General features: G+C 65.1%; 59 protein-coding genes and 5 tRNA genes (2 of these 64 cut by a window edge). 25 read left to right on the forward strand and 39 right to left on the reverse strand.

Features of this window, described 5'->3' with window-relative positions; genetic code table 11:
* The 7 genes from CRM90_RS17465 to lmeA all read right to left on the reverse strand — a co-directional run.
* A protein-coding gene (locus CRM90_RS17465) for a heme-binding beta-barrel domain-containing protein (protein WP_102808209.1) crosses the window boundary here: on the reverse strand, positions 1-31 show its start. The gene continues 614 nt to the left of window position 1, outside the view; the window shows 31 of its 645 coding nt (coding positions 1-31); it begins with the start codon at positions 29-31; its stop codon lies beyond the left edge, outside the window.
* Positions 32-184: 153 nt separating this feature from the next.
* Complete coding sequence (locus CRM90_RS17475; RefSeq protein WP_083118612.1) at positions 185-487, reverse strand: DUF1416 domain-containing protein; 303 nt, start codon at positions 485-487, stop codon at positions 185-187.
* 2 nt (positions 488-489) lie between these two features.
* Positions 490-1,323, reverse strand: a complete 834-nt coding sequence (locus CRM90_RS17480; RefSeq protein ID WP_102808210.1) for a sulfurtransferase — start codon at positions 1,321-1,323, stop codon at positions 490-492.
* A 35-nt stretch (positions 1,324-1,358) separates the two neighbouring features.
* The gene (locus tag CRM90_RS17485; RefSeq protein WP_102808211.1) at positions 1,359-1,829 is read right to left on the reverse strand and encodes a DUF4395 domain-containing protein; all 471 of its coding nucleotides are present in this window, start codon (positions 1,827-1,829) and stop codon (positions 1,359-1,361) included.
* A 90-nt stretch (positions 1,830-1,919) separates the two neighbouring features.
* The gene (locus CRM90_RS31465) at positions 1,920-2,021 is read right to left on the reverse strand and encodes an Ms5788A family Cys-rich leader peptide (RefSeq protein ID WP_353616982.1); all 102 of its coding nucleotides are present in this window, start codon (positions 2,019-2,021) and stop codon (positions 1,920-1,922) included.
* Positions 2,022-2,041: 20 nt separating this feature from the next.
* Positions 2,042-2,461 (reverse strand): TlpA family protein disulfide reductase, encoded by a 420-nt coding sequence (locus CRM90_RS17490; RefSeq protein WP_102808212.1) that lies wholly within the window; start codon positions 2,459-2,461, stop codon positions 2,042-2,044.
* A complete protein-coding gene (lmeA, locus tag CRM90_RS17495) occupies positions 2,458-3,261 on the reverse strand; it encodes a mannan chain length control protein LmeA (protein ID WP_102808290.1) in 804 nt (267 codons plus the stop codon). Before lmeA ends, CRM90_RS17490 begins: the two co-directional genes overlap by 4 nt.
* Before the next feature lie 198 nt (positions 3,262-3,459).
* Between lmeA and CRM90_RS17500 the strand changes: the two genes are divergently transcribed.
* The 6 genes from CRM90_RS17500 (at position 3,460) to pstB (ending at position 9,280) form a co-directional block, all read left to right on the forward strand.
* Complete coding sequence (locus tag CRM90_RS17500; RefSeq protein WP_199189938.1) at positions 3,460-4,257, forward strand: winged helix-turn-helix transcriptional regulator; 798 nt, start codon at positions 3,460-3,462, stop codon at positions 4,255-4,257.
* Positions 4,254-5,186 (forward strand): mycothiol synthase, encoded by a 933-nt coding sequence (gene mshD, locus CRM90_RS17505; protein ID WP_102808213.1) that lies wholly within the window; start codon positions 4,254-4,256, stop codon positions 5,184-5,186. Before CRM90_RS17500 ends, mshD begins: the two co-directional genes overlap by 4 nt.
* A 151-nt stretch (positions 5,187-5,337) precedes the next feature.
* The gene (gene pstS / locus CRM90_RS17510) at positions 5,338-6,468 is read left to right on the forward strand and encodes a phosphate ABC transporter substrate-binding protein PstS (protein ID WP_199189931.1); all 1,131 of its coding nucleotides are present in this window, start codon (positions 5,338-5,340) and stop codon (positions 6,466-6,468) included.
* Between the two features lie 75 nt (positions 6,469-6,543).
* Positions 6,544-7,569, forward strand: coding sequence for a phosphate ABC transporter permease subunit PstC (gene pstC, locus CRM90_RS17515; RefSeq protein ID WP_102808293.1), 1,026 nt, complete (start codon positions 6,544-6,546; stop codon positions 7,567-7,569).
* Positions 7,566-8,480 (forward strand): phosphate ABC transporter permease PstA, encoded by a 915-nt coding sequence (gene pstA / locus CRM90_RS17520; RefSeq protein ID WP_102808214.1) that lies wholly within the window; start codon positions 7,566-7,568, stop codon positions 8,478-8,480. The genes pstC and pstA overlap by 4 nt, the downstream gene beginning before the upstream one ends.
* A 23-nt stretch (positions 8,481-8,503) precedes the next feature.
* Positions 8,504-9,280 carry a phosphate ABC transporter ATP-binding protein PstB gene (gene pstB / locus CRM90_RS17525; protein WP_102808215.1) on the forward strand — a complete coding sequence of 259 codons (777 nt, stop codon included), beginning with the start codon at positions 8,504-8,506 and terminating at the stop codon, positions 9,278-9,280.
* Between the two features lie 68 nt (positions 9,281-9,348).
* Here the strand turns inward: pstB and phoU are convergent, their stop codons facing one another.
* The 4 genes from phoU to CRM90_RS17545 all read right to left on the reverse strand — a co-directional run bounded on the left by phoU (position 9,349) and on the right by CRM90_RS17545 (position 14,497).
* Positions 9,349-10,014: a phosphate signaling complex protein PhoU gene (gene phoU, locus CRM90_RS17530; protein WP_102808294.1), complete on the reverse strand. Its 666-nt coding sequence runs from the start codon at positions 10,012-10,014 to the stop codon at positions 9,349-9,351.
* 95 nt (positions 10,015-10,109) lie between these two features.
* Positions 10,110-12,107, reverse strand: coding sequence for an LCP family protein (locus CRM90_RS17535; RefSeq protein ID WP_102808216.1), 1,998 nt, complete (start codon positions 12,105-12,107; stop codon positions 10,110-10,112).
* Positions 12,108-12,341: 234 nt separating this feature from the next.
* Positions 12,342-13,475, reverse strand: coding sequence for a tRNA dihydrouridine synthase DusB (dusB, locus tag CRM90_RS17540; RefSeq protein ID WP_102808217.1), 1,134 nt, complete (start codon positions 13,473-13,475; stop codon positions 12,342-12,344).
* 26 nt (positions 13,476-13,501) lie between these two features.
* A complete protein-coding gene (locus CRM90_RS17545) occupies positions 13,502-14,497 on the reverse strand; it encodes an acyl-ACP desaturase (RefSeq protein ID WP_102808218.1) in 996 nt (331 codons plus the stop codon).
* A gap of 176 nt (positions 14,498-14,673) precedes the next feature.
* On the opposite strand from CRM90_RS17545, the gene CRM90_RS17550 reads away from it, so the two are divergent.
* Complete coding sequence (locus CRM90_RS17550) at positions 14,674-15,201, forward strand: hypothetical protein (RefSeq protein ID WP_102808219.1); 528 nt, start codon at positions 14,674-14,676, stop codon at positions 15,199-15,201.
* Between the two features lie 322 nt (positions 15,202-15,523).
* Entirely contained in the window at positions 15,524-15,994 is a 471-nt protein-coding gene (locus CRM90_RS17555; protein WP_102808220.1) for a hypothetical protein, read from the forward strand.
* Here CRM90_RS17555 and CRM90_RS17560 read toward each other — a convergent pair.
* Positions 15,976-16,572 (reverse strand): TetR/AcrR family transcriptional regulator, encoded by a 597-nt coding sequence (locus CRM90_RS17560; protein WP_102808221.1) that lies wholly within the window; start codon positions 16,570-16,572, stop codon positions 15,976-15,978. The two genes, CRM90_RS17555 and CRM90_RS17560, sit on opposite strands and share 19 nt — an antisense overlap.
* A gap of 68 nt (positions 16,573-16,640) precedes the next feature.
* On the opposite strand from CRM90_RS17560, the gene CRM90_RS17565 reads away from it, so the two are divergent.
* The gene (locus tag CRM90_RS17565; RefSeq protein ID WP_102808222.1) at positions 16,641-17,672 is read left to right on the forward strand and encodes an oxygenase MpaB family protein; all 1,032 of its coding nucleotides are present in this window, start codon (positions 16,641-16,643) and stop codon (positions 17,670-17,672) included.
* Positions 17,673-17,898: 226 nt separating this feature from the next.
* On the opposite strand, the gene CRM90_RS30725 is transcribed toward CRM90_RS17565, so the two are convergent.
* The 4 genes from CRM90_RS30725 to CRM90_RS17580 form a co-directional block, all read right to left on the reverse strand.
* Entirely contained in the window at positions 17,899-18,057 is a 159-nt protein-coding gene (locus CRM90_RS30725) for a hypothetical protein (protein WP_199189932.1), read from the reverse strand.
* A 115-nt stretch (positions 18,058-18,172) separates the two neighbouring features.
* A complete protein-coding gene (locus CRM90_RS17570) occupies positions 18,173-19,657 on the reverse strand; it encodes a sugar transferase (RefSeq protein WP_102808223.1) in 1,485 nt (494 codons plus the stop codon).
* Between the two features lie 98 nt (positions 19,658-19,755).
* Positions 19,756-20,421: a GAF domain-containing protein gene (locus tag CRM90_RS17575; protein ID WP_142391390.1), complete on the reverse strand. Its 666-nt coding sequence runs from the start codon at positions 20,419-20,421 to the stop codon at positions 19,756-19,758.
* An 85-nt stretch (positions 20,422-20,506) separates the two neighbouring features.
* Positions 20,507-20,579, reverse strand: a tRNA-Lys gene (locus CRM90_RS17580).
* 122 nt (positions 20,580-20,701) lie between these two features.
* On the opposite strand from CRM90_RS17580, the gene CRM90_RS17585 reads away from it, so the two are divergent.
* The 3 genes from CRM90_RS17585 (at position 20,702) to CRM90_RS17595 (ending at position 21,006) form a co-directional block, all read left to right on the forward strand.
* Positions 20,702-20,774 (forward strand) — tRNA-Glu (locus CRM90_RS17585).
* A gap of 40 nt (positions 20,775-20,814) precedes the next feature.
* Positions 20,815-20,891 (forward strand) — tRNA-Asp (locus CRM90_RS17590).
* 38 nt (positions 20,892-20,929) lie between these two features.
* Positions 20,930-21,006, forward strand: a tRNA-Phe gene (locus CRM90_RS17595).
* Positions 21,007-21,029: 23 nt separating this feature from the next.
* On the opposite strand, the gene CRM90_RS17600 is transcribed toward CRM90_RS17595, so the two are convergent.
* The 6 genes from CRM90_RS17600 to CRM90_RS17625 all read right to left on the reverse strand — a co-directional run bounded on the left by CRM90_RS17600 (position 21,030) and on the right by CRM90_RS17625 (position 25,369).
* Entirely contained in the window at positions 21,030-22,199 is a 1,170-nt protein-coding gene (locus CRM90_RS17600) for a tyrosine-type recombinase/integrase (protein ID WP_102808225.1), read from the reverse strand.
* Positions 22,199-22,435 (reverse strand): helix-turn-helix transcriptional regulator, encoded by a 237-nt coding sequence (locus CRM90_RS17605; protein ID WP_102808226.1) that lies wholly within the window; start codon positions 22,433-22,435, stop codon positions 22,199-22,201. The genes CRM90_RS17600 and CRM90_RS17605 overlap by 1 nt, the downstream gene beginning before the upstream one ends.
* A gap of 4 nt (positions 22,436-22,439) precedes the next feature.
* Positions 22,440-22,751 (reverse strand): hypothetical protein, encoded by a 312-nt coding sequence (locus tag CRM90_RS17610; protein WP_102808227.1) that lies wholly within the window; start codon positions 22,749-22,751, stop codon positions 22,440-22,442.
* On the reverse strand, positions 22,748-24,070 hold the full coding sequence (locus CRM90_RS17615) for an FtsK/SpoIIIE domain-containing protein (protein ID WP_102808228.1): 1,323 nt from the start codon (positions 24,068-24,070) through the stop codon (positions 22,748-22,750). Before CRM90_RS17615 ends, CRM90_RS17610 begins: the two co-directional genes overlap by 4 nt.
* Complete coding sequence (locus CRM90_RS17620) at positions 24,067-24,489, reverse strand: plasmid replication, integration and excision activator (RefSeq protein ID WP_102808229.1); 423 nt, start codon at positions 24,487-24,489, stop codon at positions 24,067-24,069. Before CRM90_RS17620 ends, CRM90_RS17615 begins: the two co-directional genes overlap by 4 nt.
* A gap of 100 nt (positions 24,490-24,589) precedes the next feature.
* Positions 24,590-25,369 (reverse strand): GntR family transcriptional regulator, encoded by a 780-nt coding sequence (locus tag CRM90_RS17625; protein ID WP_102808230.1) that lies wholly within the window; start codon positions 25,367-25,369, stop codon positions 24,590-24,592.
* A gap of 94 nt (positions 25,370-25,463) precedes the next feature.
* On the opposite strand from CRM90_RS17625, the gene CRM90_RS17630 reads away from it, so the two are divergent.
* Positions 25,464-25,892: an NUDIX hydrolase gene (locus CRM90_RS17630; RefSeq protein ID WP_102808295.1), complete on the forward strand. Its 429-nt coding sequence runs from the start codon at positions 25,464-25,466 to the stop codon at positions 25,890-25,892.
* 12 nt (positions 25,893-25,904) lie between these two features.
* On the opposite strand, the gene CRM90_RS17635 is transcribed toward CRM90_RS17630, so the two are convergent.
* The 9 genes from CRM90_RS17635 to CRM90_RS17675 all read right to left on the reverse strand — a co-directional run bounded on the left by CRM90_RS17635 (position 25,905) and on the right by CRM90_RS17675 (position 36,777).
* Positions 25,905-26,120: a helix-turn-helix transcriptional regulator gene (locus CRM90_RS17635; protein ID WP_102808231.1), complete on the reverse strand. Its 216-nt coding sequence runs from the start codon at positions 26,118-26,120 to the stop codon at positions 25,905-25,907.
* A complete protein-coding gene (locus CRM90_RS17640; RefSeq protein ID WP_102808232.1) occupies positions 26,117-29,245 on the reverse strand; it encodes a type I restriction endonuclease subunit R in 3,129 nt (1,042 codons plus the stop codon). The genes CRM90_RS17635 and CRM90_RS17640 overlap by 4 nt, the downstream gene beginning before the upstream one ends.
* Positions 29,245-30,402 (reverse strand): restriction endonuclease subunit S domain-containing protein, encoded by a 1,158-nt coding sequence (locus CRM90_RS17645; protein ID WP_233209375.1) that lies wholly within the window; start codon positions 30,400-30,402, stop codon positions 29,245-29,247. Before CRM90_RS17645 ends, CRM90_RS17640 begins: the two co-directional genes overlap by 1 nt.
* Positions 30,403-30,461: 59 nt before the next feature.
* Positions 30,462-32,402 carry a type I restriction-modification system subunit M gene (locus tag CRM90_RS17650; RefSeq protein ID WP_102808234.1) on the reverse strand — a complete coding sequence of 647 codons (1,941 nt, stop codon included), beginning with the start codon at positions 32,400-32,402 and terminating at the stop codon, positions 30,462-30,464.
* Positions 32,403-32,549: 147 nt separating this feature from the next.
* On the reverse strand, positions 32,550-33,038 hold the full coding sequence (locus CRM90_RS17655) for a DUF4411 family protein (RefSeq protein WP_102808235.1): 489 nt from the start codon (positions 33,036-33,038) through the stop codon (positions 32,550-32,552).
* Positions 33,038-34,207, reverse strand: a complete 1,170-nt coding sequence (locus tag CRM90_RS17660) for an ImmA/IrrE family metallo-endopeptidase (protein WP_233209376.1) — start codon at positions 34,205-34,207, stop codon at positions 33,038-33,040. The genes CRM90_RS17655 and CRM90_RS17660 overlap by 1 nt, the downstream gene beginning before the upstream one ends.
* A gap of 102 nt (positions 34,208-34,309) precedes the next feature.
* Complete coding sequence (locus CRM90_RS17665) at positions 34,310-34,954, reverse strand: hypothetical protein (protein ID WP_102808236.1); 645 nt, start codon at positions 34,952-34,954, stop codon at positions 34,310-34,312.
* A 136-nt stretch (positions 34,955-35,090) separates the two neighbouring features.
* Positions 35,091-35,297, reverse strand: a complete 207-nt coding sequence (locus CRM90_RS17670; RefSeq protein WP_102808237.1) for a hypothetical protein — start codon at positions 35,295-35,297, stop codon at positions 35,091-35,093.
* Positions 35,298-35,412: 115 nt separating this feature from the next.
* The gene (locus CRM90_RS17675; protein ID WP_233209377.1) at positions 35,413-36,777 is read right to left on the reverse strand and encodes a rolling circle replication-associated protein; all 1,365 of its coding nucleotides are present in this window, start codon (positions 36,775-36,777) and stop codon (positions 35,413-35,415) included.
* 336 nt (positions 36,778-37,113) lie between these two features.
* Here CRM90_RS17675 and CRM90_RS17680 point away from each other — a divergent pair.
* The 6 genes from CRM90_RS17680 to CRM90_RS17705 all read left to right on the forward strand — a co-directional run bounded on the left by CRM90_RS17680 (position 37,114) and on the right by CRM90_RS17705 (position 42,270).
* Positions 37,114-37,178 (forward strand) — tRNA-Phe (locus tag CRM90_RS17680).
* 136 nt (positions 37,179-37,314) lie between these two features.
* Entirely contained in the window at positions 37,315-38,085 is a 771-nt protein-coding gene (locus CRM90_RS17685) for an SDR family NAD(P)-dependent oxidoreductase (RefSeq protein ID WP_102808239.1), read from the forward strand.
* Positions 38,082-38,906, forward strand: a complete 825-nt coding sequence (locus tag CRM90_RS17690; RefSeq protein ID WP_102808240.1) for an SDR family NAD(P)-dependent oxidoreductase — start codon at positions 38,082-38,084, stop codon at positions 38,904-38,906. Before CRM90_RS17685 ends, CRM90_RS17690 begins: the two co-directional genes overlap by 4 nt.
* Complete coding sequence (locus CRM90_RS17695) at positions 38,903-39,976, forward strand: phosphotransferase family protein (protein ID WP_102808241.1); 1,074 nt, start codon at positions 38,903-38,905, stop codon at positions 39,974-39,976. The genes CRM90_RS17690 and CRM90_RS17695 overlap by 4 nt, the downstream gene beginning before the upstream one ends.
* 21 nt (positions 39,977-39,997) lie before the next feature.
* Positions 39,998-41,332, forward strand: a complete 1,335-nt coding sequence (locus CRM90_RS17700) for a flavin-containing monooxygenase (RefSeq protein WP_502693285.1) — start codon at positions 39,998-40,000, stop codon at positions 41,330-41,332.
* Positions 41,329-42,270 carry an alpha/beta hydrolase gene (locus CRM90_RS17705; RefSeq protein WP_102808243.1) on the forward strand — a complete coding sequence of 314 codons (942 nt, stop codon included), beginning with the start codon at positions 41,329-41,331 and terminating at the stop codon, positions 42,268-42,270. The genes CRM90_RS17700 and CRM90_RS17705 overlap by 4 nt, the downstream gene beginning before the upstream one ends.
* On the opposite strand, the gene CRM90_RS17710 is transcribed toward CRM90_RS17705, so the two are convergent.
* Positions 42,224-43,045 carry a mycofactocin-coupled SDR family oxidoreductase gene (locus CRM90_RS17710; RefSeq protein WP_102808244.1) on the reverse strand — a complete coding sequence of 274 codons (822 nt, stop codon included), beginning with the start codon at positions 43,043-43,045 and terminating at the stop codon, positions 42,224-42,226. The two genes, CRM90_RS17705 and CRM90_RS17710, sit on opposite strands and share 47 nt — an antisense overlap.
* Complete coding sequence (locus CRM90_RS17715; protein WP_102808245.1) at positions 43,042-44,217, reverse strand: acyl-CoA dehydrogenase family protein; 1,176 nt, start codon at positions 44,215-44,217, stop codon at positions 43,042-43,044. Before CRM90_RS17715 ends, CRM90_RS17710 begins: the two co-directional genes overlap by 4 nt.
* Before the next feature lie 95 nt (positions 44,218-44,312).
* Between CRM90_RS17715 and fabG the strand changes: the two genes are divergently transcribed.
* From fabG to CRM90_RS17735, 4 genes are read left to right on the forward strand one after another with little or no spacing between them, the layout of a single operon-like run.
* On the forward strand, positions 44,313-45,053 hold the full coding sequence (gene fabG / locus CRM90_RS17720) for a 3-oxoacyl-ACP reductase FabG (protein WP_102808246.1): 741 nt from the start codon (positions 44,313-44,315) through the stop codon (positions 45,051-45,053).
* On the forward strand, positions 45,053-46,273 hold the full coding sequence (locus CRM90_RS17725) for an acetyl-CoA C-acetyltransferase (protein ID WP_199189933.1): 1,221 nt from the start codon (positions 45,053-45,055) through the stop codon (positions 46,271-46,273). Before fabG ends, CRM90_RS17725 begins: the two co-directional genes overlap by 1 nt.
* Complete coding sequence (locus CRM90_RS17730; RefSeq protein ID WP_102808248.1) at positions 46,270-47,463, forward strand: acyl-CoA dehydrogenase family protein; 1,194 nt, start codon at positions 46,270-46,272, stop codon at positions 47,461-47,463. Before CRM90_RS17725 ends, CRM90_RS17730 begins: the two co-directional genes overlap by 4 nt.
* A 1-nt stretch (position 47,464) precedes the next feature.
* Positions 47,465-48,148 (forward strand): GntR family transcriptional regulator, encoded by a 684-nt coding sequence (locus tag CRM90_RS17735; RefSeq protein WP_102808249.1) that lies wholly within the window; start codon positions 47,465-47,467, stop codon positions 48,146-48,148.
* Here CRM90_RS17735 and CRM90_RS17740 read toward each other — a convergent pair.
* Genes CRM90_RS17740 through CRM90_RS17765 form a run of 6 tightly spaced genes read right to left on the reverse strand, consistent with a single transcriptional unit; the run spans position 48,133 to position 54,092 of the window.
* A complete protein-coding gene (locus tag CRM90_RS17740; RefSeq protein ID WP_102808250.1) occupies positions 48,133-48,741 on the reverse strand; it encodes a maleylpyruvate isomerase N-terminal domain-containing protein in 609 nt (202 codons plus the stop codon). The two genes, CRM90_RS17735 and CRM90_RS17740, sit on opposite strands and share 16 nt — an antisense overlap.
* Before the next feature lie 11 nt (positions 48,742-48,752).
* Positions 48,753-50,222, reverse strand: coding sequence for a class I adenylate-forming enzyme family protein (locus CRM90_RS17745; RefSeq protein ID WP_102808297.1), 1,470 nt, complete (start codon positions 50,220-50,222; stop codon positions 48,753-48,755).
* Positions 50,212-51,663 (reverse strand): class I adenylate-forming enzyme family protein, encoded by a 1,452-nt coding sequence (locus tag CRM90_RS17750; protein ID WP_102808298.1) that lies wholly within the window; start codon positions 51,661-51,663, stop codon positions 50,212-50,214. The genes CRM90_RS17745 and CRM90_RS17750 overlap by 11 nt, the downstream gene beginning before the upstream one ends.
* A gap of 31 nt (positions 51,664-51,694) precedes the next feature.
* On the reverse strand, positions 51,695-52,498 hold the full coding sequence (locus tag CRM90_RS17755; RefSeq protein ID WP_502693286.1) for an enoyl-CoA hydratase/isomerase family protein: 804 nt from the start codon (positions 52,496-52,498) through the stop codon (positions 51,695-51,697).
* Positions 52,483-53,295, reverse strand: a complete 813-nt coding sequence (locus CRM90_RS17760; protein ID WP_102808251.1) for an enoyl-CoA hydratase/isomerase family protein — start codon at positions 53,293-53,295, stop codon at positions 52,483-52,485. The genes CRM90_RS17755 and CRM90_RS17760 overlap by 16 nt, the downstream gene beginning before the upstream one ends.
* A gap of 17 nt (positions 53,296-53,312) precedes the next feature.
* Complete coding sequence (locus CRM90_RS17765; protein WP_233209378.1) at positions 53,313-54,092, reverse strand: enoyl-CoA hydratase/isomerase family protein; 780 nt, start codon at positions 54,090-54,092, stop codon at positions 53,313-53,315.
* Positions 54,093-54,215: 123 nt separating this feature from the next.
* On the opposite strand from CRM90_RS17765, the gene CRM90_RS17770 reads away from it, so the two are divergent.
* Both CRM90_RS17770 and CRM90_RS17775 read left to right on the forward strand, forming a co-directional pair.
* The gene (locus CRM90_RS17770; protein ID WP_102808253.1) at positions 54,216-54,989 is read left to right on the forward strand and encodes a FadR/GntR family transcriptional regulator; all 774 of its coding nucleotides are present in this window, start codon (positions 54,216-54,218) and stop codon (positions 54,987-54,989) included.
* 10 nt (positions 54,990-54,999) lie between these two features.
* Positions 55,000-55,467, forward strand: the 5' portion of a protein-coding gene (locus CRM90_RS17775) for an enoyl-CoA hydratase/isomerase family protein (RefSeq protein WP_102808254.1). 411 nt of this gene lie beyond the right edge of the window; only the first 468 of its 879 coding nucleotides appear in the window; it begins with the start codon at positions 55,000-55,002; its stop codon lies off the right edge, out of view.

Raw genomic sequence — 55,467 nt, forward strand, 5'->3', positions numbered from 1 at the left:
CGGCGGTACCGGAGATGTCCTCGGAACTCACGACTCGTCGGTGATCAGTCGATACAGCGCGTACAACGCGAACCAGGTGATCAACACAACCGTCGCGACCAGCAGGATCTCGTAGAAAAGAACCACGGTGACAGTCTATCTGGGGCCCGGGCGGAGGTGCCGCCCGAGCCCGTCCCCACACGTCTTACGCGACTTTGATGTCGACTTCGTGGATCCCGGCGCCGGTCGGCGCCACGGTGGCGTCGCCGTTGCCGACCTTGGACAGCGCACGCACTGTCCAGGTGCCCGGTGCCGCGAAGAACCGGAAATCACCGGTCGCCGAGGCCACCACCTCGGCGGTGAACTCGTCGCTCGAGTCCAGCAGACGCACGAAGGCGCCGCCCACCGTCTGACCCGAGTCGTCCACCACGCGGCCCGTGATCACGGTCTCCTTCTCGAGGTCGACACCGGCGGGCAGAGTCTGTCCTTGTTTAGGTGCAGAGCACATGATCAACTTCCCAACTCGATCGGGGCTCCCACCAGGGAGCCATATTCGGTCCAACTACCGTCGTAGTTCTTGACGTTCTTGTGCCCCAACAGTTCTTGCAGCACGAACCAGGTGTGCGACGACCGCTCGCCAATTCGGCAGTAGGCGATCGTCTCCTTCTCGCCGTCCAGGCCGGCCGCGGCGTAGAGCTTGGCCAATTCCTCGTCGGACTTGAAGGTGCCGTCTTCGTTCGCAGCCCTGCTCCACGGAACGTTGATGGCGCCGGGGATATGCCCGGGGCGCTGGCTCTGTTCCTGCGGCAGGTGAGCAGGCGCGAGGATCTTGCCGGAGAACTCGTCGGGGGAGCGGACGTCCACCAAGTTCTTTATGTTGATCGCGGCGATCACCTCGTCGCGGAACGCGCGGATCGTGTTGTCCGGGGTCTTTGCCGCGTACGACGTGGCGGGCCGCTCGGGCACCTCGGTCACCAGGGGGCGTCCGTCGAGTTCCCACTTCTTGCGGCCGCCGTCGAGAAGCTTGACGTTCTCGTGGCCGTACAGCTTGAAGTACCAATACGCGTACGCGGCGAACCAGTTGTTGTTGCCGCCGTACAGGATCACGGTGTCGTCGTTGCTGATTCCCTTGTCCGACAACAACTTCGAGAACTGTTCCTGGTCGACGAAGTCACGCTTGACCTGGTCCTGCAATTCGGTCTTCCAGTCCAGCCTGACGGCGCCGGCGATGTGGCCGTCTTCGTAAGCCGAGGTGTCCTCGTCGACCTCGACGAAGACGACGTTCGGCGCGTCGAGATTGCTCTCGGCCCAGTCGGTGGAGACCAGGACGTCGGAGCGTGCCATGAAGTAGTTCCTTTCGGTTGCGTGTCTAGAAAAGCTCAGGTGCTGGCCGGCGTCCGCAGCCTGGCCACGAGGGGATAGATCTGGCAGCCCAGGCAGATGCCGAAGGCTGCGTTGAGGAAAGCGGCGAACAGGGCGAAAGCGGTGGCGACGGTGCCGAGCAGCGGTGCCCCCAGAGCGAAGCCGGCGACGCCGGCGACGGCGAATATCAACCCCACCAACTGCGCGAACTTCAACGGCGGCACCGGCTCCCGCTCGGAGACGGGACTCAGCCGCGGTGCGACGAGGTTGGCGAAGATCACTCCGTAGGGGTGCCGACGCGGCCCGCGCAGCGCCCCGATCGCGAACACCACGGCCTGCAGTCCGAGCAGCACACTCGCCGCAACGGTGCTGAAGCCCGAGACGACGAGAACCGCGACCAGCACGGCCGTGGTGACCCACGCCGCGAAGCGGGGCCCGCGGACATCGACCTGGGCGACGGCGGGGGTGCTGGTGATGCTTGTCGACATGGTTTCTTCTCCTGTTGCTGATCGGGCTGGGCGGAGACGAGCCGCAAACGGCCGCTCCAGAGTGGCGGCGCGAAAGAAGGGCGCGGCGACTCAGCAGCTACAGCAACAACAGCAACAACCCGCAACGCGGCACAGATCGACTGCGCGGCGCTTGGTGAGCGCTAGCTCAAGGCGGGTCGACACGCGAGTCATGGTACCCAATGACCGGGCTCTCAGGCCAACAGAGGCTCGAGGGCTGCGCGCAGGTCAGCGGCCTTGGGGACCCCCGCCGTGCGGTACCGCTGCCGGCCGTCGGCGTCGAAGATGAACGTGGTCGGCAGCGACAGCACCGAAAGCTTGCGTGCGGCAGCCGGATCGGCATCCATGTCGATCTCGACGTGGGCGACGTCACGAAGGTCGGCGCAGACCTGGTTGACCACGCGTCGCACCCCTGCGCAGGGTCCACACCACACTGCGCTGAAATGCACGACCGTCGGGCCGGTCCGGGATAAACCCAGGTCGCTGACGTCGACGTCGTGCGATTCGACCTCGCGCACCACTCCGGATCGCCGGTTATGCAGCACGCCTGCGACGATCGCCACCCCCAACGCGGCGGCAATGGCGACGATCGCGGTGATCACAGCGGGGCTCATGACTGTGTGAACCCATCGAGCCGGATGGTTACTCCCTCGGCGATGCCTTCGATGATGATGTCCGAGCCGCGAGCACCCTCGGTGGTCGGACGCACCCCGAACGGCAGCTTCTGGCTGGGCAGGCTGCCGCTGAACGCCGCGAGCACCGCTGCCTTCTTGTCGTCGGGGACCGGCTGGTCAGCGGTGCCGGGACCGGTCTGCACATCCGTCGCGGTGAAAATCAGCGTGGTCTGCTCCGGGCCGGCCACCGACAGGTCGACGGCAACGCTGACCGGCTTGTCGAAGCCGGCTTTCTTCGGCGTCCCGGTGAAGACCAGGCCCTTGCTACCGGAGATACCCGACTCGGTGGTCCCGCCGGTGGCGTCGTTGGTCTCCTTCGACGGGGCCTCAACCATCAGGTCGGTGATCCCGACGAACCGGCCGAGGTGGAGGGAGTCGATGATGATGCGGCTCTCGAGCTTGCCGACCGGCAGGTCCGCATCCGGTCTGATCAGCCACGATGCCTGGGTGAGGTCGATGTTGTGCAGGGTGGCCTCCAGTGCGGCCTTGCCGACCACGGGATGGCGCACTCCGTTGGCCTTGATCTCGATCTCGTCGAAGTGGTGGTGCATGGCCTGGCGGATGAACGGAAAGCCCAGGATGGCCACCGACGGGTCGAACGACAACCCGGCGGCGCTGCGAACGGTGCGCGCCAGCCGGTACTCGGCGTAGATCGTCGCCCCGAAATCGACGCCGACCGCCCCGACGACCACGGCGAGCAGCGTGGCACCGAGAGTGATCAGGAGCTTTCGCACCTGCACATTCTGGCGTACAACCGGTGCGCAACCGCCGCCGCGCACCCCCTCGACAGCAGAGGAAGTCGTTCAAATCAGCTAAATAGCAGGTAGCGGGTTAAAGTTAGATGACCCATGGCCGGGTAACGGCCATATGTCGCCCATGAGTCTGGTGGGTCACCGCGACGGCGCTGTCGACGATGAGTATCCGGGGCATTGGAGAGTTTGTTGGACCTGCTACTTCTCACCGTCGACCCGCACCCAGAATCGGTGCTGCCGTCGCTGGCGCTGCTCGCGCACAATGTGCGGTCGGCGCCCACCGAAGTCTCGTCGCTGCTGGAGGCGGGCTCGGCGGATATCGCGATCGTCGACGCGCGCACCGACCTGGCGGCCGCCCGTGGCCTGTGTCGCCTGCTCGGGACAACCGGGACGTCCGTGCCGGTGGTGGCCGTCGTCAACGAGGGCGGCCTGGTCGCCGTCAACATGGACTGGGGTCTGGACGAGATCCTGCTGCCCAGCACCGGGCCCGCGGAGATCGACGCCCGGCTGCGTCTGCTGGTCGGCCGGCGCGGCGGCGTGGCCACCCAGGAGAGCGCGGGCAAGGTCAGCCTCGGGGAACTGGTCATCGATGAAGGCACCTATACCGCGCGGTTGCGCGGTCGCCCGCTGGACCTCACCTACAAGGAATTCGAACTCCTGAAGTATCTGGCGCAGCACGCCGGCCGGGTGTTCACCCGCGCGCAGCTGCTCCAGGAGGTGTGGGGCTACGACTTCTTCGGCGGCACCCGCACGGTCGACGTCCACGTGCGACGTCTGCGCGCCAAACTCGGACCCGAATACGAATCGCTGATCGGAACGGTCCGCAACGTCGGCTACAAAGCGGTCCGTCCGGCCAGGGGGCGTCCGGCGCCCGTCGACTCGGACTTCACCGAGGACGACGACGAGGACGCATTCGACGACGGCGAGGACATCGCGGATTCGATGAGCGTGCGATCGGTGTCGCAGCCGCTGCGCAGTCAGTGAGCGCCCCGCATTGGCGCACCGCCCTGACCCCGGCCGAGCAGGAGCAGGTGCGCGCCATGATCGAGGCCGCCACCCGAACTGACGGGGTCGCGCCGGTCGGCGAGCAGGTCCTGCGCGAGCTGCCACAGTCCCGCACCCGGCACCTGGTCGCCACCGACGGCGACGACGTGGTCGGCTACCTCAACCTGACGCCGGGACGCGACGACGCCGAGGCGATGGGTGAGCTCGTCGTGGCACCGCATGCCCGACGGCGCGGTATCGGCTCAGCGCTGCTCGGGGCCGCCGTGGACGCCGCCGACGGCGCCGTGCGGTTCTGGGCCCACGGCACCCTGCCCGCGGCCCGGGCGGTGGCCGACGCGCTCGGAATGACGGTGGCCCGCGAGCTCATGCAGATGCGCCGCGCACTCCGCGACATCCCTGAAGTTGTTGTGCCCAAAGGTATTCGGATTCGCACCTACGCCGGCCCGGCCGATGACGCCGAGCTGCTGCGGGTGAACAACGCCGCTTTCTCCTGGCATCCCGAACAAGGTGGCTGGGGTTCATCAGATCTCGACGAACGGCGCCGTGAATCGTGGTTCGATCCGGCGGGTCTGTTCCTTGCCTTCGACGACGCCACCGACCAGTTGCTCGGTTTTCACTGGACGAAAGTGCACGCCGACCATCCGGGGCTGGGCGAGGTCTACGTGGTCGGTGTGGACCCCGCCGCGCAGGGCCGCGGACTGGGCCGTCTGCTCACCCTGGTGGGCATCGAGCATCTGGCCCGCGTGCTGGGCTCACACCAGGAGCCCGAAGTCCTGCTCTACGTCGAAGCCGACAACGCTGCCGCGGTCAACACCTACGAACGGCTCGGATTTGCTGTCTCGAACATCGACACCGCTTACCAAGTTGCCGGAAGAGCAAATATTGACCGTGGCGGTAGTCACAGCTAGTTAGCGGCTGCCCGCAATGCGTCGTTCATCAACCTGTTCACCTTCCGTTCATATTCCGGGTGGGTTCCGTCCACTACCAACGCCTAACTTCCGGGGTGATGCATGTGCTCCTACCGGGGCGAACAGGGCAACACTGGAGAAAGTGGGATAGGTGAATCTGAACAGGTTTGGCAAGGCGTTCTTCGTGACTGCGTCAGCAACGGCCATCACCGGCCTGACGCTCACCGCCTGCGGAAGCGACAACAACGCCGCAACGTCGTCCTCGACCAACGCGGCGTCCGGTTCGTCCAGCGCTTCGGCTGACTGCGGTGGCAAGAACGCCGTGACCGCCGAGGGCTCGACCGCGCAGCAGAACGCCGTCGCGGTGTTCAACCAGGTGTGGGGCCAGAAGTGCCCGGGCAAGAACCTCTCGTACAACCCGACCGGCTCCGGCGCGGGTGTCACCCAGTTCGTCGCCGGCCAGGTCGACTTCGCCGGCTCCGATTCGCCGCTGTCCAAGGACCAGGTCGACCCGGCCGCCAAGCGCTGCGGCGGCAACCCGGCGTGGAATCTGCCGATGGTGTTCGGCCCTGTCGCCATGGGCTACAACCTGCCCGGCGTCGACAAGCTCGTCGTCAACGCCGACGTGCTGGCGAAGATCTTCACCGGTGCCATCACCAACTGGAACGACCCGGCGATCGCCGCGCTGAACAGCGGAGTGTCGCTGCCCGACCAGAAGATCACCCCGATCTACCGCTCGGACTCCTCGGGTACCACCGACAACTTCCAGAAGTACCTGACCGCGGCCGCGCCGCAGACCTGGACCAAGGGCGCGGGCAAGGAATTCCAGGGCGGTGCGGGCGAAGGCGCGCAGAAGACTGCCGGCGTCGTGCAGGCCGTGCAGGCCACCCCGGGTGCGATCGGCTACGTCGAGAAGGGCTTTGCCGATCAGGCCAAGCTGAGCATGGCTCAGATCGACACCGGCAGCGGGCCGGTGGAGCTCACCGACGACTCGGCCAAGGCGGCGATCGATTCGGCGAAGTTCGCGAGCGAAGGAAATGACCTCGTGCTCGACCTGAACTCCCTGTACTCCACCAAAGCTCCGGGCGCCTACCCGCTGATGCTGGCGACCTACGAGATCGTCTGCTCCAAGGGCTACGACGCCGACACCTCGGCGGCGGTCAAGTCGTTCCTGACCGTGGCGGCCAACGACGGCCAGGCCGGCCTGCCCGCTGCCGGCTACGTCCCGCTGCCGGACGCGTTCAAGCAGCGGTTGCTGACCTCCGTCAAAGCAATTCAGTAACAGCGCTGGCGAGGCAGGTCGATTGCGGTGACGATGGAGAGATCAGTGAGCGATGGGGTGGATGTGACCCAAGACATGCCCGGGCCAAATCCAGCTGAGGCTGGAGCCGGCGAGGTCGTGGCTGAGCCCTTCCCGGAAAAGCCCTCGATCCCGACGAACCCGTCCGGAACAGCCAAGGTGCGCCTCGGCGATCGGATTTTCCGCGGGTTGTCCGAAGGTTCCGGCATTCTCGTTATCGCGCTGATCGTCGCGATCGGCCTGTTCCTCGTCTGGCGTGCGGTACCGGCGCTGGGCCGAAACGACGCCAACTTCTTCACCTACGGCGGCAACTGGCTCACCACGGACACCGCCCACATGAAGTTCGGCATCCTGGACCTGCTGCAGGTGACGGTGTTCGTCTCGCTGTTCGCTCTGGTCCTGGCGATGCCCGTCGCGCTCGGTATCGCGATCTTCCTGACGCAGTACGCCCCGCGCCGGGTGTCCGGGCCGCTGGGTTACATGGTCGACCTGCTGGCCGCCGTGCCGTCGATCATCTATGGCGTCTGGGGTATCTACGTGCTGGCCCCGGTGCTGCAACCTTTGGCACTGTGGCTCAACGGCAATCTCAGTTGGCTGTTTCTGTTCGACACCGGCAATGCGTCGGTGGCCGGCGGTGGCACCATCTTCACCGCCGGGATCGTGCTGGCGGTGATGATCCTGCCGATCATCACCGCCGTCAGCCGCGAGGTGTTCGTGCAGACGCCACGTGGACAGATCGAGGCAGCGCTGGCGCTCGGCGCGACCCGCTGGGAGGTGGTCAGGACCACCGTGCTGCCGTTCGGTCTGTCCGGCTACATCAGCGGTGCGATGCTCGGCCTGGGCCGCGCCCTGGGTGAGACGATCGCGTTGCTGATCATCCTGCGCGGCACGCAGAAGGCGTTCGGGTGGTCGCTGTTCGACGCCGGTTACACCTTCGCCAGCAAGATCGCCTCGGCCGCTTCGGAATTCAATGACCAGTACAAGGCGGGGGCCTACATCGCCGCCGGCCTGGTGCTGTTCATCCTGACGTTCGTGGTCAACTCGGCGGCCCGCGCCGCGGTGGCCGGAAGGGGTGCCCGATGACCTCGACCCTCGACAAGCCGGTCAAGGCACCGACTTTCCAGGCGGTGAGCCTGCGGCGCAAGCTGACCAACAACACCGCCACCGTTCTGGTGACGCTGTCGGTGTTCGTCGCTGTGGTGCCGTTGATCTGGGTGCTGTACTCGGTGATCAGCAAGGGCCTCGGCATTGTTCTCGACAGCGGCTGGTGGACTCATTCGCAGTCCGGCATGACGGCGTTCATGGCCGGCGGTGGCGTCTACCACGCGCTGGTGGGAACCGTGTTGCAGGGCTTGTTCTGCGCGGTGATCTCGATACCGGTCGGCGTGTTCGTCGGCATCTACCTGGTCGAGTACGGCGGCGGAACCAGGCTGGGCAAGCTCACCACATTCATGGTGGACATCCTCACCGGTGTGCCGTCGATCGTCGCCGCGCTGTTCATCTACGCATTGTGGGTGGCCACGTTGGGCTTTCAGCGTTCCGGCTTCGCCGTGTCGCTGGCCCTGGTGTTGCTGATGATCCCGGTGATCGTGCGGTCCACCGAGGAGATGCTGCGGATCGTTCCGATGGACCTGCGTGAAGCCAGCTATGCGCTTGGCGTTCCGAAATGGAAAACCATTGCGCGCATTGTCATTCCGACTGCACTGTCGGGCATCGTCACCGGCGTGATGCTGGCCCTGGCCCGCGTCATGGGCGAGACCGCGCCGCTGCTGATCCTGGTCGGCTACTCGCAGGCGATGAACTTCGACATGTTCAACGGATTCATGGGCTCGCTGCCCGGCATGATGTACGACCAGACATCGGCCGGTGCGGGTGCCAACCCCGTTCCAACCGACCGACTGTGGGGCGCCGCGCTGACGCTGATCGTGCTGATCGCGGTCCTCAACATCGGTGCGCGCTTCATCGCCAAATTCTTTGCCCCTAAAAAGGTCTGAGCAGGTTTAGGAGACTACTGACCATGGCCAAGCGGCTGGATCTCAAAGACGTCAACATCTACTACGGCGCATTCCACGCTGTCGCCGACGTGTCGCTTGCGGTGCCGCCGCGCAACGTGACTGCCTTCATCGGCCCGTCGGGTTGCGGAAAGTCCACGGTGCTCCGCACGCTGAACCGCATGCACGAGGTCATCCCGGGTGCGCGGGTCGAGGGTTCGGTGCTGCTCGACGGTGAGAACATCTACGGATCCGGGGTCGACCCGGTCGGTGTGCGCAAGACCATCGGTATGGTGTTCCAGCGGCCAAACCCGTTCCCCACCATGTCGATTCGCGACAACGTGGTGGCCGGCCTGAAGCTGCAGGGTGTCCGCAACAAGAAGGTGCTCGACGAGACAGCCGAGCGTTCGCTCAAGGGCGCCAACCTGTGGAACGAGGTCAAGGACCGGCTGGAAAAGCCGGGCGGCGGGTTGTCCGGCGGTCAACAGCAGCGGCTGTGCATCGCCCGCGCCATCGCCGTCCAGCCCGACGTGCTGCTGATGGACGAGCCGTGCTCGGCGCTGGACCCGATCTCCACGCTGGCCATCGAGGACCTGATCGGTGAACTCAAGCAGGAGTTCACGATCGTGATCGTCACGCACAACATGCAGCAGGCCGCGCGGGTCAGTGACCAGACCGCGTTCTTCAACTTGGAGGCCACCGGCAAGCCGGGACGCCTGGTCGAGATCGACGACACCGAGAAGATCTTCTCCAATCCGCGCCAGAAGGCCACCGAGGACTACATCTCCGGCCGATTCGGGTAGGCCTACCCGCTCAACAAAAATCCGGTATCGCCGAGGCGATACCGGATTTTTTAGCTCCGGGCCGAAGCTCAGGTCGTCGCGATTTCCTCTTCTTCGGGCAGCCGGCCGGTGACCTGGAAGATCACCCGGCGGGAGATCTCGACGGCATGGTCGGCGAAGCGTTCGTAGAAGCGGCCCAGCAGCGTCACGTCGACCGCGGCGGCCACGCCGTGCTTCCACTCGCGATCCATCAGCACGGTGAACAGATGCCGGTGCAGGTCGTCCATCGCGTCGTCTTCTTCGCGAATACGGCGCGCCTTCTCCGGATCCCGGGATAGCAGAACCTCACGCGCGCTGTTGCCCAAATCGACTGCGACACGGCCCATTTCGGCGAAGTATCCGTTGACTTCCTCGGGCAGCGTGTGCTGGGGATGCCGGCGACGCGCGATCTTGGCGACGTGCAGGGCCAGGGCTCCCATCCGGTCGACGTCGGCGACGATCTGAATTGAGCTGACGATCGCCCGTAGATCACCGGCTACCGGCGCCTGCAACGCCAGCAGGACGAAGGCGGCTTCCTCGGCGCGCGCGCTGGCCGCCGAGATCTGCTCGTGGTCGGTGATCACCTGTTCTGCCAACACCAGGTCGGCCTGAAGCAGGGACTGGGTTGCTCGTTCCATCGCCAGTCCGGCCATCCGGCACATCTCGGCCAGTTGGTTGGTCAGCGCGTCGAGCTGCTCGTGGTATGCGGTCCGCATGGCGTCCACCCTACTTTCTGCCAGTGCACCCAGTATGCCGAGGTGGAGTGAACGAACGGTGAATGAACGCAAACGCCCGGCATGCTCGAGGCGGCTTATTCGCAGGTGACGTCCGCGGCGTTGGTGACCGTGAGGTCCTCGGGCAGTTCGGTGGGAGTGCTCTTGGAGTTGTGGCTGACCTCGACGCTGACCGCGGATCCGCTCGGCGGCGGGGCGGCCACAGTGCTGAAGTCGGACCCGAGCACCACCTGGACGGTTTCGCCAAGGCCGTCCATCCGCTCCATCTGCGCGGCGGGGAATGCCGCGGCGACGGTGGCGGCGGCTTGCTCGTTGCCCGCCGAGAACATCACCGTGGTTCCCGTGACGGTGCCGGTGTAGTCGTCCGGGGCCAGCACGTGGAAGCCGTGTTGTTTCAGCGCGGTAGCGGCGGTGGAGCCGAGCCCGTCCTGACCCGTGGAGTTCGACACCTGCACCGTGATGTCCTGCGGATCGGTGGTCACGGCGTTGACCAATTCGGTCTGAGTCGTTTGTTCGGGCTGCTCGCCCTGGCCGGGCTTGGCCGCTTGAATGGCGTTCTGCGACGCCGTCATGGGGCTGGTCGTCGCGTTGGTGTCGTTCTCGCCGGGCAGCGGATCGTCGTTGATGATCGCGTCGAACAACGCGCGGATGTCCTGGGTGCGCGGCGGTTCGTTGCCGTCGGCGTCGGTGATTCCGGTGGTGGGCACGGTGACGAACGTGATCCGGCCCGCGTTGACGCCCTGCAGCGACTGACCGAGGTCGACCAGGTCCTTGGTCCGGACGTTGTCCACGTAGGTGTCGTCGATGAATTCGTTGACCACGTTGTTCAGCTTGGTGAGGCTGAACAGGGTGTCTTTGGAGATGATCGAGCGCAGCAGCGACGACAGGAACAGCTGCTGGCGCTTGATGCGGCCGTAGTCGCCGTTGAGCTCGGTGGTGACCTGGCGGGCGCGGACGTAGTTCAGCGCGGTGTGCCCGTCGAGCGTCTGGCGGCCCGCGTTCGCCAGCACCGTGCCCAGCTCGTAGTCCTTCAGCGGGGTGGTGCTGCACACCTCCACGCCGCCGACCGCGTCGACCATCTTGGAGAAGCCGGCGAAGTCGACGGCCATGAACCGGTTGATCGACAGCCCCGACATCTTCTGGATGACCTTGACCAGACATTTCGGCCCGCCATAGGCGTATGCGGAGTTCAGCTTCGTCTCGGTGTAGCGGTAGTCGTCACTCACCTCGCCGGTGGCCTTGTCGGTGACCGGGCCGTACTTACCGGTGTCGGGATCCCACGCCTGGCAATACGCGGGAGTGATGGCCAGGTCGCGGGGGAACGACACCACGACGACGCGCTTGCGGTCGGCGGGGACGTTGACCAGCATCACGGTGTCCGACCGGGCGCCGCCGGCGTCTTCAGTGGTGCCCGCACCGATCTCGCCGTTGGCGCCGGTGCGGCTGTCGACGCCGACGATCAGGAAGTTCTCGTCGCCGAACTGCGCGTTCGGATCGATGATGTCGCGCGAATTGGTGTCCAGCGCCGCGACATTGCGCAGCAGATTGTTCTTGGTGGACTGCCACTGCCAGGCGCCACCGGTCAGCACCAGGGCCGACACCGCGAACAGCGCCGCCGCGGATCGCCCGGCCAGCAGCACCGGCTTGCGGCGCGACCTGCGCTTCTTCTTGGTTGTGCTCGACGGCGCCGGATCGGTGTCAGCGGCCGACGCACCGCGCGCGTGTCCAATCGCCTCGAGGTCGGGCACTTCGTCGGCGTAGGCGGCGGTGACGACCGGGATCGGCTCGGTGAGATCGGTCAGGTCGGGGATGTCTGTGGCGTCAGGGGAGACGGGGTCGTGCTCGTCGTCCTCGGCCCGGTGTCGGGTCGGCTCGATCACGGCTCGGGAGCCGGACACCTTCGCGATCAGGTCGGCGACGGTGACGCCTTGGGTGTGGTTGCCGCTCGGGGGAGCGGACGCTGTCACCCGCTCCCAGGGTGCGGCGCCGGCCGCGGCTCGAGGAGTCCTGATCACCCGCTCGCCCTCGTCGGGGGCGCGGTGCTGGCCAGGAGTGGCGTTGCCGCCGTCACTCATGTTCCAGTCGCCTCCGACTCTGGGTCGTGCGCATCGACGCGCGTGCAAATGATGGTCCGGCGGTACCGACACCTCGGCCGGCATCGATGCGCGGCCGTCTCAACTTTCCTATGTCTTGTAGCAGCACTCGGTGGCTGTCCGCCACTCCAGCGGCCCACGACAAGACAAGATCACCATCGTACTGAGACACGCTGTCGAACCGCTAGCTCGCACAGGTGTCGGGACCGTCTCGGTTCAGCCTCCGGAGTTCATGACATCGGCCCCCGCAGGCACCGTGCAGTCGTCGGGGTCATCGAGCCAGCCTTCTGGCAGGGTGACCGACGACGCCGACCCCTGCCGGCCCCGCGGCCCCGTTGCAGCATCCGGAAACGGGATGTCGCGGTCGAGGCGGTCGAGCAGGCTGTCGAGCTCCGTCAGGGTCTTGACCAGCGCCAACGCCCGCCGGATGTCGGCGCCCGCGGGGAAGCCGTGCAGATACCAGGCGACGTGCTTGCGGATGTCGCGCATGCCCTTGTCTTCGCCGAAGTGATCGGCCAGCAGCTCGCCGTGGCGGCGGATGATGTCGGTGACTTCGCCGAGCGTCGGCGGGGTCGGCGTCGGCGAGCCGGTGAAGGCCGCCGAGAGCTCCGCGAACAGCCAGGGTCGGCCCAGGCAGCCGCGACCGATGACGACTCCGTCACACCCGGTCGAGGCCATCATCGCCAGGGCGTCGTTGGCCTCGAAGATGTCGCCGTTGCCGAGCACCGGGATCGTCGTCACCGCGTCCTTGAGGCGGGCGATCTCGTCCCAGTCGGCGGTCCCGGAGTACCGCTGGGCGGCGGTGCGCGCATGCAGCGCGACCGCCGCGGCGCCCTCCTGCTCGGCGATCCGGCCTGCGTCGAGATGGGTGCGGTGGTCGTCGTCGATGCCGATCCGGAATTTCACGGTCACCGGCACTGAGGTGCCTTCGGTGGCGCGGACGGCGGCGGCCACGATCTGGCCGAAGAGGCGTCGCTTGTAGGGCAGTGCGGCACCGCCGCCGCGACGGGTCACCTTGGGCACCGGGCAGCCGAAGTTCATATCGATGTGGTCAGCGAGGTCCTCGGTGACGATCATCCGGGCGGCCTCATACGTCGTCGCCGGATCAACGGTGTAGAGCTGCAACGAACGCGGCGACTCCTGCGGAGCGAACGTCGTCATGTGCAGGGTGACCGGGTGGCGTTCGACGAGCGCTCGGGCGGTGACCATCTCACAGACATAGAGGCCCGACACGGTTCCGGCCCGTGCCTCCTCCAGCTCCCGGCACAGGGTGCGGAATGCGACGTTGGTGACGCCGGCCATGGGCGCCAAGACAACCGGGCTGCGGAGGGCGAAAGGCCCGATCCGCAGCCCGGTGGCCGCTGGTGCGATGTCGACTATGTCGCCGCCCCTGCCAATGCCTTGGCGCTGCGCTTCTCGGCGAGACGCGCGTCCCGCTCGAGCTTGCGAGCCTTGGACTCTTCGAACTTGTCGGCGGCCTCTTCGATTTCCGTGATCAGGTTCGCGAGATCGTCGCGCATGGCTGCCGCCTCGCCGGTGAAGTCGTCACGCTCGAAGATGCGCCACTTCTTGAGTACCGGCATCACCACGTCGTCGAGGTGGATCCGCAGGTCGTACACGCCGCCCATCGCGATGATGACGGCCTTGCGCCGGAAGTCCGGCACGGTGTAACCGGGCATCTTGAAGTTGCGCAGCACCCGGTGCAGTGACTTCATCGCCTGGTTGGGGGCCACGTCGAAACCGGCCTCGCTGACGTCGCGGTAGAAGATCATGTGCAGGTTCTCGTCGTTGGAGATCCTGGCCAGCAGCTGCTCGGCGACGGGGTCGTTGCACGCCTTGCCGGTGTTGCGGTGCGACACCCGGGTGGCCAGCTCCTGGAAGCTGACGTACATGACCGAGTCGAACAGGCTCTCGGCGAACAGATCGCCCTGCTGGTTCTGGCCCGGCGAGAAGCCGCGGGTCATCTGCTCCATCCGTAGCTCTTCGAGCTCGACGGGATCGCAGTTGCGGGTGACCACCAGGTAGTCGCGGATCGAGATGCCGTGCCGGTTCTCCTCGGCGGTCCACCGGTTCACCCAGTAGCCCCACGGGCCGTCCATCGAGAAGTTCATCGCGATCTCGCGGTGGTAGGCGGGCAGGTTGTCCTCGGTCAGGAGGTTCTGCACCATCGCCGTGCGGGCGACTTCGGAAAGCTTCGACTGCTCGGGATCCCAGTCCTGGCCGCCGAGGGCGTAGTAGTTCTTGCCATCCGACCACGGGATGTAGTCGTGCGGGTTCCAGTCCTTCATCATCGTCATGTGGCGGTTGATGAGTTTCTCCGCCACCGGTTCCAGCTCGTGCAGGAGATCGAGGTCGGTCAGGTCTTTCGACATGAGCCCTCCAGTTATCTGTTCCTAGTGGTTGCACTCAATATATCTGTGTATCTCGGTGACATTCAAGTTCCCCCCGCGGCATGTTGGTAACGGTTCCCCGGGTTATCCCGCCGCGGTAGTGTTTGCTCGAGTCGGTTGGGGGCGGCTGGGCGCCCATTTGGAGCTTTGGGGGAGAGATGAGCTTTGCCATCCGCGCGAGTAGCGTCGCGCTTGTGATCGGTGCTGTTGGGATCGTCGGGGGCGGCGCCGCCGCCGCCAATTCCGAGTACAACGGCATGACCTACGAGAAGGCGTCGAACGCGGCGCGGAGCAACGACTACACGGCCGTCATCTCGACGGTAATCGGCAGCGAACTGCCCACCGACCAATGCATCGTGACGAACGCCTCGAGATCCATCACCCTCAATTCGACCGGCAGGCGAGCGCACAGTGGCACCATGCTCTTTGACCTGAATTGCAATCTCGCGGTCGCGCAGCCCGGCAAGTCCGGCAATTCGGTGGTCACCCCGCAGGGTAAGAAGGCGAAGTCCATCCTGGACGACGCCAACTTGATCAACACCAACGTTGAGAAATCGCTGGCCAAGGGCGCCACGCCGTTCTGCGGCAGGGATGCTGCCCACCTGGCTAACTGCGTGGACTTCTGCAACGCGCATGAATTGTGTAGCAGGCAGGCGCTGGACTACCTCGCGACGGTAACTTTCTGATCTAACGCAGGCCAGCCGAGGGGGCTGGGTTCGCTATGTGGAAGTAGCCGGTATTTGGCTGCTGTAATTTGACGTCGTCGCTCAATTCTGTGCTTTGAAGGAAGTGTCGCCCGGGTACCGAGCACATCGGTCAGGCACTGTTCCAAGCCGGCGTTGTTCACGGTCAGCCGGGTTCCACTGCTGCGGATGGCGGCTGTTGTACCGTCCTACCTGCGTTTATGTCGCCCTGCATACTCCGGGGAGTCGGAGTACTATTTGCGCACCACAGGCAACCAGCATTTGGTACGCACTTGCACAGGCAACGCACATCTCGGAGGTCGCGATGAAGAACTGTTTGGTCCTCGGCGTAGGTGCGCTCGGTGCGGCGGTGGCATCGGCTGCGATGTTCGGCTCCGGCACCGCCTCGGCAACCAACGAATACGCTGGTCAGACCTATGCTGATGCGGCGCAGGCGATCAGCGACGCCGGTCAGTCGGCGACCATCGCCACCCGGGTCGGCAGCTTCCTGCCGACCGATCAGTGCATGGTCACCGGATCGCGCAGCGCCGACTTCCTCGACTCCAGCGGCACCAACCCCGGTAACCGCGTGTTGCTCTACCTGAACTGCAACAACACCTTCGCAACGGCAGGCGTGCCGGGTAACTCGATCGGCAGCCCGGAAGGACGTGCGGCTCGCGCCGACTACGAGGAGCAGCTCGCCAAGGCCCAGGCTGAAGCGGATCAGAGCGAGTCGAGCGAGTTGGATCAAACCGGCAATGTTCCGGGTGAGGCGGGTCAGGTCGCCGGCGGGTAACTCGCCGTGGGAGCGAGCAGCAGGTCTACGCAATAGTCGATGAACTGCTCGCGCGACGCGGGAAGCTGGCCGTCGAGGTAGGCGGTGAACAGCGCCGTCAGCGCCCCGATCAACCCGGTGGCCATCATTTTCTGCAGCACCGGATCGCTGATCGCGGTCAGCTTGCTCTGCAACAGCTCGATGAAGCTGGGCATCCACTCCGCGCCGGAGTGGATCAGCACGGCTTCGACCTGCGGCGCCAGCAGCAGCACGCGGCCCCGGACCGGATCGTCCACCATCAGACTCACGAACTGTTCGACTGCCGCGCGCGGCGTCGTGGCCGACATCAGCGCGGTCATGGCGCGATTGCAGACGTCGTCGTAGACGGCTCGGACGAACTCGTCGCGGTCGGAGAAACTTTCGTAGAAGTAGCGCTCGGTCAGGCCGGCTTGGCGGCAGACCGCCCGTACTGTCAGCGCCGGACCGCTGGGGCTGCCGAGCAGTGTGACGCCGGCGGCGATCAGTTCGTCGCGGCGCAGCGCTTGCCGGTCCGACAGCGGGACGCCGGACCAGCGGCCCCGTCGTTGACCCGGCGTCACATCGCTCCTAAGCTCTTGGTGACAACGCATGTAGTCAAAATGCCAGACTTCCTCGGGAAGGTCACCAGTTGAGTCAAGATACTTCCGAATCGTGCCCCGTCACCAGCGACGCCGCGCAAGTGGCGTCCGGCTGCCCGGTGACCGACGGCGGATATGACAGCCCGCCGTCGGTACTCGGCCCTGACTCGCTGACGTGGAAGTACTTCGGTGACTGGCGCGGACTACTCCAGGGGCCATGGGCCGGCTCGATGCAGAACATGCATCCTCAGCTCGGCGCTGCCGTCGAGGAGCACTCGATCTTCTTCATGGAGCGGCTGCCTCGGCTGTTGCGATCGCTGTACCCCATCGGTGGTGTGGTGTTCGACGGCGATCGGGCGCCGGAGACCGGTGCGGAAGTGCGCGACTACCACATTCCGATCAAGGGTGTGGACGCTCGGGGGCGCCGTTACAGTGCGCTCAACCCTGACGTCTTCTATTGGGCCCACGCAACCTTCTTCATGGGCACGGTCCTGACGGCCGAGCACTTCGGTGACGGTCTGACCGAGGACCAGAAACGCCAACTGTTCGACGAGCACGTCACCTGGTACCGGATGTACGGCATGAGCATGCGCCCGGTCCCGGCAAGTTGGGAAGAGTTCCAGGTGTACTGGGATCACATGTGCCGCAACGTACTCGAGAACAATTGGGCCACCCGCGAGGTTCTCGACCTGTCGACGATGCCCAAACATCCATCGCTGCAATGGATTCCGGACTTCCTGTGGTCGGCCTACCTCAAAGTGCTCGGCCCGCTCGCGGTCTGGATCACCGTCGGGCTCTACGATCAGCCGGTCCGCGAGCTGATGGGCTACACGTGGTCGACGCGCGATGAGCGTCTGCACAGGTTGTTCGGCCGCATGGTCAACCTGGCGTTCAAGGCGCTGCCCGAGCGTCGTCGGATGCACCCGCGTGCGCGTGCGGGCTGGGATCGTGCGACCGGCCGCGTTCCCGTCGACGCACCGCTGATCCACAGCCCGGCCCGCAATTTGCCGCCGATAGGGGAGCGCGACAAGGGAATTCACTACCTGGGCGACTCATGCCCGACGAAAACCGTGGCGTCCTGAGGCCTCGTCGACGAAACCGGCACTGAGAGCTACCGGTCAGCTACTTCGGTCGGGCATCCGGTGATTGTTGCCGGCGCAAAATTGGCGCGTCGAACATCGCGGTCGTTGCGCAGAGCGCGGAATGCGGCGGAATGCGTCTGGGGCAAACCCACCGGCCACGCCAGATCAACGCACGGTCGGGCCGACGGCCCCTCGCGGTGAGCGGCGCCACCGGCGAACGGGTGCGTCAATCGCTTTCGGCCGCAGCCAAACCCCAGCACATCACGGCATAGGATGCGGCGAAGGCGATGTCGTCGGTGTTCTCCTCATTGCCGCCCAGGCGCCGTACTTGGTCGGCGATTGCGTGGCGGATCACATCGGTCGACGTGAGCAGTGGGTGACTCATGTTAACTCCTGAGGCGCGCGTGAAACAGGACTGCCCCGCTCCCCGATGCGTTAACTGGGAGTTACCCGCTCGGGGTATCTTTCACACACCAGCTAACCGCGCCGTTATCGAAGCTTTACTCCGCGCGACGCAGCACCGCCGGAATCGTCAGCGCCAAGATCTTGAGATCGAGCGCGATCGAGAAGTTCTCTATGTAGTAGTTGTCCCACTCGGCGCGATCGGCGATGGACGTCTGCCCACGGAGGCCATGCACCTGAGCCCAGCCGGTGACACCGGCTCGAACCCGGTGACGCTCGCCGTATCGCTGGATCTGCGCCTCGAACAATTCGACGAACTCCGGCCGTTCGGGTCGGGGACCCACCAAGCTCATCTCGCCCTTGAGCACGTTGAGGAACTGCGGCAGTTCGTCGAGTGATGTGGCGCGCAGAATTTTGCCGATTTTCGTGCGACGGTCGACACCCTCCACACCACCGGGTGCGGCGCCGGTCTTGAGCTGGAAAGCCGCATCGGCGGCGTCGGGTGCCCGCATCGTGCGGAATTTCAGGCAGTCGAAGACTCGTCCGTCGCGGCCCACCCGAGGCTGGCGGAAAAAGATCGGACCCGGCGAGCTCAACTTCACGAGGAGCACCAGAGTGAGGAAGACCGGTGAGATGAACAGCAGCAGAAGGAAGGACATCACCCGGTCGAGGATGTGCTTGACGGTGAACTGCCAGCCGCGCGGGTTGGTGTGGGGCAGCGCCAGCAGTGGGGTGCCGCCGACGTGTTCGATCCGGGCTCGCTCGCCGATCGTGTCGAACATGCGCGGCACAACCCAGACCCGCAGGCCGTTCTGGTGGGCGGCTCGGACCACATGGGTCAGCACCAGATCTTGGGTCCGGGAGAACGCGATGATGACGTTCTGCGCTCCGGTCTCCTGAATCGCTTTGTCGATGTCCTCGGGCGGGCCCAGGTAGGGGATATCCGGCCGCGGGTCGCCCGGCTGGCCGAACCACGGTTCGGCGTCGATGATGCCGACCGGCCCGAGCCCGTATTCCGGGAACTCCTCGAGGCGGTTGATGATGTGGCCGGCGACGCGGCCGTTGCCGACGATGAGGGTCGGTGCCACGAGGTGATGGTGTCGCCGCAAGGTGCGCTGCACGATCACTCGGACGAGCCGGCCGAATGGCATGAGGACCGCGGCGCAGAGCCAGATCTTGAGCACGGTCGACCCCGGTCGACCGGACTCGTGGGTGAGCAGCATGCCGGCGAGTAGGAACATCGTGGAAATCGCGACGGTCGCTTCGATGGGCCCGATCTCGTCGAGGAATTCCCGGTTCAGGCGACGCCGGTAGACCCCTCGCGCGGCGAGCGTGGCGACGACGACCGGGACGAACAGGATGGCCAACCACAGGTCCGGGGGATATTCGTTGCTGGACATCGCCCACTGCGCGCCGAGGGCGGTCGCGATCGACACCGAAAGAACGTCGATGGAGACGGTGATGATGGTGCTCAGTGGGTCGGTCCGAACCCGCTCGGCAAATGTTTTCTTCCGCGGCGCAAATTTGCCGCTATGAGCCGACGTGGTCGGCGAATTCTCGACCTGAAGAGTTCGTGTAGCCATGACCGCTCACTTCACCCACCGAACCACAGGCGGGACGCTACCCGATATCACTACCCGTCGAGTCACATATCCCCCCGTGTGGCGAACTTTGGCAAAGATCACGTGTCGCGCGGCTCGGCCAGTAACCGCTGGCGCGCGACGGCGGCGAGATCGTTGAGTATCTGTACCTGGCCGCTGGACCAGTGCCGCGGGCGAGTGTCCCACGTGCACAGCGTCCCCGCGACGTTGCCGTTGCCATCGATCAACGGGATTCCGGCGTACGCCAGCACCCCTTCCCTGACCGCTGGATGGTCGGCAAGGAGAGGGTGCGCTCGGGTGTCGTCGACCACCAGCGGCTCGCGGCTCGCGACGGTGAACTTGCAGATCGACATCTCGATCGGCCGCACTCGGGGCAGCGCTTCGTCGCTCGCAGTGCTACCGGCCAGCACCTGGCGGTCGGGGTAGACGATGGACACTGCTGCCATCGGGGTGCCCAGCGCCTCGGCCGTGAGGACCGCCACGCGATCCAGCGTCGCGCTGCGGATGTCGTCGTGGTTGCCCAGCCGCTCCAGCACCGCCAGGCGTTCGGGGTCCGACACGGCGTCGTCGACGATCGCGTCGACGGCACTCTGCTCACCGGAAAGCTGGTCGACGACGGCTTGGACCGTCTGGTCGTGTTCAGGGCCGGCAAGACGCGCAATCACATGCCTGCCGGTCTGCCGGTCGACGCCGTGGCGCGGGCCGTGCCCGGCGCCGCCCGCGGGCTGCGAGGCCCCGTCACTCATGTGGTTCACGATAGGTCACCCCCGACGGTGACGGGCGATGTCAGAAAGGTCCGCTTCCGCGAAGAACCCGTTCATTCCCCTGTTGTGCCCCCACCAGGGCTCGAACCTGGGACCTGCGGATTAAAAGTCCGTAGCTCTACCGACTGAGCTATAGGGGCGCGTCGCACACAATACTGCCTTCGATCATGTGCCTCGGTTTTGGGATTGAGCCTGTGGTGCCCTAAGCTAACGACGCTCTAACGTGCACTCGTTGTGAGTACCCCGGAGTGATTCGGTTCTGGCCCCCATCGTCTAGTGGCCTAGGACGCCGCCCTTTCACGGCGGTAGCACGGGTTCGAATCCCGTTGGGGGTACGCGTGACGACGGCGACGTCGGAGCGAGCGGTAAGAGTAAGGCCCTGTGGCGCAGTTGGTTAGCGCGCCGCCCTGTCACGGCGGAGGTCGCGGGTTCGAGTCCCGTCAGGGTCGCCATGTATGTGGTGAGGCATTGGATTGACGCAGTGCCTTCCGGCCAGGTAGCTCAGTTGGTACGAGCGTCCGCCTGAAAAGCGGAAGGTCGCCGGTTCGATCCCGGCCCTGGCCACCATCTTTGACCTGCATTGACACGGATTATGCACTCGGTTGTTGGTTAGATTCGTCCGGTTCTTGTCCGGTCGTCGGTGGGTGAACCTCAGTCGCGTGAAGCTGATCGAGGTTGGTTGCCACATGGTCCAGCTCGTCGGCGTAGAGGTCGCTGTAGATGTTGGCGGTCACGGTCGGCGTCGAGTGGCCCATGGTCTTCTGTACGTACCGCAAATCGGCACCGGATTTTCTGGCGAGGCTGGCGTAGGTGTGACGCAGCTCGTGAATGGTCAGCGGCGCCAGGTGCGTTTTCTTGAGAACTTTGTTCCAGTGCGTGTGCCTTCGCCAGTTGTTGGACCTCAGCATCTTTCCGTTGGGTGATGTGAGCGCGGGCTCGTCCGGAGCGCGTCCGGCGATGCGCGGTTTGAGGGCGCTAGTGACGACCTGGGGGAGCGGGATGGTTCGGGTCCCGGCCACCGTCTTGGTGGAGCCGACGACGATCCGGCCCTCCACTTCTGGTGCCGCCCGTCGAACGTAGAGACGACGAGCGGCCAGGTCGATGTCCTTGACGCGGAGGCCGACGAGTTCGGACCAGCGCAGGCCGGTGTAGGCGAGAATGGTCACGACGTCACCTTGGTCGCCACAGGCTGTGGCGAGTGTCTGAACTTCTTGCGCGGTCAGATAGCGGTGGCGTTCCCGCTCGGGAATCCGGCCCGCTGAGACACTGAGAGCGGGATTCCGGTGGATCCGGCCATCCTGGTGGGCGACATCGAGGATCGACCGCAGGAGTCGCAGCGTGGATACCTTCGCCCACGGGCCGACCGTCAGACCGTCGACGAACGCCTGGACATCGGCGCGGGTGATCTCATCGACGGGCATGTGACCGAACCTCGGTTTGATGCGTAGATCCCAGTGCTGGGTGTAGCCACTCCAGGTTTTCGGCGACACCGCCGGTTTCTTGGTGTCGGAGAATTGCGTCCAGACCCGATTGAGCAGTGTCCGGCCCAGGCGCGGGTCGAACCGACGGGCGCCGAGTGCGGCCTCGTTGTCACGTTCCGACTTGAACGCCTTCGCCTCGCGCAGCGTGGGGAATGTCGCCGAGGTTTCAACCCAGCCTGACGGTGCGTCGGGGTCGCGGATCAAGTAGCGGACTTGGTAGCGGGGCTCCCCGGCGGCGTTGAGGCGCTTTCGGATGCCGCGCGGGGTGTTGCCTGCCATTACCGCCGTGCCTGCTTGAGCCAGGACCGGACTTCGGCACAGTCCCAGCGGCGCACACGCTCTGACAGCGTGTAGCAGGGCGGGCCGATCTGCTCGCCGGTCGTTTCGCGGATCGCTGCCCACCGGTTGAGCGTTGCGGCCGAGACGCCAAGCAGCGCCGACACCTGTTCGGCAGTCAGCAACTCAGGGAAGTTGCCTGCGGTGACGAGAGCCTCCCGGAGGCCGTGAGTGACCATCGCTTCACCTCGCTGCACGGATCGAGTCGAACCAAGCGCGCGTGCGCGGCAATCCGGCATCGACGTCGGACTGACCGTCGGTGATTCCCCACAGGTCGAATGCCCATCGCTCCAGTGCGGATCGCGTTGTCTCGCCGCAGCGCTGGAGTTCGGCGTCGTCGCCGAGGACCAGGGCGGTGCCGATGACTTCGCCGCACGACCAGAGGTGCCGATACTGGTCCCATCCGTCTCTGCGGACGAGGGCGGCGCGCTGCATCAGATCATCGGCATGCCGGGTCGCTTGATCCTGGTCGGATGGTTCGAAGATAGAGCTCATTGCGCTGCCCTACCTCGGGGCGAGCTTGCCGGTCGGTATTGCTTTGCGGTGGAACGGATTTGTTCGTCGGACCAGAAGTCGGCGCGCACCTTGGTGACTTGCCCGTCCTCGGCGATGACGTAACCGGTGCCTGGCTGGTCGGGGCTGATTCGGTGTGCGGGCGCGGCATCGGCCATCCCGTCGCCCAGCACCATCGCGACTTCGTCTCGGGAACGTAGTCGGAGCGCGATGGTCTGGGTGAATAGCCCTCGCATCGGCAGGACTTCCTTGCGTGGGTCCTGCAGAAACGCTGCGACCACGATGCCCAGCGCTCGGCCCTTCGTGAGAATGCGCGACAACGACGCCGCCGCTTCTTTACGCAGGGCCGGATCGCTCATGTAGGCGGTCACTCCGGCCAGCTCGTCGATGAGCAGCACCACCAGGGGTGACGCCTTCGTCGGATTGTGCTCACGCGTTCGGCCTGCCATCGCGTTGCCACGCTTGTTCATCAACTTCTCCAGCGCGGCAAGGGTTTCCACGGCATTGGCTTCGGTGGTGGCGATCTTCGTGAACAGGCTGGACCCGACCGACAGTTCGATGCCGTACTTCAGATCGATGCCCACGAGGTGCACCACACCGGCAGCTACGGAGGGAGCGAGCCCGCCAGCGATACCCCAGAAGATGGAGCCCTTGCCTGCCCCAGAGCAACCCACGGTGAGGGTGTGCCGGCCGCTCAAGGGCAGGGTCCAGGCTGAGCCGTTTTCGCATCGCCCGAGCGTGACTCGTGCGGTTGCCGCGGATGTCGGTGGTGTTGCGTGGGCTGTGGTCGACAGCTGTTCCCGCATGACCAGCTCGATCCGAAGCGTTCCGGGCGAGACGACCACCGACCGTGCCGAGTGAGCGCCCGCGGCATCGCGAATCGCCGGAACAGCACGCTCCAAGTCTTCGACGGTCTGCCCCATGCGTGCCCGCACCGTCAGTCGCAGGGTAGTGCGAGACACGTCTGTTCCCAACAACTTTGGGTGAAACCAGCGCGTCGACGCGCCCTGCCGGCCATCGTAGTCGCGGCGCGTGACCTGCTCGGAGGCGGACAGACCGCAGCGCTTGCAGAGCTTCTGCCACGACATATGCGCCCAGAAGCGCCAACGCAGGAGCCGAGCTGGTGTCGCGAATCGTTCCTCGTACGTCTCCGGTGAGTGCAGCCGCCAGTAGATAAGGGCTGCGCCGGCGACACCGATGGTGACCGCCACGCACAGGGCAACGTTGGTCAGGAAGTCCAGCACGTGGTCAAGCCGGAACGGGGTATCAATATCGACTGGCGCGAACGGGTCGGGATTCATGCCGATTCCCGGTTTGTCGTTGCGCTGGCGGATGGCTTACCCGGTGCCCTCATATCCGAGGCTCGGAAAGACCACGCGATCCTAGAGAAATCACCTGACCGCTCGACATACGGCAGCGCCATGAGCCCATCGAAAATGACTGGCGTGAAGGGTGTTCCGCTGGAATTGGTGGGTGTCGTTGGTTGTGTCGGCGCGGCGAACTTGACGGTCACCGTGCGGCTTCGCTTTGGTGCGGCGGGATCGCCGTCGAGCACTTCGACCTGCCACATCGGTAAACCAGTGTCGCGATCTCTCGCCTGCACGCGGTTCTCGCCGGAGGACTTGTCGAAGTCGATCATCGGCGTCACCTCGGAAACGAGGAACGCGCCGAGTGAGAACACCTGGTCGTGGCCGATCTGGAGCCATTTGGGGATGGACATTGCTGAACCTTTCGAGTGGATTGAACTAGATATCTATTCAACCTAGTCGTCTAGAGGAGTTAGTCAAGCGTTGAGCGCGATATTGGTCGCGTTCGTGGATTTAGCGTGCGGAGAAGTCGTATTCGAGCAGGTAGGCAGATGCGACCTTCACGGTGTCGCATACTTCGACAGCAACGTCGTTGGTGTCGTAGGCCGTCCGAACCACTGTCAGGACGGGCACCCCGGCTGGGAGTTGCAGGGCGCGACGTTCTTCAGGGGTGGGCATCCGGGCGCCGACTTCCTCGGTGAAGCGAGAAAGGGTGTGGCCGGCCTCTTCGAGTCGTGCGTAAATGCCGCCAGGGCCGGTGTCGGTCTGTTCGATCTTGGTGCCCTGGGCGAAGGCGGCGGGAATGTACGAGGTTGCAGTCTCGACGGGTCGGCCATCGGCGAGGTAACGCCGCGATCGAACGACAACCTCGTCGTCAGGAGTCAAGCGAAGACGTTCAGCAACAGTCGAATTCGGCTTCTCCCGCGTTACAGTGATGTTGTCAACCTGTGGAGCATAGCCCGACTTCTCTGCCTCAACGGTGAACGCCGCCTTGCCCCTGGCGCGATGTCGGCGGGCGAATCGATCGGAAGCGAGCCTATGAATCGGGGGTGTGGGGCGAACGAACACGCCGCGGCCGTGTTGCGTGACTACTAGGCCTTCGCCGCCGAGCACTTGCATTGCCTGCCTGACGGTCATGCGTGCCACGCCGAAGTGCTTGATCAACTCGGCCTCGGACGGCAGCCGTTGCCCTGCGTCTAGCTGGCCAGAGCTGATGGCCTCGCGCAGCATGCCGGCGATCTGCCGATACGGCGGCTTGTCGTCCGACCGATCAATCTGACCAAGTTGTAGCACCTGCGAGCCTTCCCATGCACGTCTAGACGACTAGTCTAGGGAAACGACACGCCCATGTCAGTACTCGCGTTCAGCCAAGAGGATGGAGTCTCGCATGGCAACCACGCCGAAGCACTCGGTCAGCGTCGCCGGCATCGTGGTCCGCGACGATGGCAGGGTCCTGGTCATCAGGCGCGATGATAACGGTCGTTGGGAAGCCCCTGGCGGCGTCCTGGAACTCGATGAGTCATTCGAGGCTGGCGTTCAACGTGAGGTTCTCGAAGAAACCGGACTCGCCGTGACTGTCGAACGGCTCACCGGTGTATACAAAAATCTGTCCTTTGGCATTGTGGCGTTGGTTTACCGCTGCCGACCGGCCGGCGGCGAACCGCACGCAACCGAGGAAGCACGTGAAATCCGTTGGATGACAAGGGAAGAGGTTAGTTCTGCGATGACACCGGCATTCGGGGTGCGTGTCTTGGATGCCCTGGGTGAGGGAGTCCATTCACGTGCGCATGACGGGGTGAACCTGGTAGGGGGATAGGCCCGGCGAGATCTATGCGGATGCCTCGATGCGAACTGTGAGCCCTACGGCCGCCGTCACTTTCGCCAGTGTCGCAACCGAGACATCGTCACCGCGTTCAATCCGGGCAATCGTCGGGCGAGACACGCCAGCTTCGTGACCGAGCTTTGTCTGAGACCATTTCCGTTCGCGGCGCGCATCGCGAACGGCACGACCAACTCCACCGAGGCTCTCCGTCGATGCGGTCACGGTGCCTCCTGGGACGTACCGCCGGCCTTTGCCAAAGCTCTGGAGTTGTATTGGGCGTGAAGCGCATCCGCGGCGATATTCGAGATCTGCTCGAGGAACGCCGGGTCGGTCATGTAGGACTGGATCTCCTGCGATTCGCTCACTGTCTTCAGCACGGCGATCCCCACGGCCCCGCTGAACCCGTCGGATGCTTTCAGCTGCGCCACGGTGTTGTTCTTCGCCATCGCTACCGCCTCTTCGTTCGCGTCGAGGAATCCCCAGAAGGTCGTGATGAACCCGGCGACGCTTGCCGGGTTCACGTCAACGCCCTTGGCCCGGAACATCTCGTTCACCTTGTCGATCGCCTCACCGAGAGGCCCTCGCTTGGGTGTCCCGGAGCCTTTTCGCTCTCCGTCGAAGTCCGGAAGTCGGATGCCGTCGCTGCTCCCCTCGCTCAGCGAGTGGCTTTCGTTTATCGCGGACGGCACAAGCTTCACGCCCGAGAGCTGCACACCTTCGAGGTAGCTGTCGTCGTGGTCGTTGCCGTCTAGGCGCAGGTTTCGTCCCAGCAGCGTCGCGAGTATTGCTCTGCGGTGCAGGTCGGGGTCTTGGTAATCAACGATCTGACTAAGGAACTGCCAGGCGTTACGGTATCCGAGCACGTCGGCACGGAAGCTCACCAACTCTTCGCGTCGAGCTTTGTCCTTCTTCAGCACCGCCTGCCTCAGCTGTCCCGTCCATCGGTTCTTGATGGGCGAGAGCGCCTTTGCGATCGCTTCTCCGCCGGCATCCTGAAGGTAGGCATCGGCGACCGCCTTGAGTTCGTCACCGGTGTAGAACCAGGCAACGTCGAGACGATCGGCAAGAGTGTAGAGAGCGTTCGGGTCAACATCTCCCTCGACGTGCGCGTCCGAATAATAGAGCTTGAAGTCCTCTTCGATGCTGGCAGGGGAATTACGGAAGTCGACGACCATCGGCGCAGTCTTGCCAGGGTACATACGGTTCAGCCGTGAGAGGGTCTGTACTGTGGCGACGCCGGAGAGCTTTTTGTCCACGTACATCGCCACGAGCCGGGGTTCGTCGAAGCCGGTCTGGAACTTATTCGCAGCGATGAGGACACGGAAAACTCCTTCCTCGCGGAATGCCCGGGCGACGTCGCTTCGGCCGTTGAGCGAGACCTCGGTGACGGATTCCGCGATGTCTTCATCCGTAAGCGAGCCCGAGAAGGCGACCAACGTCCTCATGTCGGTGTAACCCCGCTCGTCGAGGTAAGCATTCATCTTTTTTGACCAGCTCAGCGCCTCCATGCGCGAACTCGTGACGACCATCGCCTTCGCCTCGCCGCCGAGCAAGTGCATGACATTCCGGCGGAAGTGTTCGATGACGACTCGGACCTTCTGGGCAATAGCCGTCGGATGGAGGCGGGCGTAACGCACGATGGCGGTGACCGCCTCGCCGGTATCGACCTGTATCTCGGTTTCGGACCCATCGCCTTCCACCGCGTTCTTCACCCGGAGGAACATGTCGTACGTGGAGTAGTTGGTGAGCACGTCGAGGATGAAGCCCTCCTCTATGGCCTGCGCCATCGTGTACGTGTCGAAGGCTTCCCAGCGGCCGTCGCGCTCGGCGCCGAACAGTCGCAGAGTCTTCGCCTTCGGGGTGGCGGTGAGCGCCACGAAGGTGATGTTGCTGGATGCGGCGATCGCCGAGTCCTTCGCCAGCAGTAGGTCATCAGCGCTGATGTCTTCGTCGTCCGGATCGAGGTCGACATCGACCAGGAGCTCCTTCAGCTTCTTCGCTGCGGAACCTGACTGCGAGGAGTGCGCCTCATCAGCGATCACCGCCCAGCGCCGGCCGCGCAGTTCCTCGGTGTCCTCGATCAGCTTCATGACCTCCGGGAACGTCTGCAGGGTGCAGGTGATGATGTGGTCACCCTCGACGAGTGCCTTCTTCAGCTGGGGTGACTTCGCCCCCGACTTCTCCCCGACGCTGACGACCAAGCCCTTGCTGGACTGCACCAGGTGCATGTCGTGGCGGATGTTCTCATCAAGCACATTGCGGTCGGTGACGACGATGACCGAGTCGAACGTCGACTGCGAGTCCGCGCTCATGTGCCGGATCAGCCGGTGACTCAACCATGCAATTGTCTTCGTCTTGCCGGAGCCGGCCGAGTGCCAGACCAGGTAGCGCTTTCCAGTCCCGTTCGCCTCGATGTCGCCGACGACGCGTTCGACCGCGCGCAGCTGGTGGAAGCGCGGGAAAACCAGCCGGCCGTCCTTCTTGCCGGACTTGCTCGGCTCGAACAGCGCGAAGTCCTTCAGGATGCGCATGAATGTCGGGCGGGCGAGGATCTTGCGCCACAGGTAGTTCGTCGACGACCCGGTGCCCGACGGCGGATTGCCCTCATGGCCTTCGCTGCCCTGGTTGAAGGGCAGGAACACCGTGTCCTCGCCCTCCAGCTTCGTGGTCATGTAGACGAGGTCGTTCGACACCGCGAAGTGCACCAAGGCACGGCCGGGCGCGAGCAGTGCCCGGTTCTTCCCGGGCCGGCGGTCCTCCTTGTACTGGCGGATCGCGTGATTGACCGTCTGGGTGTTGTCGGTCTTCAGCTCCAGCGTCACGACCGGCAGGCCGTTCGCGAGGAGCACTACGTCGATGGTCTCGTTGGTCGCGGTGTCGAAACGCACCTGCCGCAAGACGCGTAGTCGCACCGAGTCGGCAGCCTCTATCACCTCGGTGAGGTTGGGGTTGGCGGGCGGGAACTCCATCATCGGCCCGAACTTCGCGGCGGGGCGACCGACTTGGGCGTAGGTGAAGCCCTTGCGCAGCACGCCGAGCAGACCGCCGACGGGGTGGCCCGTGGTGGCGTCCATCTTCGTCTGCTTGGCCAGCTCTTTGGTTATGTGCTGCAGTAGGTTCCGCTCGGCTGCCGTCTTCTGTTCGTCGACAAGGTCTGCAGGTATGGCCTTCTCGTACTCGTCGGGGTACTGGGTTGCGAGCCAGTGCAGAACATCGGCGGGGATCATCGCCAGGCCGATGTCCCAACCCGTCGGCCTGCCCTCGTTCTCGTACAGCCATCCGCGCTCCGAGAGCTCCGCGCAGAGGTTGCGCTCGAACTCCGACTCCATCAGCTGCGCATCGCCCATCACGCGACCTGATTCCGGCCGGTGACGACGTCGGTGATGAGTGCTGCGCGGCGCTCCAGGAGCAGCGCCTTGAGGTCAGCGACCCTCGCGAGCATGGCGTCGACTTGGGCCGTCGCTTCGTCCAGCTGATCCGCAATCTTGATCTGCTCGTCGAGGTCGAGATCCGGAATCGGAAGCTCACGAGCTTTCTCTGACGATAGCGCGGGAATCGTTGCACCATCGACCATCACATCGATCAGCCCGGCCGAGTAATGGCCCTTGACACAGTAGTCAAGAAAGCGCCCGTCAGCATCACCCTGCGGGCGTACGCGGATCACGTGGTTCTGAAACCCCCATCCAGGCATGTCCGCCTCCAGCACGACGCTTCTCCCGTAACCGGCTCCGCCTTCGACAATCAACACGTCGTCGGTCCGCAGGTCATACTTCGCGAGCTCGTCGGCTGTCATCCACATGCGCTGGTCGTCGAGTTCGAGGCCGTGGTGCTGGATTGAAGCTGCGCGAACATAATTCACGAAGCTCTCGTCGTCCTGCTGTTGGGAACCCTGCACGGTCTTGCCGAGGGAGATGTCGGCTCGGAACTTCAAGCGCGTGAAGACGCCGTCGCGATCGACTGTTTCACGTTGGATGACGCCCGCCTTCCGCTCACGAAGCGACGCAACTAGTTCATTCATCCGGCTGAGCATTGCGTCGATTTCACGGGTCTCGCGGTCAAGGTAGTCCGCGATGCGCGTTTGTTCGACCAGCGACGGCAACGGCACTGGAGTTGCATCCAGCACCGTCTTCGTAACGCGTTGAGCGTTTGGGCGCACGCCCGTGGCGATAGCCGCGAAGTAGCCGACATACCGCGGACTACGGAAGAGGTGGTGTACGTAACGGGGCTCAAAACTATCGGATATGTGGAAAACCTTGTAGTCAGGACTGATGTGCCCGGTCAGCGACGATACGCCAATGCCTCCATGATTTAGCCACATCATATTCGCGGCAAGCTGTTTAGGTCGAACTACACGATACTTCGAAATGTCAAGCGAGGCTTTCTGGCCGTCCGTCCTGGTGTTGATTTCAACGCCTCGATACTCGGAGATTGAAAGCAATTTACCGACAGGATTAGATCCGTTTCTCTCGTCACTCTCTCTGAAATGATAGCCAAACTTGGTCACGCCCCAATGGGACGGAAGCCCGTATATCGGCGAGTGCGAAGAGTTGCCACTAAATTCGCTCATTCGTTACTCACCGTCGTGAACATCTCGGCGAGCTCACTCATGAGTTTCTGCACGTCCGCGTCGATTGCCGCAAGAGGCCGGGGCTCTTCGGGCACGTAAAAGATCCGCGTGAAGGGGATGTCCGTGCCGTGCTTAGCCTTGCTCTCGTCCCACATAGCGTCCGGCGCATACGGCAGTACTTCGTGCTCCATGTGCTCGGTCAGATCCTCGCTTAGCGGCACACGCTCAGTCAGCTTCCAATCACCGGCGACGACCGGCAGGCCCTTCCGGTCTACCGCGAGCGGTGCGGAGTCATCCTGCACCGCCATCGCCTTCATCGCGGCGTCAACCAAACCAACCGAGGCCTTCACCCCTGCAACCTTCGCGGCCTCCGGCAACGCCTTCGGAAGATCGTTCCAAGGGGTGCCGTCGAGGGAACGCAGGATCCCGACGTGATCCTCGGTGAAGTCCCGACGACTGCGCAACGATTCAACGACTGCGTCGCTGTAGCACGTCCCGAACCGTGCCTGCTTGTACACGGGCACGTCCCGGAACCTGAAGTCCTCGGGAGTCATCACGCGAGAGATCGCTGGGTCAGCCTGATCAAACGCCTTGTACGCCTCCATCAGCGTTTTCCGATGGTTCTTCCCCATCTCGCGGCGCTTGTCACCCATCGGTTTCCGCATGGAGTCCCACTGGCCCGATCCGTCGATCAGCTGGATCTTGCCCTTTCGGTCAGGATCCTTGTTCGTGTCCAGGATCCAGACATAGGTCGCGATACCGGTGCCGTAGAACATGCTCGTGGGCAGCCCGATGATCGCGTCGATCAGGTCTTCTTCGAGGAGCCACTGACGGATCGAGTTTGGCCCGTTGTCGCTGTTGAACAGCGGCGACTGGTTCGAGACAACCGCAGCGCGGCCACCCTGACCGTTCTTCGCCGCGGGGCTGAGCTTCGATGCGCAGTGCGCTAGGAACAACATCTGACCGTCACTGGTACCCGGTAGACCGTGACTGAAGCGCGACCCGTGCACTTTGGCCTGTTCCTTGACCGCCTTCTCGTCTGCCTCCCAGTCGTTACCGAACGGCGGATTGGAGAGCACGTAGTCGAAGGTCTGATCCGCGTACAGATCCTCGATGAGGGTGTTGCCCTGCTTGATCGCGTCCGGTCGGCCGCCCTGGATCAGCAGGTCGGCTTTGCCGAGCGCGAACGCCGACGGCATGAGTTCTTGCCCGTAGAGCGTGACGTCGATCTTTCCGTTCATCCGCTTGAGCGCGTCCTGCGCGACAAGCAGCATGCCGCCGGAGCCGGCGGTCGGGTCATAGATTGAGCGCAAGGCACTCTCGCCCGCGAGGCCATCGTCGTCGTTGGTGATCAAGATGTCCACCATGAGCTTGATCGCATCGCGCGGGGTGTAGAAGTTGCCCGCGGCCTTCCCCTTCTTGTTGAAGGCCCGGTACATCACGTCCTCGAAGACATCGCCCATCGCGGTGTTGGCGAGTTCCTTCGGCGACAGGTCGAGCTTCGAGAAGTGCTTCACCACGGAGTGGAGGCGGTTGGCGTCGGCGAGAACCTTCGCGCGGCGGTTGAACTCGAAGGAGGTCCAGATGTCGGCGATGTTGTTGGAGAAGCCGTCGATGTAGCTCTGCAGGGACTTGTGCACGTTGTCGTCGACCGATGCGATCGTGGCGAGGTCGAGCGGTGAGACGTTGTAGAAGCTCAGCCCGAACTTGTCCTTCACCGCGATGTCGATCAGATGTGGCGGCATCCCGGCAAGTGAGGCGACGAACGCAGTCACCTCTTGCTTAGTGTCCCCGAGCATGCACTCCAGCCGGCGGAGCACCGTGAACGGGAGGATGTAGTCGCCGTAGTCCTCCTCGTCGACTATGTGTCGGAGGTACTTGTCGGCGGTGTCCCACACGATCCGTGCGGTCGTCCCGTTGTTTGCTGCGTCAGCCAATGTGTTGCCCTCGATCGGTCCCGGTCACCCGTGAGAATGTATCGGAAACGTTACATCGAAGTTGGGCATTCGAAGAGATTCCAAGGCTGTATGTCGCGAAGCGGTGACTACGGCGAGGCGAGTCGTCGGGCGGGGACAATCACCAGTTCAGGTGTCTAGTACCAGTTTCGCTCCGGTGCGACGCATCATCTCGAACGGGTCCATATACGTGGCGCCGATCGCAGCGCAGGCGTCGGGAATCTTCACCCGCTTCCGCGAGTTGGGTTCCGGCAATTCGTGGGTCACCAGTACATGGTTGTGGCCGCGTGCGTGGGCCACCAGTTGGTAGTCGGCGTGGTTGCCAGTGAATGCCGCAAGTGCGGCAGGGGTGAACGGGCGAGATGCCGCCCAAGTCGTGAGTGCGGCGAAATGTGCTGTCGTGGCCTGATCAATCCGTTGGAAGAAGGCACTGTTCGCCTTCGCCCACTTCGCCAGTTCATCGTTGCCGTCAACCAACTCCTTGCGGACGGCCTCGATGCTGCCCACCGCCCCGGCGGCATGAGCACCTTCAAGCCACTCCCAGAACCCTGGAGCGATGTCGAAGGCGTAGTAGCGATTCTTCGCGTCGATGAGAACATTCGCATCAACGAGGTACATCAACCGACCCCGATCTCGTCAGCCAGGCGGGCGAAGGTCTCATGCTTCTTGGTCCCGAGCAGGTTGTAGGCATCGCGGAAACTGGTATCGCCCTGATAGGTGCTAGTCACAACCGCGCGGGCGAACTGGCGGCTCAGGCGCAGCGGCTGCGTGTTGTAGTAGTTCCCGCCGGAGTTCTCCCCGCGACGACGCTTCGCCAACTCGATGACCGCATCCCGCTCCGCTTCGTATCGCTCCCGGTAGTCGTCCCATTCGAGGAAGCGTGCATCGAACAGGCGCTTGAGGATCACCAACGTGCTCACCCGGTACCGGCGGGCCAGGCGTGTCAGCTCTTGGGTTGTCGGATCGCCCTGATAGTCGCGGCGGATCGCTGCCAGCGGGACCAAGACCTCGGCGGCGACGTGGTTGCACCACAACTCCTCAGACACACCATCGCGCACCACCATCGCGGCGTCGGACAGGGCGCTCCCGCCGAGCCAGACGTGGCCGAGTTCGTGGATCAGGGTGAAGATCTGCGCGGCCTTGGTGTCGGCGCCATTGACGAAGATCAGCGGAGCGATCGGGTCGGAGAGCGCGAAACCGCGGAACTCCTCCGGGTCCAAGGCGCGGTGCGTGTCACCGCCGACGATGCCGTTCACCATCACGAGCACACCGATTGCCTCGATGCGGTCGATCAGCTGCCGCAGGGCATCGTCGGAATTGGTGAACACGGCACGCTCGGTCAGATCGAAGTCGATGGCCTCGCGGATCGCTCGCGCTGCGTCGGCCACGGGCGTGTCGGTGGTCGCGGAGCCTACGAACTCCAACTGGGGTGCACCGTGATCGAGGGCGTAGTCGCGGTACCACTCCTGTCGGGTCTGACAGATGTAGATCGTGTCCAGCAGGTCAACCGACGGGCGGGGCACCGTGGTGTTGCCGAGCGTGCGCATGTCCGGGATGGGCACCGGCTCGTTCGGCGGTTCAGGTAGGAACAGCAAACCGAACGGCGTATGAGTCGCCTGCGCGAAGCTCTCCAACTGCTTTAGGGTCGGCTGACGCTCACCGCTGATCCACTCGTCGAGCTTCGGGGCGCGGCGCTGCGTGGTCTCGTCGTCCCAGCCGGCACGCTCGACTGCCCACTCCAGGAGGCTGGGGGCGACACTGATGCGTACTACCACGGGGCCCGCCACCTCCTTCCGTGTACGGTTTCAGTGTGCCGTAGCCGGTGGAGCGGGGCGTGTCGACCCCGCCGATGAGATTCGCCGCGGGTAGGTCACTGGTGACGCCGCCGGTCACGACAGCAGCGGTAACGCCGCCTCGATGATCATTTTGCCGGCCTCGGTGCCGGCCGCCGTCGCGATCGCGGTCATCGCCGTCGTGGCCAATGTCTTAAGCCGGCTTGGAGAGGGGGACTCCGCGTTCGACTCGCCGCGGATCTCAGATAGCAATTCCTCGGCGTCAGCACGGACCTCGTTGTCGGTCAGCGCGGGCAGTGCCTGCTCGATCGCGCCGGCAAGGTTGCGGGCCTGCTCGATGGTCTGCTGCACGTTGACGGTTTGTGTGGCGCCGGGACTGTTGAAGGCGATGGCGACACCGCTGCTGCCCTTGATGTGCAGGTACGGATTCTGCACCTCGGCGACACCAGGGAGGTCGCGTACCGACTTGCCCGACGCGGCGTACTTCTCGCCGTAGGGGGTCAAGTGTGGCCGGAGAACGATCCTCTGCATGGTGCCGGTGCCGTCGACGTAGCCCTCCTCCATGAGCCACTCCAGTGCGGCGTTCAATTCCTCCCGGGTTACCTCGGTGTCAGACCAGGAAGTCGCCTCCATGAAGGCCGCAGGTTTCGCGTCGGCGATGGCGGCTCCTTCGATTCGCAACTCGTACAGCCACGCGAGCACTCCATCCCGAAGATTCCACAGACGCTCGGCCTTGTTCATACGGTCCTCCTCCGCTTGGATCGGGGCCCAGGGTAACTGCGGGGTCCGACAGATGAGCCGCGGCCGCACTGCTCTGTACGAGTGCTCATACTCGACTCTTGTGGTCGACACGGATTCTTCGATCTTCCTCGGGAGGCTACAGAAGTGGTGTAAACCGCAGCGTCATGACTTCCTCGTTTGACAGCAGCGCCCAACTCCCTTTCACCGGGTCGCCGTTGTCTCGCATCACTTTTGCCGCATCGAGAAGTGCCGTGTTGAGGTTGGCGGCGAGCAGTGCCGTCCGACCTTTGTCGTCATAGAGCCCCCACCCTGTGGAGGTGTCGCTTAGCAGATATGTCACCATGGCGAGAATCTACTGGACCACATCGACATGCTCCCCAACGCGAACTAATCGTAGGTAACTCGTTCGACGCCAGCAGCTTTCAGCAACTGGTTCCGTGCTTCACATGTTCCTGGAATCAGGTGCGCGGGATCGCGATGCTCGCGGCCAGGGAGGAAGCGAACGCTGGACCGTCGTTCACGAGGGCGTATCCGCCGGCCAACCCGCCTTGGCCGCACAGTTTTCGTCGTCGCCGAACACGCCGATACCCCACGACACCCGTCTCACAGTCGACGCGCGGGACCAGGACTGTGGCCGTGCGCGGCACCACGGCGGTGGGGAAGCGGCTGGATGAATCGCCGTACACCGCCTGGCTGCGAGACCAGCGCCGCACGATCCGGCGAGCTGTGAAGTAGGCGTCCTGGGCAACCTCTACAACGGCAATTGCTTTTTTGAGTCCGTATACACCCCAGAACCGGCCGGGCCCACATCCGGGCTGCTGCCATAGTTCGGGCACGATGTGCTGATATTCCTTGTTGCCGTGCAGGTTTGGTGATGAGTGTTTGGTGAAGTAGATGGCCAGGCGTTTCGGGTCGCAGGCTCTCAGTCCGTTGCGCACGTCGATGGCGGTTCCAGCGAGCCGATGCCGCGCCTTCTGCACCGGATCGGGATGATCGACAACGTCAGCCCACGCGTCGGACAGCCACTGCGCGAAGCCCCGACCTGATCGGCCCGGTGATATGGGTGGCGCCATCCATAGGTGGATGTGCGGTGCGCCGCGCCGTTGGAATTCTAGTTTCCAGATGTAGCGGGCCTGCTCTCCGTATTCACGTTGGAATCGTTTGCGCCACAACACCATATGTCGCTTCACGCTGGCCCCATCCGGTGCGACGATCTCCCAGTCGCCGGGGTAGGTGAGGGTGATCATCGCCGGGACGCGGCCGGACTCCACGAGCGGGCTGTAGTCGAGTTCGGCGAAGGTGCGGCACATCGTGGACCGCGATTTGCGGGACCACTCGATAATGGCACCACCAAAATCGCGCTGGTCGTCTCCCGTAGGACTCCGTCGTGTCGAGGACGCGGCGGCCTGATCACCGTCTCCGGCTGTGAGGGCGAGGTCATGTTTGACTTGAAGCTTGGCGTCGTCGACGTCACGTTGGTGATGGCCCACGGCCCGTTCTGCGGCTTTCTCTATCCGGACGGGATTGGTCCACCCGAGTCGCACGACACCAGGGCCTATGGTGATGCGGAAGCGTCCGGATTCAGGTTCGACACCGCGGCGCCCAGGACCAGAAGCCCACGGTGCTGCCGGTTCGAACAGTGCCGCAGCTGCGGTGACCGTCTCGGGGCTCGGGAACCGCAGCCCCAATGCGTCGATCGCTCGCAGGTCTCCGGTCGTGATCCCGTCGTTGGCCGGGGCGCGGACATTTTCGGCACATATAACAAGCCCGCCGGCCGTGGGCGGGGTGAGGCCCGGTGCCTCGGTCGACGTCCGGCCGACCACTGTCGCTCTCGCGCCCTGCGGCCTGGCGGCCTCGGGCGCTCGCGACCTCCCGTCAACCGAGGCGCCGGCAGAACTCTGCCGAACTGCGGGATGTTGTGATGCCGATGTCGAGCCCTGCGTCGAGGGTGTCGATTCGGTGGCTGATGATGCGATGCTGGGCATCGGGGTGCCTGCTCCCCGGAGCCCCCGAGGCTGCTCACAACGCAAGCGGCAGTACGGAAGCTCCTGGTCGGGAGTGCAAGCACCGTGTCCGGTTTATGTCCGTTCGTCGGACAGGCTGAAAGCGTCAGCCCTGCTCAATGCGGCGCATACGACGCACAGGCGCAGATAAACCGCAGGTTAGTAGCTATCCCGTCCGCCTGAAAAGCGGAAGGTCGCCGGTTCGATCCCGGCCCTGGCCACTCAGTTTTCTTCGGCCCCGTTGCTGGGCTGTTCCTCGTCATCGGCTCCGGGAAGCCGCCCTACCGCGGCTCTTGCCGTATCGCTTACAGTAGACACGACTTGAGCGACCCCGCACGAGCGTCCACAGGAGGCCGAGTGTCGGAAAAAGCAGCGCAGCGGGCAGTTGTCGTAGGCGGCGCATCGGGCATCGGCTGGGCGGTTGCGCGGGGATTGGCTGCCACCGGGCGACAGGTGACGATCGCCGACCGCAACGCCGACGGGGCCGCGCAGCGCGCCGCCGAACTCGGTGCACCGCATGACGCCACCGGCGTGGATGTCACCGACGAAGCAAGTGTCGCAGCGCTGTTCGAGGGCGTCGGAGCCGTCGACATCGTGGTGAACACCGCCGGATTCGGCGGCTTCGGCCGCATCACCGAGCTGGCCGTCGAGGATTTCCGCGCCATCGTCGACTGCTGCCTCACCGGTGCTTTCATCGTGATGAAGCACGCCGGACGCCACCTGCGCGAGGGCGGTTCGCTGGTCTCGATCACCTCACTCAACGCCCGGCTCGCCGCGCCGGGCATGAGCGCCTACTGCTCGGCCAAAGCCGGACTGGCCATGCTGACCCAGGTGGCCGCGCTCGAGATGGGCCCGCGCGGCATCCGGGTCAACGCCGTGTCGCCCGGCTTTGTCCACACCCCGCTGACCGAACTGGTGACCATGGCCGACGGCGTCCTCGAGGACTACCTCGAGAACACCCCGCTCGGCCGGGTCGGTGTTCCCGAAGATGTCGCCGAGGCGGTGCTGTTCCTCTGCTCGGACCAGGCCTCCTGGCTCACCGGCGAGGTTGTGGACCTCAACGGCGGCGCTCACCTCAAGCGCTATCCCGACGTGCTCGCCCACGTCGACCGAATGGCCTCGGCGTGACGTCGTTCGTCGGCAAGCAGGGGATCGTCACCGGCGCAGGCTCGGGAATCGGTGCGGCACTGTGCCGGGCGCTGGCCGATGCCGGAGCCGACGTGCTGTGCACCGACATCGACGGCGCAGCCGCCGAACGCACCGCCGCCTCGTTGAGCAAGCGGGGGACCGCGCGGCAACTCGACGTCACCGACGCCACCGCCGTGCAGCAGGTGGTCGATGGCGCCGTCGAGCGCACCGGCCGAATCGACCTGCTGTTCAACAACGCAGGCATCACCTGGGGCGGCGACACCGAACTGCTCACCCTGGATCAGTGGAACAGCATCATCGACGTGAACATCCGCGGTGTCGTGCACGGGGTGCACGCCGCCTACCCGCAGATGGTCCGCCAGCGCAGCGGCCACATCATCAACACCGCATCGATGGCGGGTCTGGCCGCCGCCGGCCGGATCACCAGCTACGTGATGACAAAGCACGCCGTCGTCGGCCTGTCGCTGGCACTGCGCACCGAAGCCCTCGGCCACGGGGTCGGCGTGCTGGCCATCTGCCCGACCGCGGTGGACACCCCGATTCTCGACAAGGGCTGGCTCGGCGACTTCAACGGCCGCGAGTTCTACCGAATGGGCCAGCGCAATGAGACTTTCTATAGCCCGGACCGGCTGGCCGCCGATACGCTGCGGGCCATCGAACGCAACAAGGCCCTCCTGGTCGCACCTCGTCAGGCCCGCGCGGCATGGCTTTTCGCGCGTCTTGCACCCGGCTTGCTCAACCGGATGGCTGTGCGCTTCGTCGACCGACAACGCTCCGACGGAAGGCAGCCCACACCATGAGCGCCGCGACCACGATCCCTCGCTATCCCTCCGACGTCACCAGCGACTGGCTGACCGGCGTCCTGCGCGGTTCCGGCTCAGTGGCCGACGTCGACGCCGTCGAGGTGACGCCGGTGGGCACCGGTCAGACGGGCGCGACGTTCCGCCTCGCGGCCACCTATGCCGACAACCCGGACAACCTGCCCGCCAGCTTCATCCTGAAACTGCCCGCCAACGACGACGCGGTCCGGGACCGGGTCACACTGGGCTACCGCAGCGAGTGCGCGTTCTATCAGTCCGTTGCCGAGCTGGTGACCATCCCGATCCCGCAGTGCTACCACGTCGAGATCGCCGACGACGGAGCAAGTTACGCCCTTTTGCTCGCCGATCAGGCACCGGCGGTGCAGGGCGACCAGATCGCCGGGTGTGACCTGCCCGAGGCCCGCCTGGCGGTGCGCGCCCTGGCCGGTCTGCACGGGCCGACCTGGTGTGACGAACGTTGGCAGACGTTCCCCGGCCTGGCGATGTCGGTCGTCGGGGAGGATGCCATCCGGGGTCTCGGTGACATCTCGAAAATGGCCGCCGGCATCACCATCGAGAAGCTCGGGTCCAGGCTGAGCACCCAGGACGCCGAAACATTGGTGGCAGCAATGGATCTGGTGACACCGTGGCTGCTGAACGCGCCGGACCGGTTCGCGCTGCTGCACGGTGACTACCGGCTGGACAACCTGCTCTTCGACGGCGACCGGGTCAGCGTCGTCGACTGGCAGACCCTCGGAGTGGGATTGGCGGGGCGCGACCTGGCGTACTTCACCGGGACCAGCCTGGAACCGGCGCTGCGGGCCGAGGCCGAGGGGGACCTGGTCGCGGAGTATCACCGGGCCCTGCTCGATACCGGGGTCGCCGACTACGACGCGGCCACCTGCTGGCACGACTACCTTCTGGGGATGATCCAGGTTCCGCTGATCTCCGCGCTCGGCTGTGCGTTCGCGGTGGAAACCGAACGCGGCGACGACATGATGGCCGCGATGCTGCGTCGGGGCTGCGCGGCCATCCGCGACCTGGGCACATTAGAGCTCGTCACAGGCTAGGAGTACACGTTGGGCGGATCCATGCCGCGCACCGCCATCATCGGCGCGGGCGTCAGCGGGCTGACCTCGGGCAAAATGCTCAAGGACTACGGCGTTCCCTACACCACCTTCGAATTGTCCGACCGCATCGGCGGCAACTGGGCCTTCGCCAACCCCAATGGATTGAGCAGCGCCTACCGGTCGCTGCACATCGACACCTCCAAACAACGATTGTCGTTCCGGGACTTCCCGATTCCCGAACACTTCCCGTCGTTCCCGCACCACAGCGATATCAAGACCTACCTCGACTCCTACGCCGACACCTTCGGGCTGGAAGAGAACATCGAGTTCAACAACGGCGTCGCACACGCCGGCCTGAACTCCGACGGCCGCTGGGACATCACCGACCAGAAAGGCCAGACGCGGGAGTTCGACCTGCTGGTCGTCGGCAACGGCCACCACTGGGACGCCCGCTTTCCGGACTTCCCCGGTGAATTCACCGGCGAGACAATCCATTCGCACCACTACATCGATCCGCAGACCCCGCTGAATCTGACCGGCAAACGAATCCTGGTGGTCGGCATCGGCAACAGCGCTGCCGATATCACCGTCGAGTTGTCGTCTCGGACCTTGCAGAACACGGTGACGCTGTCGACCCGCTCGAGCGCCTGGATCGTACCCAAGTACATCGCCGGGCGCCCGGGTGACAGCGTCTGGCAGACATCGCCCTACATTCCGTTGTCCTGGCAGCGCAAGGCCGTTCAGCTGCTGGCGCCCGCGATGGGCATCAACCCTGAGCTGTACGGACTGCCCGCCCCGAACCACAAGCTGTTCGAGGCGCATCCCACGCAATCGGTGGAACTCCCGCTGCGGCTCGGGTCCGGTGACGTCATCCCGAAGCCCAACGTGAGCCGCCTCGACGGCGACACCGTCCACTTCGACGACGGCACCAGCGGGGTGTTCGACGTGATCGTGTACGCCACCGGCTACAACATCACGTTCCCGTTCTTCGATTCTGAGTTCATCAGCGCACCGGACAACGCCATCCGCCTGTACAAGCGAATGTTCAAGCCGGGTATGGACAATCTGGTGTTCATCGGCTTCGCCCAGGCGGTGCCGACGCTGTTTCCGTTCATCGAATGCCAAGCGAAGCTGCTGGCCGCCTACGCGGTGGGGCGCTATGCTCTGCCACCGGCCGCCGAGATGGAACGGGTGATCGACGCCGATCAGAAGCTCTACGTGGGGCATTGCACCGACCGCCCGCGGCACACCCAGCAGGTCGACTACTTCCACTACGACCACGACATCCGCACCAGGGAACTACCTGCCGGCATGAAGCGTGCCGAACTGGCGCGTCGCCGAAGGGTCGCCGTATGACCCGCGCCGACGTCACCTTCGATTCGTCCGGCGTTCGCTGCAGCGCATGGCATTTCCCCGGCGAGGGGGATTCTTTCACCGGCCCGGCCGGGCGCCCGGTGGTGGTGATGGGCCACGGCTTCGGGGGAACCAAGGACTCCGGGCTGGAGCCGTTCTCCGAGCAGATCAGCGCCGCAGGCGCGGGCGTACTGGCTTTCGACTACCGAGGCTTCGGCGCGTCGGAAGGTGAACCCCGGCAGACGGTTTCGGTTGCCGGGCAGATCGCCGACTTCGAGGCGGCGATCGCCGCGGCCAAGCGGTTGCCTGGCGTCGACCCGAATCGCATTGTGCTGTGGGGATCGTCGATGTCGGGTGGCCATGTGATCCGGGTGGCCGCCGACCACACCGACGTCGCGGGGGTGATCGCGATGACGCCCTTGACCAGCGGCGTGGCCGTCAGTCGTGCGGCCGTCGAACACCGCGATGTCGGGCAGGCGTTGAAATGGACGGCGGTGGGCCTCAAGAGCCGAATCGACGTGTCACGCGGCCGCCGTCCGACGCTGATGCCCCTGGTCGGCCGTCCCGGTGAGCCGGGAGCCCTGGCCTTGGACGGAGCCTACGAGAGCTACACCGCGATGGCTGGTCCGACCTGGCGCAACGAGGTCGACTCCGCGGTGGGTCTGCAGATCGCGTCGATCCGAACGGCGGACGCCGCCAAGCGATTACGGTGTCCGCTGCTGGTGCAGGTCGCCGACTTCGACCGCTACGTGCCTGCTGAATCGGTGGTCAAGACCGCGGTGCTCGGCCGGGGACAGGTGCATCACTATCCGTGCGATCATTTCGACGTGTGGCCCGGGCACGACTGGTTCGAGAAGGCCGTCGGTGACCAGGTGGCCTTCCTGACTCGTACCCTCAGTACTTCGTCGAGCCCTGATCTACTGAAATCGCCTCAGCAGTAATCAGTTTCGCATCGTCGCTGGCCAGGAAGCAGACCGTGTCGGCGATGTCCTCCGGCTCGGCGATGTAGATGGGCAGGAACGGCAGCATCATGTTCTGCAGCGCCGGGTTGGTCTCCATCGCCTTGCCCAGTTCGGCCACCATGTCGCCGGTGCCCATGTCGGTGTTCACCGGTCCCGGGTGAACGCTGTTGACCCTGATGTTGTGCTTGCCGAGTTCGGCGGCGAACGCCCTGGCCATCCCGGTGACGGCGTGCTTGCTTGCGGTGTAGTGCACCATGAACGGCTGCAGCTTGATCCCGGCCGCCGAGCTGATCAGGATGATGGAACCTCCGGAGCCACCTTCCACGATCGAGGGCGCGCCAGCCATCACGGTGTTCCACGTACCGGTCACGTTGACGTCCATGACATCCCGGAAGGCTTCCGGGGTGATCTGGTCCCACGCAGCAGGCGAGGTGATGCCCGCGTTCGCGACGATGATGTCGAGCCGGCCGAGTCTGGCCACGCCGTCTCGCACGGCGTCTTTGAGCCCATCGAGATCGCGGGTATCCACCACCGCCGACACGATCCGCTGTCCCGTGGCTTCGACCAGGCGCACGGTCTCGGCCAGGTCCTCCGGGGTGGCCGGGTTGTACGGAACGCAGTCGGGCAGCTTGCCTGCGATGTCGACGGCGATGATGTCGGCGCCCTCGCCGGCCATCTTCACCGCGTGCGCGCGGCCCTGTCCGCGGGCGGCTCCGGTGACGAATGCGACCTTGCCGCTGAGCTTTCCCGTCATGCTTTGCGCTGCGCTTCCTTGACTAGTCCGCCGCCCACGATGAGGCGCTGAATCTCGCTGGTGCCCTCGTACAGCCGTAACAGCCGGACCTCGCGATAAATCCGCTCGACGGGCACACCGCGCATGTATCCGGCGCCGCCGTGTACCTGGACCGCGAGATCGGCTACGTTGCCTGCCATTTCGGTACAGAAGAGCTTCGCCACCGAGGGCGCGATCCTGCGGTCTTCGTCGTCCACCCATTTGCGTGCGGCGTCCCGCACGAGTGCGCGTCCGGCCATCACCCCGGTCTGCTGGTCGGCGAGCATCGCCTGCACCAGTTGGAAACTGCCGATCGGTGTGCCGCCCTGGGTCGCAGTTGCCGCGTAGCTGACGGACTCGTCGAGCGCGCGCTGGGCGGAACCGACTGCCAGCGCGGCGATGTGGATACGGCCGCGGGCCAATGAGGTCATCGCCGCGCGGTAACCGATGTCCTCACTGCCGCCGATCAGGGTGTCGTCACCGACCCTCACGTCGGTGAAGTTCACGTCGGAGGTCCACGCGCCCTCCTGACCCATCTTGGCGTCCTTGACCCCGATCTCGACGCCCGGCGTATCCGCCGGGACCAGGAAGACCGCGATCCCGGCGCCGTTGTCGTCGGCGGGCCGGGTCCGGGCGAACACGATGAACAGGTTCGCCACCGGGGCGTTGGTGATGTATTGCTTACGGCCGTTGATCACCCAGCTGTCGCCGTCCCGAACGGCTTTCGTCTTCAGGCCGGAGGGGTTGGATCCGGCGCCCGGCTCGGTCAGCGCGAACGACGCGACCACGTCGCCGGAGGCGATCGGCTCCAGCCAGCGCGACTTCTGCTCGTCGGTGCCGAATCCGACGAGGACCTGCCCGGCTATCCCGTTGTTGGTGCCGAACATCGACCGCAGCGCCAGGCTGGTGTAGCCCAGTTCCATGGCGAGCTCGACATCCTGGGCGATGTTCAGGCCGAGCCCGCCCCATTCCTGCGGGATGGCGTAGCCGAACAGACCCATCGCTTTGGCCTGGTCGCGCAGGTCGTCGGGCACCTTGTCCTCGGCGAGGATCTCGGCCTCGCGTGGGACCACGGCGGTACGCACGAATTGCCGGGTCTGGGCCAGGATCTCGCGGAAGTCGTCGTCGCTGACGTCGGTCGTCGGGCCGGTCATCAGGCTCCTTGGGTCGGGGGCGCTGCCTGGCGCGATCATATATGAAATATGATATTGCCCATTCGGGGGTCCGTTCGAGGAACATAGGAGTTCACATGTCGCTGCTTGCCGGCCAGACCGCGGTCATCACCGGTGGAGCGCAAGGCCTCGGCTTTGCGATCGCGGAGCAGTTCATCGCCGAAGGCGCCCGCGTCATACTCGGTGACCTCAATCTCGAGGCCACCGAGGAGGCGGTCACCAAACTCGGTGGTGCCGACGTCGCCCGTGCGGTGCAGTGCAACGTCACCTCGTATGCCGACGTCGACGCACTCGTCGATGCCGCCGTCGAACAGTTCGGCCGCTTCGACATCATGGTGAACAATGCCGGAATCACTCGCGACGCGACGCTGCGCAAGATGACCGAAGACGAGTTCGACCAGGTGATCTCGGTACATCTGAAGGGCACCTGGAACGGGCTGAAGAAGGCGTCGACGGTGATGCGTGAGCAGAGGAGCGGCGCGATCGTGAACATGTCGTCGATCTCCGGCAAGGTGGGCATGATCGGGCAGACCAACTACTCGGCGGCCAAGGCCGGCATCGTCGGAATGACCAAGGCGGCCTCCAAGGAACTGGCCCATCTCGGGGTGCGGGTCAACGCCATCCAGCCCGGATTGATCCGGTCGGCGATGACCGAGGCCATGCCGCAACGCATTTGGGATTCCAAGGTGGCCGAGGTGCCGATGGGGCGTGCGGGTGAGCCGTCCGAGGTCGCCAAGGTGGCGCTGTTCCTGGCGTCTGACCTGTCGTCGTACATGACCGGAACGGTCCTCGAGGTCACCGGCGGACGGCACCTCTGATGCCCAGAACCGCCGTGATCTGTGAGCCGGTCCGCACGCCGATCGGCCGCTACGGCGGCATGTTCGCCTCCCTGACGGCTGTCGACCTCGGGGTGGCCGCGCTCAACGGTCTGCTGGCTCGCACCGGCATCGCGCCGGACGCCGTCGAGGACGTGATCCTCGGCCACTGTTATCCGAACAGCGAGGCGCCGGCGATCGGCCGCGTCGTCGCACTCGACGCCGGCCTGCCGGTGAGTGTGCCCGGTATGCAGGTGGACCGGCGCTGCGGTTCGGGTCTGCAGGCCGTGATTCAGGCTTGTCTCCAAGTCGCTTCGGGTGACAACGATCTCGTCGTGGCCGGCGGCGCGGAGAGCATGAGCAATGTCGCTTTCTACTCGACCGATATGCGGTGGGGTGGCGGCCGCACCGGGGTGCAGGTGCACGACGGTCTGGCCCGCGGGCGCACGACGGCCGGCGGCAAGCACCATCCGGTGCCGGGTGGCATGCTCGAGACCGCCGAGAACCTGCGCCGCGAGTACTGCATTTCCCGCCAGGAGCAGGACGAGCTGGCGGTGGCGTCCCATCAGCGCGCGGTCACCGCGCAGAAGGACGGCATCCTGGCCGAGGAGATCATTCCGGTCACGGTCACCGGTCGCCGCGGTGAGGACGTGATCGACACCGATGAGCATCCCCGCGCCGACACGACTCTCGAATCACTGGGCAAGCTCAAACCGGTTCTGCTGAAGCAGGATCCGGAGGCCACTGTCACCGCGGGCAACTCCAGCGGGCAGAACGACGCCGCGTCGATGTGCATCGTGACCACGCCGGAGAAGGCCGCCGAACTGGGTCTGACTCCGCTGGTGCGGCTGGTGTCGTGGGCGTCGGCGGGGGTGGGACCCGAGGTGATGGGCATCGGTCCGGTGCCTGCCACCGAGGCGGCGTTGGCCAAAGCCGGTGTGACGCTGGGTGACATCGACCTCATCGAACTCAACGAGGCTTTCGCCGCCCAGGCGTTGGCCTGCATGAAGGCCTGGAACTTCACCGCTGCCGACCATGAGCGCACCAACGTCCACGGCTCGGGGATCTCGCTCGGGCATCCGGTTGGCGCAACTGGTGGCCGGATGCTCGCCACGCTGGCCCGTGAACTGCACCGGCGCGACGCGCGCTACGGCCTGGAAACGATGTGCATCGGCGGTGGCCAGGGCCTGGCCGCGGTGTTCGAAAGGGTGGACGCACGATGACCCGTATCGCTCAGACCCTCGGCCTGACCGAGGTTCAGTCCGAAATCATCTCCACCGTGCGGCAATTCGTCGACAAGGAGATCATTCCCAATGCCCAGGAGCTGGAGCACGCCGACACCTACCCGCAGGCCATCGTCGATCAGATGCGGGAGATGGGCCTGTTCGGGCTGATGATCCCCGAGGAGTACGGCGGGCTGGGGGAGTCGCTGCTCACCTACGCGCTGTGCGTCGAGGAACTGGCCCGCGGCTGGATGAGCGTCTCCGGGGTGATCAACACCCACTTCATCGTGGCCTACATGATCCGCCAGCACGGCACCGACGAACAGAAGCAGCGTTTCCTGCCAAGGATGGCCACCGGCGAGATCCGGGGTGCCTTCTCGATGTCGGAGCCCGAGCTGGGTTCCGATGTCGCCGCGATCCGGACCAAGGCGAAGAACAACGGCGACGGCACCTACACCATCGACGGCCAGAAGATGTGGCTGACCAACGGCGGCAGCTCGACTCTGGTCGCCGCGCTGGTGCGCACCGATGAGGGAGCCGACAAGCCGCACCGCAACCTGACGGCGTTCCTGATCGAAAAGCCCTCCGGTTTCGGCGAAGTCGCGCCGGGCCTGACGATCCCCGGCAAGCTCGACAAGCTCGGCTACAAGGGCATCGACACCACCGAGCTGATCTTCGACGGCTACGTCGCCGGCGCTGACGACGTTCTGGGCGCCAAGCCCGGGCACGGCTTCTTCCAGATGATGGACGGTGTCGAGGTCGGCCGGGTCAATGTGTCGGCCCGCGCCTGCGGTGTGGGCATCCGCGCGTTCGAGCTGGCCGTCCGGTATGCCCAGCAGCGCAGCACGTTCGGCAAACCGATCGCCGAACATCAGGCCATCGCGTTCCAACTGGCCGAGATGGCCACCAAAGTGGAGGCCGCGCATCTGATGATGGTGAACGCCGCGCGGCTGAAGGACTCCGGGGAGCGCAACGACGTCGCGGCCGGGATGGCGAAATATCTCGCGAGCGAATTCTGCGCGGAGGTCACTCAGCAGAGCTTCCGCATCCACGGCGGTTACGGGTACTCCAAGGAGTACGAGATCGAGCGGTTGATGCGCGACGCGCCGTTCCTGCTCATCGGCGAGGGCACCAGCGAAATCCAGAAGAACATCATCAGCAAGCGGCTACTGGCCGACTACCGGATTTGACATGAGCACACCGGATTTCGTGCCGCGCCCTCAGCTGGCGGAGGATGTCGCGCGCTTTGTCCGGACCCGGATCTTCAACGGCACGTATCCCGCCGGTGAGTACATCCGGCTGGACCAGTTGGCCGCCGAGCTCGGCATCAGCGTCACGCCGGTGCGGGAAGCCCTGTTCGAGCTGCGCGGGGAAGGTCTGCTGGATCAGCTGCCGCGGCGCGGCTTCGTCGTGCTGCCGTTCACCGACCGGGACATCACCGATGTCTCGAACCTGCAGGCGTACGTCGGCGGTGAACTGGCCGCGCGGGCCGCGGTGAACATCACCGGCGACGAGCTTGCGGTGCTGTCGTCGATTCACGACGAGCTGGTCGCCGCCTACACCGCCGACGATATCCGCGCCGTTCGGCTCAACCATGAATTCCATCGCGCCATCAACGTCGCGGCGCAGTCTCCCAAGCTCGCGCAGTTGATGTCTCAGATCACCCGGTACGCACCGGAATCGGTGTTCCCCACCATCGATGGCTGGCCTGCCAAATCGGTTGCCGACCACGAGCGCATCCTCGCCGCGCTCAAGGCTCACGACCAGGAGCAGGCCCGCGCCGCGATGTCGGACCACCTGGCGGCGGGTGCCGCACCGCTGATCGAGCACCTCGTCAAACAGGGTGTGGCGCAGCGGTTTCAGACTACCGAGTAGTCCGGCGCGAGGGTCCCGCGTCCGGTGAGGGCGCACAGCAGCTCCTGGCTGTCGCCGCGGCGCTGAGCGACGGCGACCGAGAGGGCAAGGACGCAGTCGGTCACGTCGGGCGGGAGGGCTTCGGGCGCACCGATGGCGCGAGCCAGATCGATGCTGTGCAGACCGAGTTCGAAGATCCGCGTCGGCAGATAGTCCGACAGCCGCATACCTCCGGCGATGGTCTGGATCACCCGATCCTCGCTGTTCAGCACAGCGGCCGCGCGATCCTGCTGTTCGCGCAGGACATCCAGTGGACGCTCACCCAGCGCCAGGCCGGCCTGCACGGCGCGCGCATCGATCTGCGAGGAGTCGGTGAGCAGAGGGGCGATCGCGAGGTAGTACTCGGCGGAGTCGGCGATGTCCAGCCGCTCCGCCGGTCGGGCCGAGTAGTCGACGACGGTGGTGAACGATCGGCCGATGTGGCCGACGAGCGTGCGTACCGACCACGTCCCGAGCGCGGGCGAATCCCATTGGTCGGGCCCGATCTGCTCGGCCATCCACACGGCGTGGGCACCGGCCCGGCGGAACGTCTCGATATGCGCCTGCAGCGTCATGGACCTAGAAGTTACCCCTGCCCGCTCAGCACCTCGCGCAGGCGGCGCACATCGATCTTGCCGCTGGACATCAGCGGGAGCTGGTCGGGAGTCAGTGCGACGACGCGTCGCGGGATCTTGTACGCCGACAATTCGGCCCTGAGGCTGTGTTGCAGCGCGCCGGCGTCAAACGCGCCGGCATCCGGGGTGACCACCGCCGCGACGACGATCTGGCCGCGTCCCGGATCGGGGATGCCGATCACGTGGGCGGCCAGTCCGCCGGTCACGCGGGTGATCGCTTTCTCCACCTCGGCGGGAAATACGTTGGCACCGGCTGTTTTGATCATCGATCCTCGCCTGCCGAGGAAGTAGAAGAACCCATCGGCGTCGGTGCGCACCAGATCGCCGGTGTGAAACCATCCGTCGGCGTCGAAGCACTCGTCGCGGCTGCGCTTGTAATAGCCCTGCATCAAGTACCGGCCGCGAATCCACAGCTCGCCGTCGACGATCGTGGTTTCGAAGCCGGGCGCGGGTTTACCGAACGACCCGCGGCGGTGTTCGGGCTGGTCGGTCTCGTCTGCGCTGAGCAACAACACACCGCCGGCTTCGGTCAGGCCCAGCATGTTGTGCCTCAGTTCCGGATCACGGGGCCGGACATCAGGAGCCATGATCGGGTAGAGGTTGCCGCGCCGCATCGACGACAGATCGCGCCGCGCAAAGCTCTCATGACGCGCCAGATGCGCGATGCCGGAAACGAATCCGTTGGTGATCGTGGGCCGCACGTCCTCGAGCAGATCGAGAACGGCGCCGGCATCGGTGGCGTTGGAACACACCAGCGTCGCACCCGCGACCATCGTCGCCAGCAGACCGAAGCCGAAGCCGCCGATCCAGAAGAACGGTGAGTTGCAGAACAGGATGTCCTGCGCGGTCAGACCGCGAATCTCGTTGAGGTTGCGCTGATGTCCGAGCAGCGCCCCGTGGGTGTGCACCACACCCTTCGCGGCTCCGGTGGATCCCGACGTGTAGACGATCACCAGGGGGTCGCGGCCGCCGACGTCTCCGTCGACGGCTGTCGGCTCAGCCACGGCGGCGATGTCGTTGTCGAACACGACATGGCGCAGACGCGGCGCGGTCACGCCCCGGAGCCGCGCAGAAAAGTCGTGGCCGCGGAAAGAGCGTGCCGTGAGCAGGATCTCGGTGTCGCTGTGGACCAGCTGGGTTTCCAGTTCGGAACCGGTCGAGAAGGTGGAGAACGGCACAACGACGGAACCGATGCGCGCTGCGGCGAGCATCGCGACCACGAACTGAGCGCCGTTGGGATACAGCACTCCGACGTGAGTGCCTCGGCCCGCGCCCAGTGCGATCAGTCCGTGGGCCAGTCGGGCGGAGCGTTCCTCGGCCTCGCGGTAGGTGAGCCGCTCGGCATCGCACACCAGCAGCGGATGGTGGCCCCGGGCGGCGGCCTGGTGGCGCAGCAGCCGTCCGACGGTGTCAGCGGTCACGGCCGGTGAAGTGTTGCCGAACCGCACTCAGGTCCGCTTTACCCGAGGGTGTACGCGGGATCGCGTCGACTATCGAGATCGCCGAGGGGATTTCATAGGGCGCCAGCCGGGTCCGCAGGTACTCGACCAGCTCCGCATCGGTGACAGACTCGCCGTGGCGCAGCTCGACCATCGCGACCGGTGTCTCACCGAGGCGTTTGTCGGGCCGGCCCACCACCGACGCGCCGAGCACGCCGGGGTGGGTCTCCAGCGCCGCGCGGACATCGTCGGGCAGCACTTTGAAGCCGCCTCGGATGATGGCCTGATCGGCCCGGCCCAGGATCCACAGGAAGCCGTCGGAGTCGATGCGTGCGAGGTCGGTGGTACGCAGCCACGGGGCGTCGTGCCCGAGTTGACCGGGCTTCACCTCCAACAGTCCCACCTGGCCCGCGGCCAGGGGGACGCCGTCGTCGGACACCACCCGCAGCTCGGCACCCAAGGTGGCGCGGCCTACGCTGCCGCGCTTGGACTCCCAGTACTTCCGGTGATCGACCAACGTCCAGCCGGCCACGCCGCCCCCGAATTCGGTTGCCGCATAGGAGGTCAGCACCGGGATGCCGAACTTGTCGAAGAACGCGTCGGCGTCCTCGGCCGACAACGGCGCCGTCCCGGACGTGACGGCGCGGACCCCGGCAAGGTCATCGGGACCGAGGTCGGACTGCAGCACCATCCGCAGCGCCGCGGGCACCAGCGACACCGCTTTGGGGGAGTAGCGGCGCACCGCTGCTGCCCAAGAGCCCAGTTCGAAGCGGGGCAGGAGAACGAACGGTCTTGCCTGGCAGATACATTGCAGAACCCGATACACCCCGCCGATGTGCACCAGCGGCGCGTTGACGATCGCGACGCCGCCGGACATCGCCGTCGGTGCGGGCGCCGTCGCGAAGTCGGTGCCGATCACCGAGACCGCCAGCATGTCGTAGGTGAGGTCCACCCGTTTGGGCGGTCCGGTGGTGCCACTGGTCAACATTCGGACGGCCACCCGCCCCGGGCCGGCATCGATCGGTGCGCCGGGCCGGATCCGCGGAGCGGTGTCGAGGTCGCCGATCGACACCACGGTGGTGGTATCGGCCGAATGCGTAAGCAAAGTGATGTCCTCGTCGGTGCCGATGATGACCGGCAGGGTCAGCGCGGCGACGTCCGCCCTGATCCGCTCGTCGCCGCGGGACGGGTTGATGACGACGACGCAGCCGCCGGCAGCCAGCACCCCCAGCAGTGCGGCCACGTGAGCGGGGGTGTTGCGCAGCAGGATTCCCACGTCGGTGCCGGGTTCCACGACCGAGGTGATGTGACTGCTCGCGTCCGCGAGCTGCCGCCAGGTGTACCAGTGGCCGTCGTATTCGATCGCGTGAGCCGCGGGGGCCAGCCGCAGAACGTCGCTGATCCGGCGGCTCAGCGCGCTCATCACCGCGGTCTGTTCTTCGCGCAAGCGCTCATCACCGAACCTTCGGGGTGACCCGGATCCCGTCGCGCTCCTGCTCGGCCAGCTCGGCCTGACCCAGTGGGTTGCCCAGCCGGGTGTAGATCAGGTTCTGCTCCATGGCCACCCGATAGGGTTTATCCAGGGACTCCCAGATCGCCTTGACCGTCCCCTGGGTCGCCGACGGTGGCTTGGCAGCGATGGTGGCGGCGATCTCGTGGGCCCGCGACCAGAGATCGTCGGGCTCGACGACCTCGGACACCAGACCGATGCGCAGTGCGGTGTCGGCGCTGACCCGTTCGTCATTGCCCATCAGCGCGATTCGCAGCGACTCGCCGAGCCCGATCTTGCGCATCAGGCCGATCGGTTCGAGCGCACAGACCAGACCGGCGCTGACGTGGGAGTCGAAGAACGTGGCGTCGGAGGAGCAGATCACCACGTCGGACTCGTTGACGAAGTAGAACGCCCCCGCCGTGCACATGCCGTGCACCGCACACACGACGGGCTTCCACATCTTCTGCCACTTCGGGCTGAGCAGCTCACCCGGGTCCTCGTGGTTCCACACATTCTGCGGCTGGCCGTACGGGGTCTTGATGTCCAAGCCCGCACTGAAGGCCCGTTCGCCGGCGGCGCGCAGCACCACCGCGTGGATGGCGTTGTCGTTCTTCACGATTCGCCATGCAGCGGCAACTTCTTCACACATGGTGCGGTTGAACGCGTTGAGCTGGTCAGGTCGGTTCAGGGTGATGGTGGCGACGTGATCGATCCGGTCGAAGTCGAGCAGGATGGTCTCGAACGCGGCGGTCATCGGCAGTGCCATTCGGGTGCGCGCTTCTCGATGAAGGCCCGGGGTCCTTCGAGCGAGTCTTCGGTGTGCAGGTTGCGCTCCCGGAAGGCCTCGGCGAGCATCTCGGCTTCGTGCATCGGGATCTCCCGTCCCTTGATGATCGCCAAGCGGGTGCCGCGAACCGCCAGCGGCGCATTGCGGGTCACGATCTCCGCGATCTCGTGGGCCCGCTCGAGGAGCCGGTCGTGTTCGACGATCTCGGTGATCAGTCCGAGCTCATAGGCACGGGCAGCATCCATGCGCTCATGCTTACCCATCATCGCCATCCGCAACGCCACCGTCCGCGGCAACACCCGGGCCAGCCGTACCATCTCGCGGCCCGCCACCAAACCGATCGACACGTGCGGGTCGAAAAACGTCGCCTGGTCCGAGGCGATCACGATGTCGCCGGTGGTCACCCAGTCCAGGCCTGCGCCACAACAGATTCCGTTGATCGCCACGATCACCGGCTTGGCCATCCGCCGGAACGGCGGGGTGCCTTCCTGTGGCGCCTCCCACTGGTCGTAGGTGGACAGGTAGGGCCGCTCGTCGATCACCTTGCCGTCTTCGGGAATCTCCTTGACGTCGGCTCCGGTGCAGAACGCGCGCCCCGTGCCGGTGACGATCGACAACCAGATGTTGTCGTCGTTCTCCGCCCGGTCGTAGGCGCTGCGCAGTTCGGTGATCATGTGCGGGCTCAGCGCGTTGAGCGCCTCCGGCCGGTTCAACGTGATCGTTGCCGTGTGGCCGGTGACCTCGAAGCCGATGGTGGCGTACGACTGTGCCGACATCAGTGGTTCCTCATCTCTCATCGCCCGGTGAAGCCGGGTGTGCGCTTCTCTCGAAATGCCGCCAGGCCCTCTTTGAAGTCTGATGTCCGGCAAGACAATTCGAGGTTGAACAACTCCTGGGTCATGGCCTGGTTCAGGGTGGCGTGCTGGCTGTGGTTGATGGCCTGCTTGGCCAGGCCGATCGCGACCGTGGGACCGGACGCCAGCCGGTCCAGCAGGGCGGCCACGGTGGCCTCGAGGTCGGAATCCGCGACGCTGCGGTGGATCAGGCCCCACTGCGCGGCGGTCGCAGCCTCGATCTTCTCGCCGAGCAGCAGCATCTCCTTGGCGCGGGCGACACCCACCAGTCGGGGCAACAGCCACGTCGCGCCGGAGTCCGGGCTGAAGCCGCGGGCCACGAACGGTTCCCAGAACACCGCGCCGGCGGCGGCCACCGTGAAGTCGGCCGCCAGCGCCAGGTTGCAGCCCATGCCTGCGGCCCAGCCGCGGACCGTGCACACGACCGGCAGGTGCAGCGTGTGAATGAGTTCGATGGCGCGGTGCGCGGTGTGCGGGACGCGGCGGACCAGATCGCCGGTGCGGGGGCGCTGCCCCCCACTGTTGGAGCCGACCCAGTCCACACCGGCGCAGAAGTCCGACCCGGCTCCGCTCAGATGCACCGCGCGCAACTCGTCGTCACTGGCCGCGGCGACCAGTGCGTTGTTCAGGGAGTCGATCATGCTGGGGCTCAGGGAATTACGGCGGCCCGGGCGATCGAGCAGGATGTGCAGCACCGAACCATCGCGTGATGTGGTCACTACACCGTCGGCCGATCGGGCCTCGTCACCCACCGAAAACTCCGCCCTTCGCGACTTTACGGATAGCCCAACAGTAGTGCTATCTTGTACAAGATAGCAAGGATGGCGTGGCGAGGGGAGTCGATGGCAGCCGTTCCGCGTATCCGCCAGCCCCGCGTCGCCGACATCGTCGCGTCGCGGCTGCGTGACGACATTCTCTCCGGCCGACTGCGGGAAGGTGATGTCCTGCCGTCCCAGGAAAGCCTGTTCACCGAGTTCGGCGTCAGCCCACCCGCTTTGCGCGAGGCGATTCACATCCTCGAGGTCGACGGTCTGGTGTCGGTGCGGCGCGGCAACATGGGCGGTGCCGTGGTGCATCTGCCGTCGGCTGACCGCACCGCCCACATGATCAGCATGGTGCTGCAGTCACGCTCGTCCACCCCGGCCGATGTCAGCGGGGCGCTGATGCATCTGGAGCCGATCTGTGCGGGGATGTGTGCGGCCCGAGAAGACCGCATGAGCGAAGTCGTGCCGTATCTGCAGGACGAAATCGACCGTCAGGAAGAGCAGTTCGATGACAGCTCGCAGTACGTTCCCAATGCCCGTCGATTTCACGAGGCTCTGGTGTCCCGATGCGGCAACGAGCCGATGATTCTGTTGATCGGCTCGCTCGAGCTGATCTGGTCGGCTCACGAGTCCTCGGTATGGAGCGATGAACCGGACCCGATGCGGCACAAGACCATGCGAGCCGCACTCAGCGACCATCAGAAGATGCTGGCCGCGATCCGTGACGGCAACGCCGAGCGGGCGGTCCGGCTGGCCCAGGATCATCTGGCCGCCGCTCGCCGCAACACCCTGGCCTTCGGTCGGGACAGAACCATTGAGGCCAAGCTCATTTCGAATCCGGACCCCAGGTGAGGAACCGACCATGACCGACGACAACCGTGTGCTGTTCGAGGTGGACCGCGAGAAGCGCATTGCGACCATCACGCTGAACAACCCCGCCCAGCGCAACTCCTACGACGCGGCGATGCGCGAAACCGTCGGCCGCTACCTGGATGTCGTCGCTGAGGACGACGACATCACAGTCGTGCTGTTGCGCGGCGCCGAAGGTGTGTTCTCCACGGGCGCGAACATGAACAATGCCTACGGCTGGTACGGCGATAAGTCGGAGGAGCAGACTTCCTCCTCCGGGCGCCGCCCCAGTCAACGCCGCCGACTCACGGTGGACCGCAAGTCATTCGGCTTCTACCACAACCTGATGGGCTTTCCGAAGGTGACGATTGGTGAGATCAGCGGCTACGCACTCGGCGGTGGTTTCGAGATGGCGTTGATGACCGACATCTCGGTCATCGCCCGTGACACCAAGATCGGGATGCCGGCCACCCGCTTCCTC

This window comes from Mycobacterium sp. ENV421, assembly GCF_002887815.1.
Classification (GTDB): domain Bacteria; phylum Actinomycetota; class Actinomycetes; order Mycobacteriales; family Mycobacteriaceae; genus Mycobacterium.

Coding starts and splice junctions, on each gene's coding strand:
- CRM90_RS17475 (WP_083118612.1), bottom strand. CDS start 487: ATGTGCTCTGCACCTAAACAAGGACAGACTCTGCCCGCCGGTGTCGAC.
- CRM90_RS17480 (WP_102808210.1), bottom strand. CDS start 1,323: ATGGCACGCTCCGACGTCCTGGTCTCCACCGACTGGGCCGAGAGCAAT.
- CRM90_RS17485 (WP_102808211.1), bottom strand. CDS start 1,829: ATGTCGACAAGCATCACCAGCACCCCCGCCGTCGCCCAGGTCGATGTC.
- CRM90_RS31465 (WP_353616982.1), bottom strand. CDS start 2,021: ATGACTCGCGTGTCGACCCGCCTTGAGCTAGCGCTCACCAAGCGCCGC.
- CRM90_RS17490 (WP_102808212.1), bottom strand. CDS start 2,461: ATGAGCCCCGCTGTGATCACCGCGATCGTCGCCATTGCCGCCGCGTTG.
- pstC (WP_102808293.1), top strand. CDS start 6,544: ATGCCCGGGCCAAATCCAGCTGAGGCTGGAGCCGGCGAGGTCGTGGCT.
- pstA (WP_102808214.1), top strand. CDS start 7,566: ATGACCTCGACCCTCGACAAGCCGGTCAAGGCACCGACTTTCCAGGCG.
- pstB (WP_102808215.1), top strand. CDS start 8,504: ATGGCCAAGCGGCTGGATCTCAAAGACGTCAACATCTACTACGGCGCA.
- phoU (WP_102808294.1), bottom strand. CDS start 10,014: ATGCGGACCGCATACCACGAGCAGCTCGACGCGCTGACCAACCAACTG.
- CRM90_RS17535 (WP_102808216.1), bottom strand. CDS start 12,107: ATGAGTGACGGCGGCAACGCCACTCCTGGCCAGCACCGCGCCCCCGAC.
- CRM90_RS17545 (WP_102808218.1), bottom strand. CDS start 14,497: ATGTCGAAAGACCTGACCGACCTCGATCTCCTGCACGAGCTGGAACCG.
- CRM90_RS17550 (WP_102808219.1), top strand. CDS start 14,674: ATGAGCTTTGCCATCCGCGCGAGTAGCGTCGCGCTTGTGATCGGTGCT.
- CRM90_RS17555 (WP_102808220.1), top strand. CDS start 15,524: ATGAAGAACTGTTTGGTCCTCGGCGTAGGTGCGCTCGGTGCGGCGGTG.
- CRM90_RS30725 (WP_199189932.1), bottom strand. CDS start 18,057: ATGAGTCACCCACTGCTCACGTCGACCGATGTGATCCGCCACGCAATC.
- CRM90_RS17570 (WP_102808223.1), bottom strand. CDS start 19,657: ATGGCTACACGAACTCTTCAGGTCGAGAATTCGCCGACCACGTCGGCT.
- CRM90_RS17575 (WP_142391390.1), bottom strand. CDS start 20,421: ATGAGTGACGGGGCCTCGCAGCCCGCGGGCGGCGCCGGGCACGGCCCG.
- CRM90_RS17600 (WP_102808225.1), bottom strand. CDS start 22,199: ATGGCAGGCAACACCCCGCGCGGCATCCGAAAGCGCCTCAACGCCGCC.
- CRM90_RS17605 (WP_102808226.1), bottom strand. CDS start 22,435: ATGGTCACTCACGGCCTCCGGGAGGCTCTCGTCACCGCAGGCAACTTC.
- CRM90_RS17610 (WP_102808227.1), bottom strand. CDS start 22,751: ATGAGCTCTATCTTCGAACCATCCGACCAGGATCAAGCGACCCGGCAT.
- CRM90_RS17615 (WP_102808228.1), bottom strand. CDS start 24,070: ATGAATCCCGACCCGTTCGCGCCAGTCGATATTGATACCCCGTTCCGG.
- CRM90_RS17620 (WP_102808229.1), bottom strand. CDS start 24,489: ATGTCCATCCCCAAATGGCTCCAGATCGGCCACGACCAGGTGTTCTCA.
- CRM90_RS17630 (WP_102808295.1), top strand. CDS start 25,464: ATGGCAACCACGCCGAAGCACTCGGTCAGCGTCGCCGGCATCGTGGTC.
- CRM90_RS17640 (WP_102808232.1), bottom strand. CDS start 29,245: ATGGGCGATGCGCAGCTGATGGAGTCGGAGTTCGAGCGCAACCTCTGC.
- CRM90_RS17655 (WP_102808235.1), bottom strand. CDS start 33,038: ATGTACCTCGTTGATGCGAATGTTCTCATCGACGCGAAGAATCGCTAC.
- CRM90_RS17665 (WP_102808236.1), bottom strand. CDS start 34,954: ATGAACAAGGCCGAGCGTCTGTGGAATCTTCGGGATGGAGTGCTCGCG.
- CRM90_RS17670 (WP_102808237.1), bottom strand. CDS start 35,297: ATGGTGACATATCTGCTAAGCGACACCTCCACAGGGTGGGGGCTCTAT.
- CRM90_RS17695 (WP_102808241.1), top strand. CDS start 38,903: ATGAGCGCCGCGACCACGATCCCTCGCTATCCCTCCGACGTCACCAGC.
- CRM90_RS17700 (WP_502693285.1), top strand. CDS start 39,998: ATGCCGCGCACCGCCATCATCGGCGCGGGCGTCAGCGGGCTGACCTCG.
- CRM90_RS17705 (WP_102808243.1), top strand. CDS start 41,329: ATGACCCGCGCCGACGTCACCTTCGATTCGTCCGGCGTTCGCTGCAGC.
- CRM90_RS17710 (WP_102808244.1), bottom strand. CDS start 43,045: ATGACGGGAAAGCTCAGCGGCAAGGTCGCATTCGTCACCGGAGCCGCC.
- CRM90_RS17715 (WP_102808245.1), bottom strand. CDS start 44,217: ATGACCGGCCCGACGACCGACGTCAGCGACGACGACTTCCGCGAGATC.
- fabG (WP_102808246.1), top strand. CDS start 44,313: ATGTCGCTGCTTGCCGGCCAGACCGCGGTCATCACCGGTGGAGCGCAA.
- CRM90_RS17725 (WP_199189933.1), top strand. CDS start 45,053: ATGCCCAGAACCGCCGTGATCTGTGAGCCGGTCCGCACGCCGATCGGC.
- CRM90_RS17730 (WP_102808248.1), top strand. CDS start 46,270: ATGACCCGTATCGCTCAGACCCTCGGCCTGACCGAGGTTCAGTCCGAA.
- CRM90_RS17735 (WP_102808249.1), top strand. CDS start 47,465: ATGAGCACACCGGATTTCGTGCCGCGCCCTCAGCTGGCGGAGGATGTC.
- CRM90_RS17740 (WP_102808250.1), bottom strand. CDS start 48,741: ATGACGCTGCAGGCGCATATCGAGACGTTCCGCCGGGCCGGTGCCCAC.
- CRM90_RS17750 (WP_102808298.1), bottom strand. CDS start 51,663: ATGAGCGCGCTGAGCCGCCGGATCAGCGACGTTCTGCGGCTGGCCCCC.
- CRM90_RS17755 (WP_502693286.1), bottom strand. CDS start 52,498: ATGGCACTGCCGATGACCGCCGCGTTCGAGACCATCCTGCTCGACTTC.
- CRM90_RS17760 (WP_102808251.1), bottom strand. CDS start 53,295: ATGTCGGCACAGTCGTACGCCACCATCGGCTTCGAGGTCACCGGCCAC.
- CRM90_RS17770 (WP_102808253.1), top strand. CDS start 54,216: ATGGCAGCCGTTCCGCGTATCCGCCAGCCCCGCGTCGCCGACATCGTC.